Genomic DNA, 57,671 nt, shown 5'->3' on the forward strand with positions numbered 1-57,671 from the left:
CCTAAAAACTTTAGAGGTTGTCCTTTCAAATTGGTCGCAACTGCTCCAACTTCTTCAGCGATGACAACACCTCCAGCAACATCCCAAGGTGATAAACGCATGGACATATAAGCATCAATCCGCCCAGTGGATACATAAGCAAGCTCAAGAGCTGCAGAACCATATGAACGGATTCCACGTACATCTTTGACTAATCGAATAAGTCCTTCATTTTCAATATGACGATTTGGAACCACCCAGCTCGCATTCATTCCAATAATTGCTTTGGAAATCGTCGTCGATTCCAACACTGGAATTGGCTCATCATTCAAATAAGCACCATGACCTTTTTGTGCACTATATAGCTCATCATTCATAACGTCATATATGTAACCGAAAACGCCAATACCATCTTTAAATATGCCTAATGAAATGGCGAAATTTCGTTGTTGATGAATAAAATTCATCGTACCGTCTATCGGATCCAACATCCACACATAACCATTCAATGACAGGAGATCGTCACCGAATCCTTCTTCACCTAAAATGGCGTGTCCTACATAATCTTTACGGATATGCTCAATAAAAAATTGCTCAATTTCTTTATCCATATTCGTCACCAAATCATTGGCATCTGCTTTTGATTCGATAACCAATTCATAAGTTAACGAGTGGCGAATCTTTCTGCCTGCTTCTTTAATTAATGCTTTTGCATAGCGATCGAGTTGTTGTAGTTCCAATGAAATTGCCGCCTTTCCAAATCTTTCTCTTCTTTTATTATAAACAAAAAAACACCTGATGTCAGAAATAGACGATCAGGTGCGTTTAAGTATAAGGGCTGGATTTCGTTCTAGTGTAAAGCATGGAGAGCCTTCAATTGCTTATGAATTTCGCCAAGCCTTACTTTGCTCTTGTCGATTTCTGCTTGATTTTTCTCTTGCATCGCATCGTACAAAGAGGCAAGTTCATAGTCAAGCTCTAATTTCAATCCGAAAACCATCTTTTTCTCTACGTCTTCTTTACGAATGATATGGACAACTTGTTTCATGTCTTACACCCCTTTTCTTTTATCTAAATATTCAGAATGTTTTATATACAATATGGCGTTAAGTTGTTTTTGTCAACTCCATAAAGCTTACTTACAAGATTTTTTCCCATTTTTTGATTAAAATAAACATAAGAAGTATGAAAGGTGGAAAAAAAGTTGAAATATAAATGGGAAAAGGATGACTTTGAGGTTTTTCAAATAGAAGGTTTAGAACATCGTATGCAAGCTTTGATAGAAAAAGTCCGACCAAAGTTCGAAGCTTTCGGTCATACATATGCAGCTTATTTTTCAAGTAAAACAGGCGGTGAATTCTATCCGCATGTCGCCAAGCATGCCAGGCGTTCTGTAAATCCACCAAAAGATTCGTGGGTGGCGTTTGCTCCATACAAACGAGGATACAAAGCACTTCCCCATTTTCAAATCGGTTTATGGGGTACGCATGTGTTTATTATTTTGGCTGTCATTTATGAGGCACCAGATAAAGTACAAATTGCAGAACGATTATTGAAAAAGAAATCTTTATTTAAGAAGCTTCCACAAGACTTTATCATTTCAGGCGATCACATGTCTCCTGAAGCAATGCCTCTTAAAACTGCACATAAAGAACAATTGCCTTCTTTATTGACACGTTTAAAAGAAGTGAAGAAAGCCGAGTTTTTAGTTGGACGCCATCTGCCAAGTGACCAGGCAGTTGAAATGTCAGAGGAAGAGTTCGCCTTGTTTGCTGAAGAAACATTTGAAGCGTTATTACCTGTATATTATGTGATGGTTAATAAATAACCGGACAAGAATGACTTAAAGAAAACGCTCAGAGAAATTTACACTCTGAGCGTTTGTTTTATTTTGTCGTATAATTACACTCGGCTTAAATGAGTGTCTTTAAAAGCCGTTGGGTATTTCAAACCATATCCAATCATTCGGTCCATTCCAATATGAGCAGACCAAATTAAACCAATCGCTAAGACAACATGGTTGTTAAATAGCAGACCACAAATAATAACAAGGATCGCGATGAAGTATGTATGAAATAAATTATATATAATTGCTCCAATCTTATTATTATAAAGGTAGCCAAGTATTGATAAATCTGGCGAAAATAATAATACAAAGAATAGAATCCAACTAAATTGGTTGAACCCATAAAAATATAGACTTATAGATAAAACGGCAAACCCTTCTAAATGTAAAAAAATCTTATTCAACTATTAACCCCCCTTTCACATTTTATTTGTCTAACCCTTTAAACATTCTTCGTGTTTTTTTAATCTCCTGCTATTTTTACTGACTCCTAATTTGATATTTTCTGGATTAAAAAAGACCAAATCGGAAGTGATTTGGTCTTAAAATTCTTTATTACAATCTAGCCGGCTTGGTTTATTTCCCTGACCCTTTAATGATTGCACCTTTCGTCGTTTCTTTCATTTTTTTGATGATTGGATAACAAATATAGCCGCTTTCTTTTTCGAATTCCCTGAAGTAGGTTTTCTCTTCCGCCATGGACGGAACGACCTCTTTAAATCGTCGATACTTTTCCATCAAAACTTCTCGGTTTACGCCTTGTTCGTAAGCGTATTCTATGACTTCAAAAAATTGCACGACAGCGATTATTTCCTCCGTCGACCAGTCTTTTGAAAATGGATATGCAAAACTCATGTTTATTCACCCTTTCCTTACTTCCATTTTAAGCGGAAGTCTTCTGCTTGTGAAATCATTCGAGTAATTAATTGTTCTACTGACGGGATATCATCGATTAGACCCGCTACTTGACCAGCCCAGCCAAAGCCCTTTTCAGCATTACCTTCGTAAATATATTGTTTGTTTGCTTCACCACTAATATACTCTTTTAAAGCCTCGTATGTTGGCATCTCAACTTCAATTTCGCGGATTTTTTCTGTCCAAGGATTGATCAAGGCTCGCGCAGGAGCACCTATCGATCGCTTGATTACTGTTGTTCCGGTTTCGGAACTATCGATTAAAGCTTGTTTATAGACATGTGAAGCATGTAAGCATTCTTTAGTTGCAATAAAACGTGTACCCATTTCAATCCCTTCCGCACCAAGCGCAAGCGCAGCCATGAAACCTCGGCCATCCCCTATTCCACCAGAGGCAATTACAGGAATGGATACAGCATCCACTACACGCGGGACAAGCACCATCGTTCCAACGTCATCACGACCCAAATGCCCTCCACCTTCCTGCCCAACGACCATGACTGCGTCAGCACCTAGTTCTTCCGCTTTTTGCGCTTGTCTTGTAGCAGCTACCAACACCAGTTTTTTTATATCCGTTCCTTTTAATTGATCAAAAATAGGGGTGGGATTTCCTCCTGTCATCGAGACAACAGGCACCTTTTCTTCAATCGCGACTTCTAGCATATTTGAAAACGGTCGACCATGATCCCCTATTGCAAAGTTGACTCCGAACGGCTGATTAGTCATTGTACGTACTTTATGTATTTCGTTTCTGAGTGCCTCAGGTGACTCTAGACTCATTGCCGTGATCTGACCAAGTCCGCCAGCATTCGAAACTGCAGCTGCTAAATCAGCATACGCAAGATAGGCAAGCCCACCTTGAATGATTGGATATTTGATATGTAGTAACTCTGTAATTCGTGTTTGCCAGTTCATATTCAGTTCCCCCCTATTAATTAATTGTACTATATTCAATTTTATTGTCGAAATCCCTCTAATATTTATGGTCATTCGCTATACTAAATGCTATAATTCACTTGTTTTTCATTTTCATTTTTAAATCGGTATTCCAAAATAGTTGAATGCCATCAAAAAGAAAGTTGAGGTGGTACGTCCATTGTCTCAGTTAGAAACCCCTTTATTTGATGTCTTGCTAAAACATCGCAATCGACATCCTATTCAGTTTCATATTCCCGGTCATAAAAAAGGAAATGGTGTCGACCCTGCGTTTCGTGAATTCGTAGGCGATAATATTCTTTCTATAGATTTAATCAATATTGCCCCACTTGATGATTTACACTCACCAAAAGGTGCGATTAAAAAAGCGCAAGAATTAGCAGCAGAAGCTTTTGGTGCCGACTATACATTTTTCTCAGTTCAAGGTACAAGCGGTGCCATTATGACGATGATTTTAAGTGTTGTCGGACCTGGAGATAAAATCCTGGTTCCGCGCAATGTTCATAAATCGATTATGTCTGCCATTGTATTTGCGGGTGCAAGTCCAGTCTTCATTCACCCAGAAGTGGATCCGGAACTTGGAATCTCACACGGTATCTCTGCAGAATCTGTGGAGAAAGCATTAGATGCTCATCCAGATGCAAAAGCTGTACTTGTTATTAACCCTACTTACTTCGGTTTTGCAGCAGACTTAACACGTATTGTTGAAATAGCACACGAACGTAATATTCCAGTTTTGGTGGATGAAGCGCATGGTGTTCATATTCATTTCCATGAATCTTTACCCGTATCAGCAATGGCCGCAGGTGCAGATATGGCTGCCACTTCGGTTCACAAACTGGGCGGTTCGATGACACAAAGCTCCGTATTAAATGTTCGCGAAGGATTAGTATCACCTAAGCGTGTTCAATCCATTTTATCGATGTTAACAACAACTTCGACATCTTATCCAATCTTGGCGTCATTAGATACAGCACGACGCCAGTTAGCCATTCATGGCCATGATTTATTGACTACTGCCATTCGATTGGCAAAAGATACACGCAAGCGAATCAATCAGATTCCGAACCTCCACTGTGTAGGAGAAGAAATATTGCGTACTTCTGCAACTTACGATATGGATCCTACTAAGTTATTGATCAGTGTCAAAAATTTAGGGATTACAGGTCATCAAGCTGAAGAATGGTTACGCGAAAAAGCAAACATCGAAGTCGAATTATCCGATTTATACAATATTCTGTGTATCGTGACAATTGCGGATTCCAAAAAAGAATTGAACTTGCTTGTTAATGCACTTCAGCGTATGGCCCAATCATTTGAAGCGGAAGCTGAAATCGTAGAAGCATTTGTAACAATGCCTGATATACCACGTTTAGCCATGACGCCTCGTGATGCGTTTTACGCGACAACTGAAGTCGTACCGTTTGCAGATTCTGTAGGTCGTATTTCAGCTGAATTTATTATGGTATATCCTCCGGGTATCCCAATTTTCATACCAGGTGAAATCATTACGGAAGATAATATTGCTTATATTCATATGAATATCGAAGCGGGTTTACCTGTACAAGGTCCAGAAGATGATGAATTGAAATTGATTCGAGTCATCAAAGAACATAAAGCGTTTTATTAAAGTAATTGAAGTGAAAAGGCTGAGTCTCCTTTACCGGGAGGCTCAGCCTTTATTGTTAGTCATTATTCGCCTGTTACACCTTGTATTGTCGAAGGGTCAATCATGCCGTACCCTTTTGCTCGTAAACCTTCTACTATGCCACCAAGGGCTTCAGCAGTCCATTTTCGGTCATGCATTAATAAGTTAGCGCCATCTGTTAAATACTCTGTATTTACCATGATATCTTTTAAAGCATTGGCATCTTGGTAATTTGATTCCCAGTCGTATCCGTAAGTCCAATTCATTAACAGCATACCTTGTTCCTTAACAAGAGCTTTACTAAAATCAGTATTCGCTCCGAATGGGGCTCTGAAAAATTTTGGTTTTTCCCCAATAATAGCTTCAATCGTTTCACTTACCTGCATGATTTCAGCACGCTGTTCATCTTCAGTCAGTTGTTTCAAGTTTGCATGCGTTTGCGTATGGTTACCAATAGCAAAGCCCATGTTATGTATTTCTTTCAAGACTGCTTTCTCTTCGTCACTATCCAAAAAATGTCCATTTACAAAGAAAATAGCAGGTGCATTTAAAGATTTTAACGTTTTTGCCATTTCTAGTGATCGTTTGTCAGGTGCGTCATCAATGGTTAATAAAACAACTTTGGAAGGCGCATCAGCAATTGGCTTGAACGACCAATTGGCTTCATTCAACGTATATAGAGGCTCCAATGGTGCAGTTACCTCTTCTGTCTCTTCTTGTGTTTCTTCTTCATCTTTTTCAACTTCTTTATCTTCAACTACCTCGTCCTCAACTTCTTGTTGAGTTGGAGCGGATGTAGTTGTCTTTGTTTCTTCATCTCCACAAGCAGCCAACATTAATGCTAATAAACTCATACTCATTAGTTTTGTGTATTTCATGATGTATCACCGTGACCCTTTCGAATGTCATTTTAGCATGATTTCCCACTGTCTTTCCAGCAGCTATTAAAAAAAGTCGTACAGGTTTAACCTGTACGACTCTATTATTAACTTATTTTGTAATGATATGAATCGGGTGACCCATTACTACTTCAGCAGCTTCCATTGAGATTTCGCCCAATGTTGGATGTGCATGAATTGTCATAGCAATATCTTCTACTGTCATTCCCGCTTCAATCGCTAAACCAAGTTCAGCAATCATATCAGAAGCGCCTTGACCGACGATTTGAGCACCTAACAACAAACCATCCGATTTACGTGAAACAAGTTTCACAAAACCGTCTGTTGCGTTTAATGCTAAAGCACGACCGTTAGCACCGAATGGGAATTTCCCAGCCGTTACTTCAAAGCCTTCTTTTTTAGCTTGCTCTTCATTTAAGCCAACTGTTGCAAGTTCAGGATCTGTGAAACATACAGCAGGGATTGCTAAGTAATCCACAACAGATGTTTGACCAGCGATAACTTCAGCTGCCACTTTACCTTCGTAAGAAGCTTTGTGTGCAAGTTGAGGACCTGAAACTACATCACCAATTGCAAAAATGTTTTCGATGTTTGTGCGAACTTGCTTGTCAACTTCGATCAAGCCGCGTTCGCCCATTTTGATGCCGATTTCTTCAAGACCCATTTCATCCGTGTTTGGACGACGGCCTACAGTTACTAATACATAATCCGCTTCGACTTTTTTCTCTTCGCCGCCTGCTTCGTACGTAACTGTTACGCCTGATTCTGATTCTTCGACGCCTTTTGCTGATGCTTTCACAACAACATTAACACCTTTTTTCTTCAAGCCTTTTTTAACGATTTGCGTCATTTGTTTCTCGAATCCAGCTAAAATATCGTCGCCGCCTTCGATAATTGTTACTTCAGAACCTAGGTTTGCAAATGCAGTTCCTAATTCAGTTCCGATATAACCGCCACCAATGACAACTAATTTTCCTGGGATTTCTCCAAGAGCCAAAGCCCCTGTTGAACTTAACACACGTTTTGTGAATTTGAATGATGGAATCTCAACAGGACGAGAGCCTGTTGCGATAATCGCGTTTTTAAATTTATACGTTTGTGCTGAATTTTCGTCCATTACACGAACAGTGTTAGCATCAACAAAGTATGCTTCGCCACGAACGATTTCAACTTTATTCCCTTTTAGTAAACCTTCAACGCCACCTGTTAATTTCTTAACAACACTGTCTTTGAAAGCTTGGGCTTTTGAAAAATCAATTGTAACTTCAGATGCAGTAATACCCATATCATCTGAATGTTTTGCTTGTTCAAAACGGTGACCGACTGAAATTAACGCTTTAGAAGGAATACAACCAACGTTTAAACAAACGCCGCCTAAATGTTCTTTTTCAACGATTGTCACTTTTTGACCAGTTTGTGCAGCACGGATGGCCGCAACATATCCGCCAGGGCCTGAGCCGATGACGAGCGTATCTGTTTCGATTGGGAAATCTCCTACTACCATGTTTTTACGCCTCCATTAATAAAAGTTCTGGATTGCTAAGCAAACGCTTAATGTTATTTAATGCGTGCTGAGCAGTCGCACCGTCGATCATACGATGATCAAAGCTCAATGATAATGCTAACACAGGAGCGGCTACAATTTCACCATTTTTTATGACAGGTTTCTCTGCAATACGACCAATTCCTAGAATCGCAACTTCAGGATGATTGATTACAGGTGTAAACCATTGTCCACCGGCAGAACCAATATTCGTGATTGAACAAGAAGCACCTTTCATTTCAGAAGGTGATAACTTCCCATCACGAGCTTTTCCTGCAAGTGTATTAATTTCATCTGAAATCGCAAATACAGATTTACGGTCAGCATGTTTGATAACTGGTACTAACAAGCCTTTTTCTGTATCAGCTGCAATCCCGATATTGAAGTAATGCTTTTGAATGATTTCGCCAGCTTCGTCATCTAATGAACGATTGAAGTCTGGGAAATCACGAAGTGTACTTACCAATGCTTTTACAACGTATGGTAAATAAGTTAATTTCACATTCTTCTCAGCTGCTAAATCTTTGAACTTCTTACGATGTGCAACAAGTTCAGTTACATCAACTTCGTCCATTAATGTTACATGGGGAGCTGTATGTTTCGAGTGAACCATCGCTTTTGCGATTGCTTTGCGAATACCTGACATCTTCTCACGAGTTTCAGGGAATTCACCTTCCAAAGCTGGAGCTGCAGGTTTCGCTGCTTTTTCAACTTTTTCTTCGCTTGTTGTTTCTTCATTTGCAGCAACTGCATCTTGTTCAGGTGCTTCAGTTGTTTGCCCACCATTCATATATGCTTCGATATCTTCTTTCATCACGCGGCCATTTTTACCTGATCCGTTGACTTGAGAAATTTCGACATCATTATCTCGTGCAAATTTACGCACTGAAGGCATTGCAATAACACGACCATTTGGGTCTTTTTCAGTCTTCGATGCTACTTCTGCTTTAGGAGCCGCTTTCGTTGGTTCAGCTGCTTCTTTTTCAGGAGCTTGATCTTTTGCTACCGGTGTTGCTTCTTTTTCTACTTCTTGTCCAGCTTCTGCAGTTGCTTGAACTTGAGCTTCTGTTTTCTCTTCTGCTTTAGGATCGTCTTCGTGACCACCTTTAAATTGAAGATCTTCATAGCCTGGTGCGTCAATGCGAATCAAGATTTGGCCAACAGTTGCAACTGTCCCTTCTCCAATAAGCACTTCTTCCACTTTTCCTGCTACAGGAGAAGGAATTTCAACGACTGCTTTGTCATTCTGAACTTCACATAAAATATCATCTTCGCCAATGGTGTCGCCTGCTTTAACAAACCATTTTACGATTTCGCCTTCGTGTATACCTTCACCGATATCCGGTAATCGAAATTCAAATGCCACAAAATTCACCCTTTCAGTTGTGAGTGTGTAATATCTTTAAATCCAAAAGACCAACAAGAAATCTTGCCTGGACTTTTGGAACTTACTATTAGAATGTCAGTACTTTTTTAGCTGTCGCTACAATGTCCTTCGAGTTTGGTAACCAAACCGATTCAGCTTGCGCGAATGGGAAGATTGTATCTGGTGCAAATACACGTAATACTGGTGCTTCCAGGCTTAGAATTGCACGTTCGTTAATTTCAGCCACTACATTAGCAGCAATACCTGCTTGTTTTTGTGCTTCTTGAACAACAACCGCACGTCCTGTTTTTTCAACAGAAGCAATGATTGTTTCAATATCCAATGGCTGAACAGTACGTAAATCGATTACTTCTACTGAGTAGTTTTCTTTTTCAAGTTCTTCTGCAGCTTTTAAGCTATCGTGTACCATTGCACCGTAAGCAATAATCGTAAGGTCTGTACCTTCACGTTTCACTTCCGCTTTACCTAGAGGAATTGTGTATTCTTCTTCAGGAACCTCTTCACGGAATGAACGGTATAACTTCATGTGTTCTAGGAAAATAACTGGGGCATTATCACGGATAGCAGAAATTAATAATCCTTTAGCATCGTAAGGTGAAGAAGGAATAACTACTTTCAAACCAGGTTGAGAAGCTACCAAACCTTCTAAGCTGTCCGCGTGCATTTCAGGAGTATGAACCCCTCCACCGAATGGAGAACGGATTGTAACTGGTGCACTGTATTTGCCACCACTGCGGAAACGCATACGCGCTAATTGACCGCTGATTGAATCCATTACTTCATAAACGAAACCGAAGAACTGGATTTCTGGAACTGGACGGAAGCCTTCAAGTGAAAGACCCACCGCTAAACCACCAATACCTGATTCAGCTAATGGTGTATCGAATACACGATCTTCGCCAAATTCTTTTTGTAAGCCTTCAGTCGCACGGAATACACCGCCGTTATTTCCAACGTCTTCACCGAAGACGAGGACGTTTTCATCATTCTTAAGCTCATTACGGAGTGCATCCGTAATTGCTTGAATCATCGTCATTTGTGCCATCGGTTACTTCGACTCCTTCTCTTTGTAAAGTTCATATTGTTCTTTTAAGTGATATGGCATTTCTTCGTTTGGATCATACATGATTTCCATTAAATCCGTCACTTTTTGTTTCGGCGCAGCATCAGCTGTTTTAATGGCATCCTTGATTTCTTCTTTAGCTTGTTCGATTACTTCATTTTCTTTTTCTTCATTCCAAAGATCTTTTGCTTCTAAATAAGCACGGAAACGAACCAATGGATCTTTCTTTTCCCACTCTGAATCTGTATCAGATGTACGGTAACGTGTCGGGTCATCCCCTGCCATCGTATGTGGTCCATAACGGTAACATAATGTTTCAATCAATGTTGGTCCTTCACCATTCACTGCACGTTCGCGAGCATCGCGTGTTGCAACGTAAACGGCCAATGGATCCATTCCATCAACTAGGATACTTGGAATACCTGCCGCAATCCCTTTTTGAGCGATTGTTTTAGCAGCTGTTTGCAATTCACGTGGAGTTGAGATTGCATATTGGTTATTTTGGACAATAAAAATAGCTGGAGAGCGGAATGCACCTGCAAAGTTAATACCTTCATAGAAGTCACCTTGCGAAGAACCACCGTCACCTGTGTAAGTCACAGCAACTGATTTTTTACCACGCTTTTGCATTCCAAGTGCCACACCAGCCGCTTGGATGAATTGAGCACCGATAATGATTTGAGGTGGGAATACTTTTACGTTCTCAGGAATCTGGTTCCCCATGAAATGTCCACGAGAGAATAGGAATGCCTGTGAAAGTGGCAACCCGTGCCAGATCATTTGAGGTACATCGCGGTACCCTGGTAAGATGAAATCTTCTTTTTCAAGAGCATAATGAGAAGCTAATTGAGAAGCTTCTTGTCCTGCTGTCGGTGCATAGAAACCTAAACGTCCTTGTCTATTTAAAGAAATAGAGCGTTGGTCAAGAATACGCGTATACACCATGCGGCGCATTAACTCGACTAATTCTTCATCCGATAAATTCGGGTCTGCGTCTTTGTTAACAATCTCGCCTTCTTCGTTCAAAATCTGAAACATTTCAAATTTTTCTTCGATGGCTTGAAGTGTTTCTACTGGTCCTAATTGCTTGGCATTTTTTGCAGCCATGTTAACACCTCTCCTTAAGTAACTGTATTAAAAAAACTGTAAAAATCGAGTGATACAATGTTCATTCTTCCCTAGTATACTCAACTTTATTTTGGTGGTCAATCATTGGAAACTCTAGTGAAATATGAGCTTACAATTGATAGATTATTCACTTTTCTCGAAACTGTACTAGTACAAATAAACTTCTGTATTATAAAACCTATTTATCTATCACCCTCTCTATCACACAAAAAAACGACCTCAGAGTGAGGTCGTTTTACTTTTCTTCTTGTAAAGAGTCATACACAGACTCTTTCTTTTCATTCAATTCTTTAGTGGCATTATTGAAAGCATTAATAGCTGATTGAACAACTTCGTTTTGTTCATTAACTTTGACAACTTGTTCTTGGAGTTCGGCTTGTTGTGTTTCTTCATTTGTCAGCATTTCATATAATGTACTTTGTAGATCCGTTAACTTTTGATATTCTGCGCTGACTTGGTCATGTGCTTCATATCGCGCATCCATCGCTTCTTGCAAATCGGAAACGGACGATTTGATGTGATCGTCTTTGGCTTCTTCTACTATTTTATCTAAAGAGGATAGTGATTCCTGTGCCTTTTCAATGGAATCATTCTCTTCTTTTAATAGAGTCAATCTTTCAGACAATGACGATTTTAATTCTTCAACTTTTACACTCACTTCTTCTTTTTGTTGTTGAGTAAGCTCCATCGTTTGATTAAAAGTAAGCTGTTCTTTCTTTTCTAATTCAGCCAATTTTGCTTGCGCATCACGATATCCTTGTTCTTCCTCGTAAACTTTTGTTAATGAATCTGATAATTGCTGCTCAGCAGAAGTTCCAATTGAACATGCAGATAATAAAAGTGAAGTAGACAAGACGGTACCAATTACAATTTTTTTCATTTTAATAACCTCCCAAATCTTTTTCTACTATAGACCTTCAAGTGAAAAATTTCAACTTGACTAAAGTAGTCATTTTCATTTGCACGATGGCTTACGTTCGATATACTAATTAAAGAATGAAAGTTGGAAAGGAAGACCACGATGTTTGTTATGAAAGATATTATTCGCGAAGGACATCCGACTTTGCGTAAAAAAGCACAAGAAGTATCATTTCCTCTATCTTCTGAAGATGCAAAACTTGCAGAGGACTTGTTGGATTATGTGAAAAATAGTCAAAATCCAGAAATGGTGGGACGTTATGATTTACGTCCTGGAATCGGAATTGCTGCTCCTCAAGTGAATGTATCAAAGCGTATGTTTGCACTGCACTTACCGGATGATGAATCCAAATTAAGTATAGTTGCCATAAATCCTAAAATAATCAGTCATTCAGTGGAAAAAACGTATATAACGGTTGGTGAAGGTTGTTTATCCGTTGATCGTTCGATAGAAGGATATGTGCCAAGGTATGCACGAATCACCGTCAAAGGCTTCTATCCAGATGGAAGTGAATTTAAGCTCCGATTAAAAGGTTTGCCAGCAATTGCTTTTCAACACGAGTTGGATCATTTAAACGGGATTATGTTCTTTGATCACATCAACCAACAAAATCCTTTTGCTGATATTCCTGATGCTGTTCCATATGAACGAAAATAAAGAAAAGGTTTCCGAAATGTTCGGAAACCTTTTTACTTTTTATTAAATGAGCTTTAAATATCTCATTGCATTTTCTAAACCATCTTCGTCAACATGGTTGGTCACATATTTAGCCCGTTTAAGTGCTTCTTCATGTCCGTTGCCCATACATACGCTATAACCTGCTGCTTCCAACATTTCAATATCATTCAGCCCGTCACCGAATGCAATCGTGTCTTCAATTGCAATATTAAGCTTTTCACACAAGAAGTGTATGGCATTGGCTTTAGATGCGCCTTTTGGCAAAATATCGACAGATACTCGATGCCATCTGACAAACTTCAGAAGCGGAAAATTTTCTTTATAAATCTGTTCTTCTTCTATAGAACAAAACACAAGTGCCTGATAAATACTTTGATTCCGGAAAAAATCATCCTCAATGGCAGGATGCGGGTACTTCAAGCTCCCCATACTCTCTTCCACATGTGGGTGAAATGCCATAGATGAAACCATTTTTTCGGCATTCATATATACAATGGGATGATTGTTGCTATCCGCATAGGCAGATACCGATTTAAGGAGTTCCAGATCGATTTGAGAATGCGATACCACTTCCCCTTTATGGACAATATATTGACCGTTAAAACAAATGTATGAATCAATCTCCAATTCTTTCAGGATACCTTGAATCATGAAAGGTGCTCGTCCAGTAGCGATAAAAACTTCATGGCCATTTTTTCGAGCTTGAAAGACAGCTTCTTTCGCCTTTACCGGTAACTTTTTTTCGGAATCATATAGCGTACCGTCAATATCGAAAAATAATACTTTTTTCAAAATCCTCACCCTTTCTCGTGTCCTTCAGTGTACTAAAGACACGGTTCCTTTACAAAAGTTGCAATTTTCTGTATAATGATGTATGAGGAGTGATTTGCCATGTTAAAGCGTCTAAAAAAGAAATTGTTGAGACGATTGGGCGGCATACTCGGGAAAAAATCGATTGCATAATTTTTTGCCCTGCTATTTATAGTAGGGCTTTTCTTTATTTTAAAAGGCGCTCGTGATAATATAAAGAGAATGAAATTATTTTGAACGTGAAAAAGGAGAGCAAAACATGATTTACAAAGTTTATTACCAAGAAAACGTGCTTGAAGTGCCAGTTCGCGAAAACACAAAAAGCCTTTACATCGAAGCATCCTCTGAACGCGAAGTTCGTTACGCGTTAAAGGACCGCAAGTATAACATCGAATTCGTGCAGCTACTCGAAGGTAACCATTTATCCTACGAACAAGCTAGCGAAAACTACAAAGTGGAGAAAATTTAAACCACATGAAATTTGTTAAGAATGATCAAACAGCGGTTTTCGCACTCGGCGGACTGGGCGAAATCGGCAAAAACACTTATGGAGTTCAATTCCAAGACGAAATAATTTTAATTGATGCAGGTATTAAATTCCCTGAAGATGATTTACTCGGGATTGATTACGTTATTCCTGATTACACGTACCTTGTGAAAAATGTAGACAAGATTAAAGGTCTATTTATTACTCACGGTCACGAAGATCACATCGGCGGTATTCCCTACTTGCTCAAACAATTGAATATCCCAGTATATGGAGGAAAACTTGCACTTGGGTTGTTGAGAAATAAACTCGAAGAACATGGTTTATTGCGTACGACAAAGATGCACGTAATCGCTGAAGAAGACGTGATTAAATTCAGAAAAACTTCGGTGAGTTTCTTCCGTACAACGCACAGTATTCCTGATGCTTACGGAATTGTCGTTAAAACTCCACCAGGTAATGTTGTACATACAGGAGATTTTAAATTTGATTTCACACCAGTTGGTGAACCTGCTAACTTAACGAAAATGGCTGAAATTGGCCGTGATGGCGTGTTGTGTTTACTATCTGATAGTACAAATGCAGAAGTACCCAATTTCACAATGTCGGAACGAAAAGTCGGCGAAAGCTTGTCGGAAATTTTCCGTAAAGTGGATGGTCGTATTATTTTCGCTACTTTTGCATCAAATATTCATCGCTTACAACAAGTTACTGAAGCGGCTGTCCATCACGGACGGAAAATTGCTGTTTTTGGACGAAGCATGGATAATGCGATTACAATTGGGCGCGAGCTAGGATACATTACTGCACCAAAAGAAACATTCGTAGATGCTCAATCATTAAATCGTCTACCTGCGAATGAAGTAATGATTTTATGTACCGGTAGCCAAGGTGAACCTATGGCAGCGTTATCTCGAATTGCAAATGGCACACATCGCCAAATTCAAATTCAACCAGCCGATACAGTTATTTTTTCATCTTCACCAATTCCAGGTAATCGTACAAGCGTTAACCGTACAATCAACTTGCTGTTCCGGGCAGGAGCCGATGTTATCCATGGTTCATTGAATAACATCCATACTTCCGGTCATGGTTCTCAAGAAGAACAAAAATTGATGTTACGTCTGATGAAACCTAAGTTCTTTATGCCGATCCATGGTGAATATCGCATGTTAAAAATGCATACTGAACTAGCAGTAGATTGTGATGTTGAGCCAGAAAACACATTTATTATGGAAAATGGTGATGTTTTGGCACTTAGCCAAAACCAAGCAGCTGTTGCTGGTCGCATTCCTTCAGGTGATGTGTATATTGATGGTAGCGGCATCGGAGATATCGGAAATATCGTTTTACGTGATCGCCGAATTCTTTCCGAAGAAGGTTTAGTCATTGTTGTTGTAAGTACAGACCAAGAACGTCAGAAGATTGTTTCAGGTCCTGACATCATTTCTCGTGGTTTCGTTTACATGCGTGAATCAGGTGCGATGATTAATGAAGCGCAACATATGTTAAATCGTCACTTACAAAAAACAATTCAATCCAAGGCAACTCCTTGGTCAGAATTAAAAAACGAAATTACAGACGTCTTGGGACCGTATTTATACGAAAAAACAAAACGTCGTCCAATGATTCTACCAATTATCATGGAAGTTTAATGCCATACAAAAAGCTGTGCGACCGACACGTAATGTGTCGGTTGCACAGCTTTTATTTTTGCATTTATGAATGATCCGCTTTATGGCCTGCTTCACTTTTCTTTATGTCTAGCTCCGCAGGCCAAACCGCACCTAAGCTTGGGCTCACAGGATGTGAGTCATGAAGGCGTTGTGATACGATGTCACGCTTTTAGCCTTCCTTCCTTAACTCATGCGGAAACAAGTTTCCGAATCGTTTCCTCCAGCGCCGGCGTCGGTCTAGCGTGGCCTGCTCCGCTTTTCTTTATGTCTAGCTCCGCAGACCAGACCGCACCTAAGCTTCAGAAACTCATGCGGAAACAAGTTTCCGAATCGTTTCTTCCAGCGCCGGCGTCGGTCTAGTGTGGCCTGCTCCGCTTTTCTTTAATGCATAGCTTTTTTTTCGAAGCGGATAATATCTGCGTCTGCACCGATGACAATCAGGACGTCATTGATTTGGATTTCTTCATCTGCTTGTGGAGAAACAAGAATGTCTGCTCCCCGCTTAATTGCAACGATGTTTATTCCATACTTCGCACGGATATCTAAATCGATTAATGTAGAGCCAGCCAATATTTCATTCGCTTTTATCTCCATAATTGAATGTTCATCCGATAACTCTAAATAATCCAGTACATTATTTGTCATGATGTTGTTGGCAATACGGATACCCATATCGCGTTCTGGATGGACAACTTGATCGGCACCAATTTTACGTAACACTTTTTCATGATAGTCATTTTGCGCTTTAACGGTAATTTTATTGACACCAATTTCTTTCAACATCAAAGTTGTTAGAATGCTAGATTGAATGTCCTCACCAATCGCTACGATTACATGTTCAAAATTACGAATCCCTAGTGATTTCAAAACAGACTCATCTGTCGTATCAGCAACGATTGCTTGAGTTGCAATTGATGCAAATTCATCGACACGATCAGCAAACTTATCGATTGCCATAACGTCTGCACCTTGTTCAATCAGTTCTCTTACAATACTTCCTCCAAATCGACCTAACCCTATAACTACGAATTCTTTCTTCATCTTTCAACCTCCGTTGCGGAACGAATGGACATAGTGTATCACAACTTTAATTGACGCTCAAATTCAATTTAGGGCTTCTCCAAATTGGGACATGACCAACTGGTGATAATGACCACGGTCTTTCATTAAAGAATCATGATCGCCAGATTCAAGAACACGTCCTTGTTCCAACACAATAATCTGATTCGCTTCACGGATAGTCGAGAGTCGGTGAGCAATCATTATGGCCGTCCGATTCTTAAGAAGTGTACGCAACGCCTGTTGAATTTGCAGTTCAGTTTCCGTATCAATCGAAGCTGTCGCTTCATCCAAAATGATAATTCTAGGATTTGCAAGCAATGCTCGTGCAAAAGATAATAGTTGACGTTCACCAACAGATAAAATGTTTCCGCGCTCTTCCACTTCTGTATCGTAGCCATTCGATAAACGTTCGATAAAACGATTGGCCCCCACAGCTTCTGCGGCTTTCATAACTTCTTCATCTGTTGCATGAGGATTACCGAAGCGAATATTATCCATGATCGTACCAGAGAAAATAAACGTTTCCTGAAGGACGATGCTGATTTGTTCACGTAATGCACTTAATGACAAATCGCGGATATCCATTCCATCCATTTTCACTACTCCGTCTGTCGGATCGTAAAAACGCGATACAAGGTTAGCAATTGTTGTTTTACCAGAACCTGTGTGACCAACCAGGGCAACCGTTTCCCCTGCCTTCATATCAAGTGAAATCCCTTTTAATGCTAAGCGATCTTTTTCATAACCAAATTGAACATTTTCAAATTCAATATGTCCTTGCAATTGATTGATTTTGGTTGGGTTAGCTTTTTCATGCACTAACGGCTGCTCATCCAAGAATTCAAATATGCGTTCAGAAGATGCCATTCCCATTAGTAATTGGTTATAAATCTGTCCTAAACGTGAAATTGGCTCCCAGAACATGCCTAGGTAAAAGGCAAATGCGACGAATGCGCCAAGATCAAGCTGGTTATTTTGAATTAAATACGCACCGTACAAAATTAAAACAACTGAACCAACCGCATTCGTCATTTCTACGAATGGTCGGAACATGGAGTTCTTTTTAGTGGCAACACGCCATGATTCAAAGCTTTCTTCGTTTATTCCATTAAAGAAAGCCATATTTTCATTTTCCTGAGTAAATGATTGAGTGATTCGCATACCTTGAATACTTTCATTCAAATGGGCATTGATTTTTGCTTGTTTCATCCTGACATCTTGCCATGAACGACGAATGTTTTTACGTAAAGTCGTTGAGATGAAGAACATTAACGGCAAAATAACAAGTACCGCTAAAGCGAGTGGTGGACTGAGTGTGAACAGGATGATTAGAACCCCTGCTAGAAGCAGTAAATCCATCAGCAAATTTATAACCCCGTTCGTAAACAACTCTTGCAAAGAGTTAATATCATTCATAATTCTGACGAGAATGGAACCGGCAGACCGTTGATCAAAAAATCGATGTGAAAGCCATTGAACATGTGTAAATAAATGCTTACGCAAATCGTATATCACATTTTGACCGAGCTCATTCATCCATCGTATTCGGTACCGGTTGGCAATCGTGTTGACAATATATAAACCGGCAATAGAGGTGACAACCACCCAAAGCATCTGTGCATCTTTGTTTTCCAATGCTTGATTAATGGCATACTCACCTATCAGAATAGGGATGATTAATCTGATGAGTGTTGTGATTGTGACGGCGATAAAAGCTTTTGGTAATAGCGTTTTTGAATAAGGTTTTACGTACGTAAATAGCCGAGCAAGTTGGGACCAGTTAAACGGTGCATCAATTACATCATCCGAAGAGTAGCGGAATCGTTTTAATACACTGGGATTGATTTGTTTAGTCATTATGATTCCGCCTTTCTATGCGTAAATATTTTCTAGTTGGTCTTTGTATTGAATTTCATAAATTCGTTTATACAATCCTTGTTGATTAATCAATTGATTATGTGTACCACGCTGAACAATCTTCCCATGCTCAAACACAATTAGTTCGTCTGCATGTTTTACCGAAGAAATTCGGTGAGCAATGATGAACGTCGTACGGCCTTTCATCACTTCTTCCAATGCTTGCTGAATGTGCAGCTCCGTTTTCATATCAACAGCACTAGTCGCATCGTCCAATACTAAAATGGCAGGATTTTGGCATAAGGCACGAGCAATTGCAATTCGTTGTTTTTGTCCGCCCGATAAACCAAGTCCCCGCTCCCCTAACATCGTGTCATACGTATCAGGTAGTTCCATGATAAATTCATGTGCATTGGCACGTTTCGCCGCATCGATGATTTCTTCCATCGTTGCATCGGGACGGCCATATGAAATATTGGCTTTAATCGATGAAGAAAATAAAAATGATTCCTGAAGAACAAAGCCAATGTTAGATCGTAGTGAAGTGAGAGAGTACTCATCGACAGCAATGCCATCTACTTTCACTGTCCCTATTGTCGGTTCATAAAAACGCGTTAACAGTTGAGTTAAACTTGTTTTACCTGAACCAGTAGCTCCTATTAGACCTACACGTTTACCAGCTTCTACCGTCAAATTCACGTCATCAAGAGCCAATTGATCTTCTTTACGATATTGAAGCGTCACATTTTCAAAGACTACATGTCCTTTCATATTAGAGCCATCCACTGCATCGACTTTTGATTGAATCGGTTCAGGTGCTTCTAGTACTTCAAGTAACCGTTCACCTGATGCTTTAGACTGGGAAAATAAATTGACCGTAAAGCCTAAGTTCATGATTGGAAAAATGATATAGCCAAGCAAGCTGTAAAATGCCACGAGACGTCCAACGCTTAATTGACCATCCATTACGAGGAATCCACCATAGCCGAATAAAAAGACTACGCTGATATTGCCGAGGAATTCCATCACCGGGAAGTACTTTGCCCAGATTTCAGTAGTAAATAAATAACGATCTTTATAATCACCATTTGAATTGTTGAATTTATTAATTTGGAACGATTCACGGGAAAGTGACTTAACTGTATGAATCCCGCTTATGTTTTCTTGAACATTGGTATTTAATTTACCGAAGGATTTACGGATGTCCCGGAATGCCGGATGCACCAGTTTATCGAATCGCAGTACTGCAATGACCAATAAAGGCATGGCAGCCATCGACACAAATGTTAATGATACGGAATAGTAAAACATGACACAAAGAGAAACGGATACTAGAAATACCAGACGGAACAACTCAACGAATCCGAACGATAAGAAGAATCTGAACCCTTCGACGTCTGCAGTCAGTCGTGACATTAAATCCCCTGTTTTTGCATTGTCATAATAAGAAAATGGCAGTCGTTGCAATTTTGAATATAACGCATTTCGTAATTCATAGACCGAGCGAATACCGAACATATCACCCGTGTATTGCCCAATATACGTCGCAATTCCTTTGATAATCATAAGACCCATAAAAATCCCAGCAAGTTTCCAAGCTAAATCGTATTGCTCTCCCTTAATAACACGGTCAATCGTCTGTTGCAAAATGATTGGATAAGCAACTGTAATTAACAACGTGATTAAGAGCATGAACAAGGACCAAAAGAATAAATGTTTATTTGGCCAGTAGTATTCTTTCAGTTTTTTAAAAATTCCCAAGCTATTTCCCCCTAATTCGAAAGACATAGTATTTAATATATCGGATTCCGAAATAAATGACTACCCCCTTTTGACTGATATTTTACATAAATTGAAATTTTCATTTTTATCTTCTGTTATTTCACTTCAATCAAATTTTCATAGACAACAAAAAAAGTGCCCCAACATGAAAGAATGACAGAGAACTTTATTTCTCTGAATTCCATCATGTAAAGCACTTTTTCTTCTCATAATTTAAAATGTCTTAAGAGTTACGAATTTCATCTAACACACGGTTAACACGTTTTTCAAGCATCTTCATTCCACTGCCACCCGCCTGGAAGTGACGAAGTTGACCTTCTTTATCAAAAACGTAATATGCAGGAACATACTGATTATCGAAAGCATCAGTCAATTTCATATCGTTGTCCACATAAATCGGCTGTGTAATATCATGTTCTGCGGCGCTTTTCTTAATTTCTGACAGATCCATGTCTTTCTCTGAACGTGGCATATGGACAGCTACTACATTTAGTTCATTCTTATATTGATCACGGAATGCATTTATTTCCGGCATTGCTTCTTTACAAAGACCACAACTAACAGACCAAAAATGAATGAGTGTTGGTTTTTTGCCAATCAATTCTCTTTTTGCAACTTCTCCATTTAGCCATGCAGTTGCGCCTGACAAATCAGGCATAGGTGAACGTAATTTCATTGTTTTTCCTCCTCAATGATACATGTAAAAAATCCCCACTGCGTATCGTATGCGTGGGGAATTTTGGTGTCTAATTAATAAAACACATGAAACAAGGTCTAATTGTAAACCTCTTTCAATTAATTAAAGAGTTTTTTGACCTGGACGCCAGTTTGCTGGGCAAAGACCACCAGTTTGAAGAGCTTGTAATACGCGAAGAGTTTCATCAACATCACGGCCAATATTATTGTGGAACACTGTTTGGTATTGCATTTCGCCTTCAGGGTTGACGATGAATAAACCACGAAGAGCAATTCCCTCTTCTTCAATTAATACACCATATTCACGTGATACTACATGGTTTGTATCTGCAGCCAATGGGTATTTCAATTCACCTAAACCATTGTCTTGACGAGCTGTGTTAATCCAAGCCAAGTGAGTGTGGATTGTATCTGTAGAAACACCGATAATTTCAGCGTCTAAATCTTCAAATTCATCATAGCGATCTGACATTGCAGTGATTTCAGTTGGACATACAAAAGTGAAATCCATTGGATAAAAGAACAACACTGTCCATTTATCGTTTTTCATGTTTTCTTCCAAGCTTACTTTACCGAAAGACTTATCTGCCAGCACTGCGTCCATTGAGAAACGGGGTGCTTGTTTACCTACCATACGTTCAGTCATGTGAAAACCTCCAAGAAGTTATTTATCTGCTAACGAATTGTATTCGTTATTAGCACAATTTAAAGAATAACAAAGTCCGTACTGCAAATCAATTCATCAGCTTTCAACTAGCAGAAGGAAAAATTTTTACGTCTAATTCGTGTCGAATGTTTAGTATGCTCATCTAGAGGTAAACTATTCAAGCGAGAAAAGTAGAAACAATATCATGATGTTTTTTTATAAACCAAAATAAAAAAAGACCTTCAACAACCTTATGTTAAAGGGCGTTTAGGTCTCAATTCACAATACTCACATGTTGGATCTGTGCAAGCTTCTTCTCGCCAAGCATTGCATGGCTCACAGTAACAAGCGTCGTATTCCTCATGATAGGATAAAACTTCAAAACAATCATTACAATAATCACTAATTTCGTCATCGGCAATGACACGGTTTTTCACCAAAAGAAAAGTGCCTTCAATTTGTTTTTGTGATTTTTTATGTTGTCGTACTTTAGGATCCAAAAATAACATCATGGTTCTTCCCATAACCGTCACTCCTTCCGAGTTTCATGGTAACATATATATATGAAAGAAAAAATAGTGGAGGTCTTGAAAATGGATTCAACTGCAAAAATACATCCTCTAACTTTGGATCAGGCTTACATGTCTTTTCTTTTTCCATTTTCATTCCATGAAAAAGAACGTGAAAACCTAGCTGATCATTTACGAAAAAATCACTTTACGTTTTTTTCATTAGATCAAAAAGATTTACAGCGTGGATTTTATGGTGAAGATATAGAAGTTAAGCATGAAGAATTGGATCAATACTTTTTACCATTCCTGGAACGAAAATTATTTCCCCAACGTACCGATCAACAAGGGTTTCTCCGCTTTTCCAAACGCGTCAATGAATCCTTTACTCTGGAAGTTCATGAAACCTCTTTTTCTTTTTTGGTTAACAGTATTGATGTCATGATTTGCCCATTTGGCATTGGCATAATAACAATCCGGACTGAAATGGACGAAGAACAAGAAAAATTATCTGAAGTGCTCGATTTTATGAATCATTTTCGGGTGCTAGAACCAAAACTCGATGAAGAAAAAGGAGCCACTATACGAAAAGATGATCGGGAATTCAATACAACGAATGAATTTGTATTTGGCTATCTCTGTCCTTCTCTCAAAGCTTACATCGTTCATGATGATAAACGGGCAGGCTATTTCGGCAGCCTTCCTTTCTTCGAAGACGAACGTATGCTATCTTCAGGTTTTTTCATTGCTGACGGTGAACATCCGATTAGTGGAGACCAGTTATACCGAATGGGTCAATTGGATGGAAAGAATCCGGAAGGACGCCCCTTCATGTCTAGTACGAATGCTGAGTACATCGAGCGCTATGTGCAAAATCATGTGCATGACCGTTGGGCACCCGATTCATATACAGTTACTTCCGACCATACCCAAATTACCGTTTCCATAAAATCACGTGAACAATTGGCGAGACCCCTTTCGCAATTCATGGGAACGCATCATTATAATTTATTGCTTCATTACTTCTACAAAATCATGTTATTGCGTATGTCATTCGAGTATAGCGAGATCCAATGGGAACAGGATGAAGATTATGTGGAAGAACTAATCGAATTAATTTCTAAGTTCTCCTCCAGATATTATTTTGGGGAAGTTTCTTCTCGTACTGAAGGAAAAGAGTTAACTAAAACATATCGAGATACGTTTCATTTGAATTCACTCTATGAAGAAGTTAAACAGACATTGCATGAGCTTTACCGCGCTCAAGAGAATCAGTCAAATAAACGGCATAATATGTTGCTATTTATGCTAACCGTCTTTACAGTAGTATCCGGTATTTATGGAATGAATCTGGTCATTGAAGATTGGAAAGGCAAAACTGATTGGTCCAAAGTGCCTAGCTATTCATTTTTTGAATGGATTTCACTAATTACCGCACTAACCGGCATTTCTCTTTCAGTAATTTTATTACTAACAACTGGCGGCAAAGGACTATGGAAGAAATTCCGAAAATGGAAACGTGATCAATATAGATAAATTTAAGAGTATATAAAATCGTATTCGTATTTAATGCACTCGGTCAAAAAAGAAGGTGGTCGGCTATTTCTTTCGCTTTCCGCGGACGAAACGCAAGCCTCGGGCCAACAGGATGTTGGTCACGGTGCGTTGCCACACGATGTGGCGCTCTAGCCTCCGTTCCTTTGTCTTAGCTCCTGCGGTTACTCGTCGCAAACGAATTGCGCACAATTCGTTGCCTGCGGGGTCTTGCATGTTCCGTTTTTTCCGCAGGAGTCTTCAGAAATAGCCGACCACTTTCCTACTTATATATTTTTAGAAAAACGTGATAATAGTGCCTTTCTATTGATTGGAGTAGAGACGGCGAAAACAAGACTGCTCCTGCGGTTACTCGTCGCAAAGAAATTGGCAAACCAATTTCTTTTCAGCGGGAATAGCACGAGCTGAAGGCCCCGCAAGAACGTAGTGATGAGGAGACTGAGGCCGTGCCCGCGAAACGCGTCCGCCGCAACGGAAATCAGCATTTCTTTCATTGGTTATTCTATTGTGTGTCTATAATCTGAAATCTCATCTTTTTAAGATGGGATTTTTTTAGTTGTTAAGTATTTCTTCTTAACTAAAATAAAACTCTTGCAAAATTTGGTGGAATTTGTATAATAAAAGACGTTTATAGTAAACTTAAAGTATTGTGATAGTAAACTTCAGAAAAAAATTTGTTTTTAATCACACCTGGGAGGAGCACCTCTTTATGCAAATAGGAAACAAAATCAAAAGCTTACGCATTAAGAAAGGGTTAACTCAGGAAGAATTAGGCGAACGTACTGATTTGACGAAAGGCTACATTTCGCAATTGGAACGAAATTTGAATTCCCCATCCATTGAAACTCTTTTTTCTTTACTTGAAGTGCTTGGAACAAAACCGAAAGATTTTTTTGACGATGAAAAAAATCAAAGAGTCGTTTATTTGGAAGATGACCAGACCGTTTTTAGTGACGATGAAAAGAAGTACCAAATCCGCTGGCTAGTTCCCGAATCAAACGACAAAGAAATGGAACCAGTTCTAGTGAAATTTTTAAATTCGGGAGAATTTAAGCAATTCGAGCCTTCATTATCCGAAACATTTATGTATGTCTTAACCGGCAAAGTAAGACTCATTCTTGGAACTCATGAGTATTTCGCTAAGGAAGGCCAATCCCTTTACTTTGAAGCTTCAGACCATCACCAATTGACGAATCATCATAACGGTGAAACCGAAGTTTTGATTGTTGCTACACATTCTTATTTATAATTCAGGAGGTCAATCATGACAGACAATACCATTATCCGCTTTGAAAACGTCACAAAATCTTATGATAGCGCGACACCTGTGTTAAACAATGTGAGTTTTGAAATTGAACGTGGGAAATTTTACACATTACTTGGTCCATCCGGTTGTGGTAAAACCACAATTCTTCGTTTGATTGCCGGTTTCATGGAACCTACAAGTGGTGACATTTATTTTAATGGCAACAAAATTAATCATGTACCAGCAAATGAACGTCAAGTTAATACGGTTTTCCAGGACTATGCCCTCTTCCCTCATTTGAATGTTTTTGAGAACATTGCCTTTGGTTTGCGAATCAAAAAGTTAAAAAAAGAAGAGATTACTCGCAGAGTTTTGGAAGCACTTAAGTTTGTCAATTTAGAAGGATACGAGAACCGTGAAATTGTCGAAATGTCCGGCGGTCAAAAACAACGTGTGGCTATTGCGCGCGCGATTGTAAACGACCCAGAAGTAATCTTGCTTGATGAACCATTATCGGCACTTGACCTTAAATTAAGAACCGAAATGCAATATGAACTCCGTGAATTACAACAACGACTTGGCAAAACCTTTATCTTCGTAACACACGATCAAGAAGAAGCATTGGCAATGTCCGATGAAATTTTTGTTATGAATGCCGGAGTCATTCAGCAAAGTGGCACACCAATGGATATTTATGATGAACCAATCAATAGATTCGTTGCAGATTTCATTGGAGAATCCAATATTGTTCCTGGAGTGATGATTGCCGATTATCGAGTACAATTTGGCGGAAAAGATTTTGAATGTGCGGATAAGGGATTATCTCCGAACGAAAAAGTAGATATTGTCATCCGTCCGGAAGACTTGGAAATTACGACTGTCGACCGAGGCAAAATGACGGTCAAAGTAGACACGCAACTATTCCGCGGTGTTCATTATGAATTATCGACTTTTGATAAAGATGGAAATGAATGGCTAGTCCATTCAACGAAAAAGGCTGCAGTCGGGGAAGAAATCGGTTTGGATTTTGACCCAGAAGCGATTCATGTCATGCGCTTGAATGAAACCGAAGAAGAGTTTGACAAGCGTCTGGAATCGTATGGAGAAGAGAACCATGCAAAATAACACAAACCGATCTTATTATTTAGTCCCTTATTTCGGATGGATGATGCTCTTTGTTATTGCACCACTCGTTCTTGTTATTTATTTTTCTCTGTTTGACCTACATGGTAATTTTTCATTCATCAACTATCAGAATTTCTTTACTTCCGTTTATTTAAAATTGACCTTGAGTTCATTTTGGTATGCTTTCCTTATTACTGCTTTCACTTTAGCCATTGCATACCCTACAGCTTACTGGTTGACGAAAACAAAACATAAGCAATTATGGTTATTGCTTATTATCATTCCATCATGGATTAACTTATTGCTAAAAACATATGCGTTTATTGGTATTTTTGGTGTAAAAGGTCCTTTAAACAAACTGTTTGAGTCGATGGGAATCGGCACTCAACAAATTCTCTACACCGATTTCAGTTTCATTTTCGTTTCCGTCTATATTTTTATTCCATTTATGATATTACCGATTTTTAATTCTCTCGATAAAATGAATCCAACACTGATTGATGCTGCACGTGATTTAGGCTCATCTACATGGACCACATTTACGAAAGTAATTTTTCCTTTGACAATTAATGGAGTAAAATCTGGCATACAGGCCGTATTTATTCCTTCCCTATCACTATTCATGATTACAAGACTAATTGCAGGTAACAAAGTTATTACGTTAGGGACCGCAATTGAACAACAATTCTTAGTGACTCGGAACTGGGGTATGGGTTCGACCATTGCTGTATTCTTGATAATGTTTATGGTTATTATCATGATTCTGACTGGCCAAAAAGATAAGGGGGCACTCTCAAATGAACAGATCAAGTAAATTATCAAAAGTTTATTTAGCCCTTGTTTTTATCATTTTGTACACACCTATTTTTTATTTGATTTTTTACTCATTCAACAGTGGTGGTACAATGTCCAGTTTCAAGTCATTTTCTTTAGAACACTATAAAGCCGTTTTTGCGGATACAAGACTTATCATGATTCTGATTAATACAATCATCATCGCATTATTGTCAGCCCTCATATCCACGGCAATTGGCGTGATTGGGGCAATCGGTATCGTTTATTTAAAAAACCGAAAATCGCGCAATGCACTATTATCATTAAACAATGTTTTGATTGTAAGCCCAGACGTAATCATCGGTGCATCTTTCTTAATACTATTTACAATGGTTGGCGTGAAATTGGGCTTTGCTTCTGTATTGATTTCACATATCGCTTTTAGCGTACCAATCGTCGTTATTATGGTTTTACCGAAATTACAGGAAATGAGCAGTACTTTAATTGATGCAGCTCTAGATTTAGGCGCTTCCAAACGCGAAGTCCTTAGCCGTGTAATCATTCCGTATATTAAACCAGGGATATTCGCAGGTTTCTTTTTAGCCTTAACCTATTCTTTGGATGATTTTGCGGTCACCTTTTTTGTAACAGGAAATGGGTTTACTACCTTATCTGTTGAAATTTATTCAATGGCACGTGCAGGCATCACACTTACCATTAATGCATTATCGGGTCTTTTGTTCATCGTCACTCTATTATTAGTTCTTGGTTATTACTTCGTGACGAATCGCACGAAAAACCCGCTTAGAACGGGGGTACCGAAATGAAAGAGATCATTCGTGCGGCAGTAGCAATACTGATTATTTGTGGAGTTTTATTCTATGTAAATAATCAGTTGGACAAATCTTCTGGAAGATCAGGCAGCGACACAATCAGTGTTTACAATTGGGGAGAATACATTGACCCCGAGCTTGTCGAGCGGTTTGAAGAAGAAACAGGAATCACCGTTGTTTATGAAACTTTTGATTCAAATGAAGCAATGATGACAAAAATTGAGCAAGGCGGAACCTCATATGATGTGGCAATGCCCTCTGAATATGCGATTGAAAAAATGAAAGAGAACGATTTATTAATTCCGATTGATCATAGCAAAGTCCCTAACTTATCTAACATAGACCCCTACTTCCTGGACTTGCCTTTTGATCCAGGCAATGAATATTCCATTCCTTATTTTTGGGGTACGGTTGGAATCGCCTTTAATCCTAAACTGTTGGATGGACAAACATTTGAAAGCTGGGAAGATTTGTGGGACCCTTCTTTAAAGCAGGAAGTCATTTTAGTTGATGGTGCACGAGAAGTCATGGGTATGGGATTAAATACTCTCGGATATTCGCTCAATACAAAAGATGAACAACAACTGCAGGAAGCTACTGATAAATTAAAAACACTCTCACCTAATATTAAAGCCATTATTGGGGATGAAATAGTGGAAACGATGCGACGCAGTGAAGCTGCTGTTGCCCTCGTCTGGTCAGGACAGGCTGCAGATATTATGTATGTTAACGAAGACATAGATTATGCAGTGCCAAAAGAAGGCTCAAACTTATGGTTTGATAATATGATTATTCCTAAAACGGCAGCGAACGTTGAAGGGGCTCATAAATTCATCAACTTTATGCTCGATCCCGAAGTAGCTGCACAAAATGCAGATTATGTTGGGTACTCGACACCGAATGAACAGGCGATTGAATTAATGGATCCTGAAGTAACTGGCGATGAGCGTTTTTACCCGACGGAAGAAATGCGGGAACGTCTTGAAGTCTATAAGAATCTCGGCTTGGAAACCCTCGGAAAATACAATGAGTTATTCCTGGAATTCAAAATGGATGCCCAGTAATGAACTGTTACTTTCCTTTTCAAAGAATTATCAAAAAACCTGTCCGCACGTTGGGCAGGTTTTTCTAATGGCTTTTTTTTAGTTATGTGATAAACTTTTAGATACTCGAAACAGTTTGAGCAAGAAAGAAGGATGTATATGGCGAGTAAATCAAATCGCTTTGCACTTTATGTGCTGATGTTTAATATGTTCATTGCTATGTCAGGCATCGGATTAATTATTCCAATTATGCCGGATTACTTGGAAACATTCGGAGTGGCTGGTCAAGCCCTCGGATTCCTAATTGCCATGTTCGCTTTTTCCCAATTTTTATTTTCTCCATTAGCTGGTGACTTATCAGATAAATTTGGCCGTAAATATTTGATTATTGTTGGACTAGTTATTTTCGGATTGTCTCAGTTAATGTTCGGAATGGCTTCAGATTTATGGATTTTGTATTTAGCACGATTCTTTAGCGGCGTCGGGTCGGCATTTATCGTTCCGCCAATGATGGCATTTGTCGCAGACATTACAACTGAAGAAGAACGTGGCAAAGGGATGGGGTTACTTGGGGCTTCGATGTCTCTAGGATTTATGATTGGACCAGCCATCGGAGGATTTTTGGCAGAGGTCAGTCTAAGATTCCCTTTTTATGTAGCTACAACTGCCTCCCTCGTGGCAGCAGCTATTTCACTGTTTGTATTGCCTCAGACAGCACCTCCAGTCGTTCAAACTGGCAAGCTCGCCAAACGTGAGAATTTGTTCAAACAAATGAAACGTTCAACCACAACCCCCTATTTTGTAATGCTAATTGTTATGTTCGTTTTTTCATTTGGTTTGGCCAATTTCCAGGCAACTATCGCACTTTATGTAGATAAAAAGTATGCTTTTACTCCTGGAGAAATTGCCGTGTTAATAACTGCAGGTGGATTTGTAGGTGTGATTGTCCAGACGTTTGTCATTAATAAGCTATTCAAGAAATTTGGCGAATTGAAAGTAATACTGGTAAATTTACTTGTTTCTGCTTTTGCCATGATTTCTGTTTTGTTTGTAGATGGATTCTGGCCGATTCTGATCGTTTCGAGCGTATTTTTCACCGCTGCATCTTTATTGAGACCAGCAGTTAATACATTGATTTCAAAACAGGCGGGAACTGAGCAAGGATTTGCTGCCGGAATGAACAATGCCTATATGAGTTTAGGTAATATGGTCGGTCCAGCTTTGGCGGGAATTTTATTTGATATTAATATGAGTTTCCCGTATATGGCTGGAACATTTATATTAATCGTATGTTTCTTCATTGCTTCATTAACCCAGAGAAAGCAATCATCTATCGTCCCACAATAAGAAAAAGGTTGTCCCTGGAAGTTTATACTTCTGGGACAACCTTTTTTCTTTTCATCCTTATAAAATTTGATATTCAAAATATGGTTCTTCTTGATTTGTGTCTTCGAACCACTTCATCCCCATAAATTGAAAACCGGCTTTTTCGAGTATTTTAGTGGAACTGTTGTTTTTGGGATCGGCAGAAGCAAAAATCGTGTGAACTCCTTTTGTTTGCTTTGCCAGTTCGATGCAGGATACAGCCGCTTCGGTTGCATACCCCTTCCCCCAGCTGGATTTGGAAAAGTGATAAATTAATTCAATCTTTTCTAACCCATTCGCTATATTAAACCCGGCAGCTCCAATTACATGTCCAGATTCTTTCTCTACCACTCCATAAACAGACAATCCCATTCTTTCATGGCACGCTTGATAGGACATGAGCACTTTCCCTAACATTTCATAGGGTGCAGCGCCGCCACATTGAACCATCACTTCGGTATCACCCCAAAATGATTTCGATGCTTCTTCATCTTCAAGTGAAAAAACCTTTAATTTCAACCTTTCACTTTCATGAACGATCATGGTTTATCCCCCAATATCTTTAGCGTTTCTTTTTACCTTTCAGCAATTGAGCAACATTCGTATCATTGACAGGTGAAACGTAATCATCTGTCGATTTCTTCATTTTAGACGCCAATCCTGAAAGCATACGCCAACCAAATCTTCTTAGTGTAATATCAATGAAAAATAACATCATCGCAATTAAGACGAGCCATTTTTGAATACTCTTACTTTCCGAGCTTTCAAATTCTATATTGCGCATCGCTTGTTCAGGACTAGTAAGCAATTTACCCCCTGTACGATTAGCGATTTCCTCCATCAGACCCTTATTAGGCGGCTGAATTTTGTATTCCTCACTGTAAGGAATTGAAAGTCCTGCTTGATACATACTGTTTTGTTCATTGGAAATCCTGAGGAAAATCAGACCTGGATCTGCATCGAATGAAACACGGCTTTTACCAGGAGAAATCGGTTCAGACAGACTTTCGATTTCTTCTCCCGCTTCGTTGACTGCTACTATATCCAAAAATGATGATTGACCTGATGGATCAGAAACGGCATAGGAGCCATCCTGAGATTTCCGAATGTCAAATGGGACTTCACTATAAGAAGGAAGTAATCGGGAAACTGCCGTATTCCAGAAATTCCCCCACTCACTGTAACGGGCAAAGTCACCACTCCACGCACCCGATGAATCCGAAGTATACGCAATCGTTCGTCCTAAACCATACATCCATTCCGCAATAACGGGATCCTCTTTTGTACTTTCCGCAACGACTGTCGCAGTTTGTTTAGCAGTTGTTGCAATATAGGCATTTAATTGAGGAACCCCTTCCGCAAATAAACTAGTCCAGGCTGCATCTCCTCGTATGATTGGATAAAAAGGATTATCTTCAATATATGTTCTTGAAATCATCACGGTTTCCCTTGATAAAATTGCAGGTATCGTGCTTTCATCACTGACATCATAGAAACGTCCTGTGCCGAATTGTGCTAATTCTTCAAGCAATACGCGGTCTGCATCTTGACCAATAGCAACGGTGGATAATGTAATTTTATGATCACCTAGACCTTCTGTAATCAGCTCTTCGTAATCGTTTTGAGTAGCAGACTGACCATCCGTCAATAAAATAACATGTTTTCGCTGTAATTTAAGATCGGAAAGACGTTCGTATGCTAGCTCCAAACCTGGATAGATTTCCGTTCCTCCACCTACAGATACGGAGAGGATCTTTTCGAGGGCTTCTTCCTTATCTGTCAATGTTTGCGCTTCAATAATCTCCCACGGACGATCGTCAAAGGCAATAAAGCCTAGGGTATCATCGTCACGCAATAATTCGACCGATCGCGCAGCTGCTTCTTTTGCAAGCTCAAATTTATTCCCATACATACTACCAGAGCGGTCCATAACAATAATGAGTCCAAGTGACGGCAATTGTTGCTTACCCTTTACTTCCATTTCAACCGGCAACAATTTTTCAATCGGTGTTCTGAAATAGCCACCTAATCCATAACTATTGTCTCCCCCAACCATCATAAATCCGACACCAAAATTTTTGACTGCTTGTTCAATAACAGTCATTTTGGCTTCTCCCACTTGATAGCCAGGGACGTTATCAAAAATAATGGCATCATAGGCCAGGTAATTTGATAAATCATATGGTAAATCTGAAGCTTGGATGGCCTCAACCTGAACCACTTGATTATCGATATAGGATGGAATTGGCGAAGTCAATTTGTCACTGCTAACAACCAACAAATGTGGTGCGCTTTCAACCATTGTTACACTCGTCAATTGATTGTTTTCAAGCAATGCATCCCCATGGACATTTAGTTGAACTTGATATTTCAATAAACCTTCTCCAACTGAAGCGTGTCTGAGCGTAAAGGTATTTGATCCCGGCTCAATTTGGACAGATTGTTTTGAAAGAAATTGGTCATTCTGAGACAGGAGGAGTTCACCTTGTACTGCTTTTGTTGATTCTACTTGAACTATCAGTTGTTGCTGTTCTCCTTCGAAAGCAACTGGAGGTGTTTCAAAACTAGTAATGGCAACATCGTCTGATTCAGGACGATTTAAAATATACGTATCAACTTCTACATTACTGCCCGTCATCCTAGAAAGCTGATCAGATATAGAACCGACATTTTCAAGTCCATCAGATAATAAAACGATGCGCGTCGCTTTTTGTTGATCTGCTAGATTAGTTGCTAATTGAATACTTTCAGAAATATTCGTTCTGCTTTCATTTTCAGAACCGATAAATTCCGGTACATCCTCGGTTAACAATGATAAGGGTACTTGTGTCTGGAATTTTTCATCAAACGAATAGATCCCTACTGATTGGTGATCTTTCTTTTCAGCAAGTGCCTTGATAAGAAAATCAGTGTACTGCTCTTCCGTTCCTGCAGTTGAAGCTGAGCTATCTACTACAAACAATAGTTGTTCTTCTTTTATTGGCAATAATAGTGTAGGCATAGCCAATGCGAAAATCAGGATGCTCACTGCTACGACACGGGTGAAGAAGATGAACTTGTGTTCGCGTGTAAATCGGTTTTTACTTTTCCACCATGCAAATGTAAAATAAACAGCTGGCAAGATTGCTAACAAAAGCCATGCTGGTGAATCAATTCGTAATCCCACGACGTCGCTGCACCTCCCATTCAATCATCAGCAATAATACAATGAGAAGTAATAACCACGGAACCATTGAAGTCTTGACGGTCTCCTGAACATCTTCTTGCGAAGCAGAACCGATTGCAAAAGACGTACCTTTTTCAATGTGTTTCTCTTGTTGTTCGAGCGCCACTGCAAATTGCTTTTCTGTCTTTCCTGATGTTAAAACATATAGTCCTGGTCGACTTGGTGCTGAAAATTGTCCGCCGTTTTGAATCGTTTTGATATATTCATTAGAGCTTGAAAAAACTTCCCACTCACCTTTTTCTTCATCCGCAACCAACGAAAGTGATCTGCGTTCATTTGGTGAAAATGTTCCGATATCTTCAGAATTCGTTGCCATTTGTTCCCTGGCACTCCACAAAAACAATGGAAATGATGGATGGAGCGGCCAATCTGTCATCTGAATATCGGAGAGTATGATTAAATCTCCCTTGTCCGACCGTTGGATGAAAGGCTGATCTGCAACTCGGGCAAGTGTCTCATATTCAGGAAATGGAGGGTACAAGCTACTGACGTAAATATCCGACATATCCGCGTATGCAAATACATCATCTCGCTCTGTGGTAATCGTGCCATTTACTTCTTTTGCATTTTCATCATTTCGACCGATCAATAGTACAGGTGATTCAGAAGCTTTGAGTTGAGATGTTTGGTTGGTTACAACTACTGCCTCATTAGGTAAGTCCCCTATCTGCTCAGTCGGAACAGAACTTACGGGAATATCCATGGCTTGGAATGCTGCTGAGACGAGCTCATGAAGATTCCCATCCACATAGGTTTGAGCAGATTGCTTTTGCATTAATACGAAAGACTCGTTATCAATCTTATAATCATCGGCAATTTGTAATGTTGCTTTCAAACCTTCCGCACTGGGTAATTCTTTGAAAGATAGCGACAGCGTATCATTTGCTGGAATTACGACGGACTCTTTCAGTAGTACTTCTTCATTTTCGATGGAGCGGATTTCCAGCGTACCTTTTTTTTCAGTTGCAGTTTCATTTTCAAGCTGAGCAAGTGCCGCTACTCCTTTTTCTGAAGCCGTGGCACCAAAACGTAAGATGGAGACGTTTTCCAGATTCTTTGGTGCTCCATTTACAAACCACGTGATATGTTCGTTTTCTAACGGGAGTTCGCTTCGTTCCACGTGATCCGTAAATAAATAAATGGCTGTTTCTTTTGCTTTCAAAAGAGACTTCGTGAAATCTAACATTTTAGGCAAGTTCTCTTGTTCATATTGAATTTCCAAACGTTCAATTGTGGATCGAATAACACTTAAGTTCGTTTCGTCACGCAATAAAATGGTCGGCTCTTCACCTGTTGTAATTAATGTTAAAGGCTTTCCAGCAAGTTGTTCAGATAGCGTCATCATTTCTTTCTTATGGGTGTCAAAAAGCGATTCCCCATTGTCTTCCGCAAGCATTGTGGCTGAAGTATCAACGACCCATATAATGTGCTCCCCTGCTATTGCCTGTGATTTCAGATATGGTTGCAATAAGGCTAACATTAGCAATATCAATGCGATCATTTGCAAATAAAATAAGGCATTTCGTTGCAAATACTGAAGATACGGAGACACTTTTGTTTCTTTCATGACGGTTTCCCAGAACATCGTTGAAGAAATCTTTTTTTCTATATATTTTTTCCTGAAAAAATAATAGAGTAGGACCGTGATTGGGATAATCGCCGTCCATAAAAATACTAGTTGTCCAAAGCCCATAGACGGCTCACCTCAATTTATCCAGTTTGACCGAATCATTTGATGGAAAAGGATATGACTGATATCATCTCTCGTTTCCACTTTTAAAGTGTGAATACCAAAACGACGACACAAAATATCGAGTTCCTGAAAATGCTGATGTCTTTTCTTTTCATAATCTTCCACAATTCTTGAAGAAACGGTCACATTCAACCGGTCATTTGTCTCGCAATCGACCAATTGCAAATCCCCAGAGAATTGTGGGGCAACTTCATCACTCGATTGGATAATAATCAACCGGATGTCCTGCGAAAATCTTGGCATAGAGCGCAAGCATCTTTCCCAGTCCGCAATTGGCTCCAAACCATCCGTAATGATAAATAATACCGTACAATCTTTAGCACTGTATTGTGCAGCGTGATTAGTGAAAGACGTGTTCATGTTTGGTTCGGAAAGGTTGGTTATGTATGATGAAAAAGCCTTTCTGTATACCGCCCCTTTTCTTCTGAATGGGGCAAGTTTCTCCTCAGTAGGCGTCGCAAACGATAGCCGATCGTCTCTCCCTAATACAAGATGACCGAGAGAAATGGTCAATTGTTTTGCCAGAAGCCATTTTTTTTCTTCTTGCATCGATTTTGTACTATCCAACAAAATATGCACTCGCATTTCTTGCTCATCCAAAAAACGTTTAATAAAATATTTATTTGTCCTTGCAAAAACATTCCAATCAATTTGCCTTACATCGTCACCAGGGTGATACTCCCTAAAGTCTGAAAAGTCGAGTGAAGACCCAAAGCGCATGGAGCGATGGGACCCTTTATGCTGACCACGCAATTTTGACTTCGTCGATATTTGTAATCGTCCAATTTTGGAGGACCAATCCTCCGGTAAAATGGAATCTTTTTTCATGTAGTTTGTCCTTGTTTGATGGTTTGAAGTAAATCTCTGAGAATGGAATCGGCAGTTTTCCCTTCCGCTTCTCCTTCGTAATTTAAGAGCATGCGATGACGAAGGGCAGGTATAGCCACTGATTTAATATCAGCAATCGAAACATGATAGCGTCCCGCAACGAGTGCACGTGCTTTAGCCAATCGAATCAAACTTTGTAGGCCGCGCGGTCCACTGCCATATTGTACATATTGTTTTACATCATCTGTTGCCTCATCATTTGGGTGTGTGGCAGAAGTTAAATCAATGGCATACGCAAGCATATCATCCGCGATTAACACTTCTCTGACCATTTTTTGTGCAATGATCAATTCTTCTGCATTCATCACTTTTTGAAGTTGAATATTCTTCGCACCAGTCGTTCTGATAACGATTTCTTTTAATTCCTCTTTTGATGGGTACGGAATTACTATTTTGCATAAAAATCGGTCCATTTGCGCTTCAGGCAGTGGATACGTTCCTTCCATTTCAATTGGATTTTGTGTGGCAAGGACAAAAAAAGGTTTAGCCATCTGTTTTGTATCACCAAGAACTGTCACTGTTTTTTCACCCATCGCTTCAAGCAATGCACTCTGCGTTTTTGGTGTGGCGCGGTTTATTTCATCCGCTAAAACGAGTTGGCTGAAAATCGGACCTTGTTTAAATGAAAATGACTGTTTGCCATCTTCCGATCGTTCGATTATGCTCGTTCCTGTAATATCTGAAGGCATCAAATCAGGTGTGAACTGAATTCTTGAAAATGATAAATCCAAGACTTCAGATATGGTTCGAATTAACATTGTCTTACCTAAGCCAGGAAGACCTTCAAGTAAAGCATGCCCATCTGCCAAAACAGAGTAAAGTGTAAAATCGACAGCCTCTTGCTGACCAACGATATATTGACCAATTTCATGTTTTACTTGGTTTAAACGTTGACTCATTTCTTCATAATTTATAGGTGTAAATGACATGAGAAACCTCCATTATTCGCTTGATTCCAGTGAAGAGAAGTAATCCTGAACGATTCGCTGTAAATCTGGTGGTAATTGAAGTCGTTCAGAACTTTTCAAATACGAATCTTTGTATGACCCAATTACAGACTCATATGGTTTGACTGTTCCTTTTGTTACAGGTACCGCGCTTTCCTGCTCTTCGGCGGAGGAACCTTCTCCAATTTTCCCGCTATCTACTGTAGACTGACTTGAACCTCCGATTCTAGACGGAACTGATAATAAATCGCGACTTCCGGAACCGGACCCACCTTTCAGTCCACCTTGACCACCTTGTCCTTGCCCTGCACCCTGTCCTTGACCTTGTCCCTGTCCTTGTCCCTGACCTTGTCCCTGACCTTGTCCTTGGCCTTGACCTTGACCTTGGCCTTGTCCTTGACCTTGACCTTGACCCTGTCCTTGACCTTGTCCTTGACCTTGACCCTGTCCTTGACCTTGGCCTTGGCCCTGTCCTTGTCCTTGAGCCTGACCTTGGCCTGAAGGGCTTTGTGTGCCTGACTGACCTTGTGCTGATCCTTGAGACCCCGCTTGACCATTGCTTGAATTGGAACTGGATGGATTGCTCTGACCTTGTGCTGTTTGTACAGGATTTCCATTTTGTTTTCCTAATTTACTTAAAGCTGTTTGTGTCTTGCCTGCCTGTTCAGCCAGATCTTTTGTGGCTTTTTTCAGAGCAGCCAATTCTTCTTTTTCCTCTGCTGTCAGTCCATCTTTCGGGTCCCCACTTAATTTGGCAGCCTCTTGTTTGTCAGTCAGTTTTTGCTCACGTAACTGAAGTTCTTTTTGTTTTTTGATTAATTCACGCAATGCCTCTTCTGTGGTTTCAGTTTCCTTTAAATCATTTTCTAATTTCTGAAGTTCCTTCTTCAGTAATTCCGGTGTGTTTTTCTTTATTGTCTTGGCTACTTCTTTCTTTATTTGTTTCACTAAATCTTTTTCAAGCTCGACGTCTTTAGCTTGAAGTTGAGTTTCAGATGGGAAGGCAATGAGGATCAGCAATACCATGGAAGCTATCCCAATGCCACTTAATGACTTCAATCGCCATAAATCCTTTTTTCTCAGCTTGAATAAATCAAAAGCCGCTTTCGTCATATTAGCTGTATTATCACGCAGAGATTGCAGTAAACCTGATTCATTATCGCTGGAATGTAATGAGGTAATCAGCAAATTCTCAGGAAAATATTGATCAAAGTTAAGCATGGAGGACGAATACGTCGGCTTGCTATAAACGCCCCAAACAAACACAAGTGCAAAGCAGATACCTCCCGCTCCTATTGCCCACTGAACATAATAAGGAAATACAAATAACCGAGAAGCTAGAAACACAATCGCAGTAATAAAAAGACTAAAACTTAATGCGGTTTGCGTAACTCGAAATAAATGTTCGCTTATCAATCTTCTATGAACTTTTTTTACAAAGGCTAGTAATTGATCTCGGCTATTCATGGTGTGCATCTCCTCATTTTTGTTTCTTCATATTGACACGTAATTTCTTAATTGAAATGGTAATCGCAGATGCAGCTAATAAAACGTAAAAAATGGTGTATCCTGCCCATACCGGAAAATCGATTTTTGTTGCTTCATTGACAAAGTCTTCCGTCATTGGATTTAACAATGAGAAAATTAAAATTCCGGGATTGATGCTTGCCCAGAAATGAGCAAGAGGTGAAGGACTTTGAGTTACGCCTGACCCCAACATGTTTACTTGTATCGTAATCATGAAGAAAAAGGCTGTAACACCAGCCAGGAAAATCATCGTCCCATATGTTGCAATCATGGATACAATCGTCTTTCTGGTAATGGTCGAAAACATTACGCCAATGCTACCTACAGTTAGCATGGTCAAAAAGAAGAATAGGAAAATCAAACCTAATTGACCTGGTGATATTCCACCGAATAAGAACACCAAACTATAAATTGGCAATCCTGCAATTAGCATCAATACTAAAAATGCAATTGATGAAGACAATTTGCCAAGTATAATCTGCATCGAACTTTGTGAAGTCGTCAGTAAAATATTCAGTGTTTGCTTTTCACGTTCCGTACTAATTGTCCCTGCTGTCAAACCAGGAGTAATAAACAAGATTAACCCTAACTGGATGAACGTCAGTAATCCAAACAGGAAGAAACTCTCTTCTGGTCTAAAGAATCCTGTTCCTGTAAAAGCCGTTGTGAGAAAAATAAATCCAAACACGAAAATGCTCATAGCAATTAAGTAGAACAAAATACCAGTAAAACTTTTTAGAGACCGGAAGCGGAGCTTCACTTCTTTAACGAGAACAGGATTATTCATATTCATTCTCATACCGTCTCCACTCCTTTCGTTATTTCCATAAAGACATCTTCCAAGTCAGTTTCCTGCTCAGCAAATGACAAGATGGCCAAATTCTGTTCAATTGCATGCTTCAATAATCGCATTTGATCATCTTCTGATCCTCGATATTTAAAGGTAATCGTGTGTTCCTCAGGCTGTTGTTCAATTCCCGTAACAAATGGATCTTCTTCAAAGAACCTTGCTGCACGATCTGGTAAACCTTTAAGTTTTACCGTAATCAGACGTTCTCCTTTTAATTGAGCTTGAATTTCTGAAACTGACCCATGAGCAATTAGTTTGCCCCCGTCGATTACACCGATTTCATCACACATTTCTGCAAGCTCGGGTAAGATATGTGATGAGATAAGAATGGTCTTCCCCATGCCTTTCAGTTGTCTTAAAATATCACGCATTTCTACACGAGCCCGCGGATCCAAACCTGAAGCCGGTTCATCCAGAATTAATACTTTAGGGTCATGAATTAATGCCCTTGCTAGACATAAACGTTGTTTCATACCACGTGATAGTAAATCAACATATTCATAGCGTTTATGGGACAAATTCACAAGTTCCAATAACTGCGGTATAAGTTGAGCTCTCTCAGCTTCAGGTATGCCGTAACTTGCACCATAAAAATCAAGATACTCATCTGCTTTTAATTGATCATATACTCCGAAGAAGTCCGGCATATAGCCGATTTGTTTACGGACTTCGTGTGGCTCAGTTTTAACACTTTTTCCATTTATAAAAGCATCTCCAGCAGTTGGTTGCAGAAGAGTGGCTAATATAGAAAAGGTTGTGGACTTCCCTGCACCGTTGGCTCCTACAAAACCAAATACTGTCCCCTCATTTAGAGTTAAATTTAAGTCATTCAATGCGTAGAATGAGCCGTATTTCTTGGTTAGCCCTTTAATCTCAATCATTTTTGGACCTCCCCTTTTAAACGCAATTCAGGCAAACGCGTATAGTCGGCACCATTTGTGGCTTGTTTATTCACTTTAAACTGGACTTTCCCATCTGCTGAAATATACTGATTAACATTTTCTTTAATTGAAAAACGTCCGCTTGTTACTTCCTCAAAAGTCTTCGATGTAACATTATAAATTTCCACTGAAATAGACGAAGTATCCGTATTTGCCAATTGAAGTTCTGTCCACTTGACTTGTTGGATCGGAATGTTTTTTGGAATCGTCCAATCATACGTATAAGTACCATTCGCCATAAACCATTCAAATTTACTTTCATTCATTTGATTATAATAGCCTGAGGTTTCTTCCGTGTTCACTGCAATATCAAAAGCGGAAGATGGTAAAGTAAACTCACCTGAAAAGATGGTTTCCGGTGTGAAAGTCTGATAAATCATATTGATTGCTGACATTTCTGCACGTGTATCCATCAACGAAATAGGGACGATTGCATCTTCAGTATGCGCAACAATGGCCGGTTGTGTCTTTTGAACACCTGTCATTTGCGACATACGAATTAAACTATTTTTACGTTCTTTTGGTAGGTCAGTTGCTTTCATTGCTGTACCGTACCCCATATATTGTGATCCGCTGTTCATTGCAATTGGCACCAAAAGCGCCGACCCTACCGGTTCATTTACTTCGACCGACTCATTCGAGTCTAGATTGCCAAGTTTTATCATTTTTGTTCCTGACCAGATTGCAACATCTTTAAGAGCAAACGGGAATTCGTTTTTCACGGTTCCTCTAACAATGCCAGCCTCAACTTTCAAATCGATGGCAAATTGACCAACTTCTTTTATATTGGATTCTCCAATGACAGAAGACACAGACCAGTAACCTACATCACGGACTGTCAGTTGATCGTTGTCTGCCTGTTCATTTAAAATCGATGATGCTTGAACATTCCCTGAGTTGTTTGAGAATGCATTCATTCGTTTAGAAGCAACCATGTTCGTTCCATTTTCAGATTCAAATGTGAAATTCCCACTGCGATTTGTAAGCAGAGACTCTACATAATAACCAGAAAGACTTCCATCTGGCTGTACTTCATAAAAACTGGATTGCTGAATTTGCGGACGCACAAGGCGGTCTTTTGCGCCATAAGCGAAAATAGCTAATGAAGCTAAAATGGATATGGCTGGGATAATCCACCAAGCATGCTCCCGCTTATCTTTTCTTTTGAGTAAGAAATACAGTAATGGACCCACCAAAATAATGTAAATAATGACAATGGTAATCATTAATGGTGTTGAAACTTGGAATGATGGAAACAGCTCATTCATTTGTGCTACTTCATACGTCATTTGTTCTTTTACGTTTTGACCACCATAATTATTGACCTGTTGATTGACATTCGCTTTTTTGATTAGGTCTGTTAAAAGAAATGAATAATTGGCTTGTTTGGAAAGTGGTTCATCTCCTAATGAAAAAGCCGTTTGAATAATCGCACCTTTGCCAATTGGATTGCTCGCCGCCAGTGGTTCATTGTCTGATTGCATAAGCACACGAGAACCTTCTTTGACGTTTGCTCCAAAGAAGGCGAGATCTTCGGTGAATTCCTTGTTGCTGGAAAGAATCGTTAATTTTTCAGCTTGAAGTGTTTTTCTTTCATCAGACAAATTTAGCGGTAATTTTTCTGCTAATAAACCGAGTTCAGCATTCGTATTGTCTGAAGCACCAATCAGAACCACACCACCAGTTTGAACCCAGTCAAGAATCGCTTGCTGTTGTTCCTCATTCAAATCACCTAGAACATATTCATCAATTACTAAATAATTCGCTAGATCATAAGCTGCAGGATCTTCAGGAAACTGGAAATCTTTAATTTGACCCAAGTGGATGATTTGTGAACCACCCATTCCCCCCATTTTCACTGTTGATAGTGCACGTAGTCGATCGGCACTCTCAGTTAAAGTAAGAAAAAATGTTGTATCTTGCCCAAAAGAATTAGGTCGGATGGTTTTATTACCTTTATACGAAATTTCTTTTCCATCTTCCCAATTACCTTCGTAAAAATAAAACATTTGATAGTCTGAGTTATAGGACATTTCTTCTGATAATCCCGGTAAAGCAAGGTTTATCGTTTTCGTTTCTCCTTTACCAATCGTAAACGGAATGGCCTTAGCCGATCCGATTGCATAACTCTCAGAGTAGTCGATAACCAAGTCTCCCGAAAATTCATCACCAGAATTTACGACTGTCACTGACAGCGGTAACCCTTCTCCATATTTAATTTTATTTTGAAAGCCTGCTGTAGCTTTCACTTCCAAATTTGGTGCTGCAGATGCTTCAGACATCGTCACAAAGCTATGCAAAAATAATATGCTTAATGCAAAACACCACCGAATAAATTGCTTCATTCTCTTTCCCCCTTATCTCTATATTAATTAGTACGAATTGTCTATCTATAAGTTCCTTAAAAAACAATAAAATCCAATAAGAATGAAAGAATTTACCCCTAATAGAATCCTCTTCCACTGTTGTAGTTGTAAATCATTGACAAACATGATTAGACATAAAAAAAGTTTTAGCATTAAATAGTTATAAATTAAATAGAAAGGAAGAGATCCCATGCCCAAAAAACGTCCCAAACGACATTATAAACACCCTCTGCCTCCACTGACTTCGAATCCCCCAGTACCACAAGAACTTCTTGCAACTGATTCAAGTTCCAAAGCAAAAGCTGTTTTTGACGAAGAAATATGTATTGAAGCAAAAGTGACCATAAACCCCCATGTTTCAGTTGGACAAATTGATATTGAATGCTTGGATTCGTCAGTTGAGCCATCTTCAGAAAATATAAATTCTTCGGAAGAAGAGTGTACAGTCATTGTGAGTCAATTAATTCGAATTAGAATTCCAGTTCATTTTAGTGCCGAAGTTGATGCAGAGAAGAACGAAGTTGGTTGCAAAAAACGTAACAAGCAATGTGATTGCTGTTGAAAATAGAAAATAGAGGAAAAAACATCAATTTCAATTAAATTGATGTTTTTTTCTTGCAAGTTAATTTATCACATATGGTGAAACGATATTTAAGTAGATTTATTTCTTTCAAGAAATCTATTAATTCTCCAAAATAGGTGAACACACAAGCGTTTGACGATAGATTCGAATTAAATAAAGAGTAGTTTAATTTAAACGTGAAAGGAGGTGATTATATGACAATAGAAAAAAAACCTTGTGGTTGTGGAGGTGATAATGGAACGAGCGCTGGCGAGATTAACCCTGTTGTAAATGCACAACAAGTTCTTTTACCTGGATGTACTCCTACAGTCAGTGCAGAAGTTTGTGTGGAGGCTGAAGTAACGGTGACTCCAACCGTGGTTGCTCTTCGTCCAACAGTGAACTGTGTAGGAACTCCTTCTCTAACACGTTGTAGGGCCCTTGGGTATACTCCAAGTCCAACAGGTACATGTACCTTTACCTTCTCACAAGTGCTTTGCGTAAATATTCCAATTACGTTTGATGCAACTGTTGAAGCAACAAGAGGGGTAGTTGCGTGTGGTAATGCCTTCCCTGTGGCAGGATGTCCTGATGACTCAACACCCGCTTGATCCTACTAAAGTAGTGTAACTCAGGTAGGGAAAATTTTAGATAAAGGAGGTGAAAATTTAATTATGACGGAAGAAAATAAAAATATTGTAAATGCACAAGAAGTTCTGTTACCTGGATGTACACCTACAGTCAGTGCAGAAGTTTGTGTGGAAGCTGATGTAACGGTGACACCAACCGTAGTTCCTGGTCGTCCGAGAGTGAACTGTGTAGGAACTCCTTCATTAACACGTTGTAGAGCTCTAGGCTATACCCCAAGTCCATCCGGTTCATGTACCTTCATCTACTCACAAGTACTTTGTGTAAACATTCCAGTAACGTTTGACGCGAATGTTAGCGCTCAACGAGGAGTTGTGGCTTGTGGATTAGCATCCCCTGCTCCAAACTGTCAAGAAGAACCAAGCACAGGTTGTACTTTAACACGCGGCATGTTTCAAACAAATACTGACTTGACATTAGAATTGCTTGCATTGGCTGGCGGTACAATCGTGTTAGGAAGTGGGAACTTAGGTTTCAGCTTTACAGTCGACTCACTAGCTGATATAACAGCTGTGTTTACTAATGCTGTCCCAGGAAGTCCATCCCCGCAATACAACCAATTATATGCGCAGTTATTGACGGCAAACCTTAACATTTTGAACGGAGCATCTTGTCCGGAGGCGCTTGCTTTAATCGCTCAAGCAAACTTGTTCCTTACAAACCCAGTTGAAGACAGTCCTGAAGCTTCAGATATTCAAGATCAACTTGCTATATTTAATGAAGGAAATTTAACTGGCTGTCCTGGTCACTGTTAATAATTTCGAGTTCAATGAAAAAAGACGTCCTGAATTCAGAACGTCTTTTTCTTATATATAATTTCAAAGAGATCGAATATAGGATTCCACAAAAGGAACAAGGTAATCAATCACTTTTTCATGCGGATTCAGTTTCGCATTATGCAATCCATAGGATGAATCCACTCCTGCCCAGAATAAAAAGCCTGGTATTTCTTGCAGGAAATAGCCAAAGTCTTCACCTGTCATAGCCGCATCGCAAACTATGGCATTCGTCGTTTCATCCCGATCGGCAAATGAAAGAAAGTTCTGGGTAATTTCTTCTGAATTATAAACTTGATAATAGGAAGAACCGTAATCGATTTTCACCTGACATTCAAAAGCAATTTCTGTAGATTTACATAGTGCTTCAATTCGTTTTTTTACAGTCTGCATTGTTGCTGCATCCATCGTACGGATTGTTCCTTCCAAGCGAGCATGTCCTGAAATGATATTCTGCACCGTTCCGGATGTCATTTTCCCTACTGTCACCACAGCTGATTCGAGCGGGTTGATTGCACGGCTAACGATGGTCTGTAGCTGCATCAATAAACTGGCTGCAGCTATCGTCATATCTTTCGTACGGTGGGGATAGGCTGCATGTCCTTCCAAACCAACTAAATCTATGAACAACTCTGAAGTATTCGCAAAAAGCAATCCTGGACGGGTAGCAATCGTACCAACGGGATATTCTGGCGCAATGTGAAATGCCAAAATTACATCTGGAAGCAGTTCCGGATGTTGATTTTTTAGCCATTCCCGCATTGGCAGTGCTCCACCTGGACCTTCTTCTGCAGGTTGAAACAAAAATACCATGTGGTCATTAATAGGCGTTTGATTCACCAATCTTAAAAGACCCAATGCAACCGTCATATGAATATCATGACCACAAGCATGCATAAAACCCGGATGAATGGATTCAAAAGAGAAACCCGTTTGTTCATTAATAGGTAGACCATCAATATCAGATCTCCATCCGATAGTCTTTTTTGGAGCGAGCCCTTTTACATGAACAACAATTCCAGTTTTCCATTTAACGACTTTTAACCTTTCTTGATCCATCGAATAAATTTCATTCAATAAATAGGCTTGTGTCTTGAATTCATGAAAACCGATTTCGGGAATTTGATGTAAGTCACGTCGTATTTGTTGAAGAGTTTTCATTGTTACTCCCTACAATTGGCGAAGTTCGTGCATGATTTCAGTTTTTGATTTTGTTTTATCATCAATCTCTTTAATTACTTTTGCTGGCGTGCCTGCCACTACTGTGTATGGAGGAACATCTTTAGTGACAATTGCTCCGGCCGCAACAACGGCACCTTTTCCGATTTTAACGCCTTCTAGAACGACCGCATTTGCTCCGACAAGTACATCGTCTTCCACAATTACAGGCATGGCTGAAGGTGGCTCAATTACACCTGCTAAAACTGCACCCGCACCAATATGACAATTCTTTCCGACAGTTGCACGTCCACCAAGGATTGCGCCCATATCAATCATCGTTCCATCGCCAATTACTGCTCCAATATTGATGACAGCACCCATCATAATGATACAGTTATTGCCGATTTCCACTTGATCGCGAATAAAGGCACCTGGCTCAATGCGGGAATTGATTCCCTTTAGATCCACTAAAGGGATTGCAGAATTTCGGCGGTCATTTTCTACGACCACATCTGTAATTTGTTCTTTATGTAATGTTAAAGCAGCTTCAATTTCAGACCACTCACCGAAAAGCACAAGAGAATTACCTTCACCGAAAATTTTAGTATTTTCACCGAAAGAAAGCTTTTGTAAGTTCTCACCATTTACATAAACCTTTACCGGTGTTGATTTTTTAGCGTGTTGAATATAAGAAATGATTTCGTATGCATCCATTTGTTTCATTGTCATTGAACTCCTTTCAAACTTGCAAAATATGGACTAATTGTACAGGAAATCTTAAAAGATTACATCATTTTAGTTTGAATAATCATGCAATCTTTTTGCATGTTCTTCCACAACATTCACAAAAGCTTCTACTTGTCTTAATTCAAAAGCCGACTCATATCCAATTAACCAAGTATCACGGGTCAATTCAAATTCTTCCGCTTGATTGGTTAATGGAATTTTATTTATTTTCTCCAGCCCACTCAATGTTATAGATGGAAGGATGGCATAGCCAATACCGTTTAGTGCCATTTGTTTACATGTTTCTATTTGATCTACCGTAATCTGGCGCCTTGGACTAGAGGAGAAGTGACGTTGCCACCATGCCTGAATTTCTTGATAGTAATTGGAATCACTTTTGAACTGTATAAACGGTCGATCGGTAGACAATACATCCTCTACTTCTTTCAGTTCCTGGTCAACCAAATATAAAGTGTCTCGGAAAAGATGAACTTTCGTTCCTTTCCATTCCGTATGTCCTCTGACAATACCGATGTGCGCCTCTCCATCATAAAGGGATTTAACTATTTCAGAGCTCCAGCCCGTAATCAGTGAAATTTTTGCTTCGGGATATTTCGTGACGAAATCCTTTAGTACCATAGGAAGCCAATTCTGTCCGACGATCGAGGCACATGCAATTTTCAATGTACCGTGTACTTTCGATGTCATCGATTGTATGATTTCAAAAATTTCTTCTTGTTTGGCGATGGTATCTATCGCGAATTGAATCACAATTTCGCCTGCTGGGGTTGCCGTAAGTCCTTTTTGCGAACGAAGAAACAGTTGAGCCCCCCATTCCTTTTCAATGGATTGAAGGCGTTGAGATAATGCTGGTTGAGACAGAAAAAGGCGTTCAGCAGCTTTTCTCATATTGCGTTCTTCCGATAAAATTTTTATAATTTGCGATTCATTGGTCGTCACGCACTTCACTCCTTTATTTAAAACTAATTGCAACAGAATATTATATCTAATAATTCATGAAGTTAAGACGAAAAAAGAAGACCTCCCATGGAGATCTTCTCTTATTTTTGCACATTACTGATTATTTTGATAGATATGTTTTTTTAATTGCTTCAAGACAACTCGTCGCGTTAAAATCCCGATAAATGTTTCTTCATCATCTACTACACATAGGAACGGATGATTGATCAAAAGGTCTAGGCCTTTTTTGAATTTTTCATTAATATGAATGGTTGGAACAGGTGACTGCATAACATCATCCACTTTTATATCCGGTAGACGTTCGTATTCAATATGGTCAAGACCCAAAATGGCATCCGTGATCATTTGCGTACTTACTAATCCTTTTAAACGATACTTGAAATCTAAAACCGGAACGGATGAATACCCAGTCTTTGTCAATACTAATAAGGCATGTTCTGCACTATTTCCAACTTGCACATGTGCTACTTTTTCTGATGAGATGATGAATTCTTCGATTTGCATATCCAAAAAATCTCTGCTTGTAACCGAAAGCATACACTTCTACTCCTTTATCTGTTCTAATTGCGAACAGCATACTGCTCTTTTATCATATCATATTCTGAAGATGAACATGGATGTAAACGTTTTCGGTCAAAATAAAACTTCTTCCTCTGATAATAGGAAGAAGTCAAATTGGAGACAAATAATAAAATGAATATAACTGCATACTTGTAAAGGTACCAATACAAGAAAATGTTGATTTCCTTTGCGGCGGACGCGTTTCGCGGACACGGCTTCAGTCTCCTCGTCACTGCGTCACTGCGTTACTGCGGGGCCTTCAGCTCGTGCTGTTCCCGCTGAAAAGAAATTGGTTTGCCAATTTCTTTGCGACGAGTAACCGCAGGAGCAGTTGTTTTCCGCCGCCTCCACTCCAATCAACAGAAAGCGCTTGTGTCAACGTTTTCATTCAAAATATTTAAGTAGGAAAGTGGTTGGTTATTTCTGAAGACTCCTGCGGAATAAACGGAACAAGCTAGACCCCACAGGCTCAGTTGTCAGAGACAACTGAGCCGAGGAGGCTTGCGTTTCGTCCGCGGAAAGCGAAAGAAATAGCCGACCACCTTCTTTTTTGATTAAGTGTAAAAAATTCGTTTACAGCAGGCTAAATTCCTTCTCTAATAAGAGGAAGAAGTGATGACGTAGTACATGATAATACTGAACATTAATATACCGGCAACGACATAAACCAAGATAATTGGATTGATAGAAGTAGGATGATCTTTTACAGTTTGAGCGATGGGGGTGTCATTTACTTGCTGTCGTCTACTCTCAAGTTTCATGACTTTCCAAGTTCCATACAATCCAATCAATGCGATCATAACAATAGCGATAATTAAAGGCAAAGTCCATATATCCATACTTATCCTACCCTTTCGATAATGAAGTAGCATTAGTATGGTTTAAATTAAGAATTCTAAGCTTAAAATGGGAATTTATTTAACCACTGCCCACCATCTAGCGTGATGATTTCACCATTCATATAGGCTGCTTTATCAGATAGCATAAATGATGCAAGATCTGCGATTTCTTCAGGACGTCCAAGTCGACCAAGTGGAACAGATTTAAGCGTCCGTGCGGCAGCTTCTTCTGATTCCCATAGTTTTTCAGCTCCACCTGTACGTTCAATCGGTCCCGGTGCAATGCCGTTAACTCGTATTCCATATTTATGGCCCCATTCAACAGCAAGGGTACGGGTTAATGACATAACACCTGCTTTCGCAGCTGCATTGTGTACTACACCAGCTCCAGCATTCCATGCATACGTAGCCAACATATTAAGAATCGAACCTTTTTGCTCTTTTTCAATCCAATAGTTGGCAACGGCTTGTGAACAATAAAATGTCCCATTTAAAACGATATCGATGACCGACTTCCATCCGTTTGGTGATAGCTTTTCAGCATGCACAATAAAATTACCAGCTGCATTGTTAACCAGGCCATCAATTCGCCCAAACGTTTCGTCTGCATACTGAACCATAGCCTGCACATGTTCTGGTTCGCGAACGTCCATCTGAAAAATTCCAACGCGGCTTAAATCATGAGAAATTGCCTTTTGAGCTGTTTCAAGACGTTCCATATTACGACCCGTAATCACAACATTGGCACCTTCTTCAACAAACCGTTTTGCCATATAGAATCCCATTCCACTGGAACCACCTGTAATAATAATCGTTTGATCTTTCAACAACATAACCGACACCCCTTTTAATTCTGAATATTCTTTCTTCCATTTCATTATGCCATTACTATTGTAAAAAAGTATAGTAGATAATATAAAAAACCTTATTCTCCATCATTTGATACGCGGTAAGCCAATTTTAATAGTTCTTCCTGACTGTTCCATACAGGCTCATTATTTTTTGGCAAACAATGATGGTACTCACCAGATTGATCCTGTTCTCTTGCCTTTGCTGTATCTTCCATTTGAAATAAGATCAAGTTCATGATTCGTTTTTTTATAGACTTTTCAAAAATCGGAAAAAGTATTTCCACTCGTTTGATCATGTTTCTTGTCATCATATCCGCCGATGATAGATAAACACGATTTTCGCCATTGTGGTGGAACCAGTAAATTCTCGAATGTTCCAAAAACCTTCCCACTATACTGATTACTCGAATGTTCTCGCTGATTCCCTTAATCTGTGGCCGTAAACAACAGATGCCACGAACAATCAAATCAATTTTCACACCTGCTATTGAAGCCTCGTACATCTTCATAATCAATTCTTTATCTGTCAATGAATTCATTTTTGCTCGGATATAGCCAGTACCAGTCTTTTTTTGGAACTCAATTTCTTGTTCAATCAGCTTAATAAACTCATTCCGAATATCATACGGAGCGACAACCAAATGATGGAATTTTGGTTTTTCAGTATAACCACTTAAGAAATTAAAGAAATTAGTTGCATCAATCCCGAATTTCTTTTCTGTCGTAATAATGCCCATATCTGTATAAATTTTTGCCGTTTGATCATTGTAGTTGCCAGTTCCAAGATGAACAAATCGTTCGATTCTTCCGTTCCTGCTTCGTACAATTAATGTGATTTTGGAATGCGTCTTTAAATTATGCATGCCATAAATGACGAGACAACCTGCCTGCTCCAGCTCTTTTGCCCAATGTACGTTGTTTTCTTCATCAAATCTGGCTTTTAATTCAACTAGAACCGTCACTTGTTTTCCATTCTCTGCTGCTTTTTTCAGTGCATGGATCATAGGTGAATTACCACTAACTCGATAAAGTGTCTGTTTTATGGCAAGAACATTGGGATCTTCGGCAGCCTCAGAAACAAAGTCTACGATTGGCGCAAAAGATTCGTAAGGATGATGGAAAAACAGATCCTGCTGTAACGCTTTTTCAAATAAATCCTCATCAGATTCCAAATCGTACGGTGGTTGTGGAATGAAATTCTCAAACTCCAGATGCTCACGCCCTACTCTTATATCTTTAATGAATGAAAATAAAAACGTCAAATCGATTGGACAATCAATTTCATAGACGTCGTCTTTATGTATTTCAAGCTCATTCAATAAATAAGATAAAACATTTGGGTTAATTTCTTTTGCCCGAACCTCAAGACGGCTTGCGGCTCCCCATTTCCGTTTCTTTAATTCTTTTTCAATTTCGACTAAAAGATCCCTGGCACCTTCTTCATGAATGGTTAAATCGGCGTTTCGTGTCATGCGAAATGTGTTAACAGCTTTCACTTTATAACCATAAAACAAGGTATTGATCTGATTGATAATTAAATCTTCCAAGTAAATATAAGCATCAATATTGTCTTTTGATGGAACCTTAATCATCCGTGCCAGAACAGATGGCACCTGAACGATTGCCACTTTTTGCTGGAGTTCTTCCTCGTTTTCCTGTTCCAACATAACAATGATATTCATGGTTTTACTTAGCAATGTTGGAAAGGGACGATAGGCGTCTACTGCCACTGGAGTTAGGACAGGGAAAACATGCTCTTCAAAAAAATGTTGTGCGAAAACACTTTGGGTCTTAGATAACTCGGCCATCGATAATACAACCACATTTTCTTTCTTAATGTGGTTATTCATTAGTTGCATGTACAATTCAGATTGTCTTTTTACGAGGGCATGTGTTTTCTTGGCTATTTTTTTCAATTGTTCTTTAGGAGTCAGACCCGCTTTGTTTTCAGGTTTTTGAAAACCTACCCGAACCTGGTCTTGAAGGCCTGCGATACGCACCATAAAAAATTCATCTAAATTTGAACTGAAAATAGCTAAAAACTTCAGACGTTCTGCTAAAGGATTCCGGTCATCCTCCGCTTCTTCCAAAACCCGTTCATTGAAAGCGAGCCAGCTAAGTTCGCGATTGTTGTAGTAATCCGGTTGATTAATATCTATTGTCGGGTGTTGTTCAGCCATTAGCTTGTCCATCCTTTTCAATAAATTCTAGAGTTACTTCACATTTACATAAACGTTCAAGATGTTTCTTTTGTTTTCCTGCTTGATATTCTTCCGCCATTGCATTTCCTTTAACAAAGATGTTCATTTTCAACCCTTCACCATATGACTCCATCTCTACTTTATTTACAATCGATCGTTTGGAACCATTCAAGCCATATGCAAATTTTAAAATAGCACCAAGTTCCCTTAAATGTTTCAAATCATCTTTTGAAAGCCATTTTTCAAAAGGTGCTGCATAACGTTTTAACGTATCTTTATTTTTGTAGGAGGCTACGAGAGCCAATTTAATTCGTTCCATATGTTCTAAGCCATCAATCGAACGATTGGATAGAATATAAAATGTATGCTGGCTTGCTGAGTCTGCGTCAATGTATTCCCCTAAATAAAATAAAGTCGCTGCTCTTCTAAGCAATATTAAACTGTCCTCTGATAATTGAATTTTGTGGTGACTTACACAAGCCTCATAAACTTGCTCCGCTAAAAATTGTAAGTGCTCTGCCTCATGCTCGTTCATTTCAAATTCTGCAGCTAGTGCCTTGCTACTTTGTGTAAAGACATCATGCTTATTGAGAGCATTTGGATGTATTTGGAGGACACGGTTCAACATGATTCCTTCCCGCAACCCTTTACGACTGAAAATGAATTCCTGAGATTGCACAACTTTCATTAATGCCCGGAACACTTCCAGTGCAGGTAAAATAATATCTGCCCTGTCACTCGATAAGCCATCAATTTTTGTTAATTCATTAATAGATAAGTCACCCAAAGTGTCACTTAGCGTGTATAAATCAATTACGTTCATATTATATTGATGTACATTGGAAATCGGATATTCCTTCCGTTGTTGGTCGATTTGCGCAATATTTCGTGCACTCCCTCCGATTCCGATTACGGGTAAGCTCACGCCATTAAGCCAAGGAAGTGATCGGAATTGTGCTTCGGCAAACAAAGATAACTGGTCTCTCTCGACGCTGGACATTTTCTCGCCTTTCATGAATTGTTGCTGCAACGAAACCACACCGAAAGGAAAACTATGTGTTTTTTGTAGTTTTTTATTAACAAAATACGTTATCTCCGTGCTCCCACCACCGATATCGATTGTTACAGCTGACTCAGTCGATACAGAATGAGCAACAGCTAAAAAACCAAAATAAGCTTCTTCTTCTTCACTTAAAATATCTAGTTCAAACCCGGTTTCTTTCTTCATACGTTCTACAATTTGTTGTTGATTGGTTGCCTGTCGAATTGCCGCAGTAGCTGTAGCAAGAACGTCATCGACATCATAGTCTTTAAGCATTTGTTGAAAGGATTGCAATATTTCCTGAAGAAGTTCAATGCCCTCTTCAGACATGGATCCGTCATTTTGAATAAATGTGCGTAATCGAGCTACTGTTTTTATATTTTCAAATTCCCGTAGTCCTCTAATATGATCATAGGAATATATGACTAATCGAATGGTATTTGACCCAATATCCAAAATCGCGGTTTTCTTTGTTTTCATATTTTTATCACCTTTTCCATATTTTTTTGTTTTCAACTATACAGATTGGTAAGGAATTGGTATGATAGTAGTTAATTGAATGCTCTGAATTTTTCTTGATTCTGGCTATTATTCTCAATTTTTCAAGATGCGAAGGGTGGGGTTTCATGAAACAAGATAGGACAGATGAACAACTGGCTTCTGCTATTTATTCAGTTAATCGTCATGCGAAAACAGCTACTGATAATAAATACCTGTATGAATTAAAAAGATTGACCATTGAAAAGATGATTGAAACCGGTCGTGCTAAAAAATTGGGATTGCATTTTGTGAAAAACCCTCGTTTTAGTCAACAACAATCTTCTGTCTTAGTTCAGTGTGCTGATTACTACTTTCATTTATTACCCAAAAAAGAAGATTTTCAAAGCCTTCCACATTTGGGACATTTAGATGAAAATTACCGTAATCCACAAAGACGAATGAGTTTGAATCTAGCCAAACAACTTTTAAGTGAGTACACAGGCTTGCATCAAACGATTATAAGTAAAAAACCCACACATGCATCCACCCCACAGTCTAGAAAACAACCAGTAAAGAAACGCACTTATACTTTTGGGAGCTCATATTTAGATTAAATTTATTTAAGAAAAGCTAGAGCGTGTCGATGACGTAATACTTGCTTATTTTGTCAAAAAGCCGGAACCACTCACATGGTTACCGGCTTTTTTGATTTTCTAGAGTGTTTAATTTACTTGGATGGATGAATCATGCTTTACTTTCAAATGAATAATCAATCCAATAACGGTCATGACAATTAAAGTAGACAAGGCAATTCGACTTGCTAGAGTTCCGTAATCCTGTAACTGATACGTAATCGTCCCGTACAGTGCAGGACCAATAATGGAAGACACTTTTCCGGAGAATGCGAACAATCCAAAGAATTGCCCTCTCTTGTCTTCAGGTGTCAATTCAATAATTAAGGTACGTGAAGTCACCCACATAGAACCGAGTGAAACCCCAAACATACTGCCAGCAATCCAAAACATCCATTGTTCAACAGCAAATACGGCTACAATCAGTGAAACAATCATAAGAACGGCTACAATCGTTACCGCATGTTTTGCACCGATTCTTTTGGTTATATACCCAAAGACAAAAGATCCGATGACAGTTGAAATTGTGGACACAAGATAAAGAATGATGAATTGTCCAGAAGAAAAACCGACGATGACAGTTGCATAAATGGCCATCATGGCAATTGTTGTTGCAATGGCATCATTAATGAAGAAATATGCAATCATAAATGTGAAAACTGATTTATGGGATTTCATATCTCTAAACGTATTGATAATTTCCTTGTATCCATCAAAGAAAGAACCTTTGATTCTCTGATTCTTAGGAATTGGTACATCTTTATTGATAAAAAATAATGGCAGACTAAATAGTAAATATAAAATAGCAGTAGGAATGAATGCTCTGTGAAACTCGCCGTCACTTACGAGCAGATAAACGAGTAAACCGACAATTGTACCAATGTAGCCGACAGCAACCCCAAATCCAGAAATCAATGGCATTTCTTGTTTTGTTCCCAAATCACTCATCATCGAATCATAAAACACAAGACTGGAATTAAAAAAGAATTTGGCAATAACAAAACTTATGACTACCAAGGCATAGGACATGGGGACTCCCCATATTAAAGAATTCGATTCCAATCCACCAAATACACCCATCATGAATGTTGCGAGAATGGAAATGGACGCGAACCACACAATAAAACGTTTCTTATATCCTGTCCGGTCAATCCATACGCCAAATAATGGCGCAAACATTACTAAGAAAAAACTGGCGACTGCATTTGCGTACGAAACGAACGTACTGGCCACTTGCTGCCTGGCTACACTTGTGCCAATTACTTCATCTGTGTAAAACGGGAAAAATACCGTATTAATATTTGATGAGAAAATGGTATTGGCAAAATCGTAAAAAGCCCAGGATAAGATCGGTAATGATAAATAAAGAGCTATCGGACTCCTTGGAGTCGTCGTCTGTTGTTGATTCACTCACAGCACCCCGCTATATTCTATTCTATTTTTGATAAGCCTTGATTAAACTCTGGGTTCCCTCATTTTCAAATCCTTGATTGGCCAATGATTGATACATTTCATACGCCATTTCAAGACCAGGCAATGTCAGATTCATTTTTTTGGATTCATCCAATGCAATTCCCATATCTTTAATAAAGTGTTTCATGTAAAACCCTGCTTCAAAATCGTCTTTTAACATTCGTGGTGCAAGGTTAGTCAAGGACCATGAACCTGCTGCCCCCTTTGTGATAGATTTCAAAACCAATTCCGGATCCAGCTTTGCTTCCTTCGCATAAGTAATTGCTTCACAAGCTGCTATCATCGTAGAGGCAATGGCAATCTGGTTGGCCATTTTAGTATGCTGACCTGCACCTGCATCCCCTTGATAGATGATATGCTCGCCAAACAGTTCAAATATCGGATATAGCTTATCGAAAACTTCTTTGTCGCCGCCGACCATAATTGATAATTTCCCTGATTTTGCACCTACGTCACCACCAGATACCGGAGCATCCAGTGAACTCATATTTAGTGTCTGGGATTTTTTATAAAGATCAATGGCTAGGGTCGGTGTTGAAGTCGTCAGATCCACCACAATTAATCCTTCTTTTCCATTTTCAAATATGCCGTTTGCGCCATTATAAACTTCCGCTACGTCGGACGGATATCCGACCATTGTGAAAATAATATCTACTTGAGATGCTACTTCCCCAGGTGTCTCGGCCCATTTTGCACCAAGTTCAAGTAAGTCTTCCGCTTTTTCTTTTGTGCGTGTATAAATGGAAACTTCGTGTCCACCTGTCAATAAATGTTTGACGATGCTTTTCCCCATTACTCCTGTTCCTACAAAACCGATATGTGCTTTTTCACTCATTATGTAACCTCCAAGTTGGAAAATTTCTGTAATTGATTATTAGTTTAACAAAGTTCCTGCATTTAAGCATCGAAACATTCGGAAAATAGTGAACTATTTTTTGATTTTGCTTTGTTACCCCTTATAACCTCAATGGGAGTTTGATATTCCGTAAACAGTTATGCTTTCCGCTGACTTGCGCACAAATAACTGCTTAAAAATTCTTTAAGGAGGACGATATGTGTGGACAAAAAAAGTAGGACACATTCCTTTCGGAAATGTGTCCTATAAAAAGGGGGAAATGAGAATGTTGCTGTGTTCAAATATACTTTCCCCCATATTCAAATAAATTAAACCTCATTAATCAAATATTTTTTTGAAAGTTTTTTCAGCTCATCAATAAACCACTTACCATCTTGTTCATTCATTAACCCTTCGCTATATCGGACAACATCGTAAACGTCATAAAAGTGTTCTGAGACGTTCCATCCTTCTCGTAAAAACCATTCTCGTATCGTTTCGTTTTGATGCCTTGTAAAACCTTTAGAGCTTGCATCCTTTTCAAAATCTCGGTACGCTTCTCTCACTATGTTGGTCTCCATCGAATAGTTCCATGCCAAATCTTTCTGTTCGTTCACATGATTTGACTTGCTTACATTTTTTTCGTATTCCACCTGATTATCGTCAAATTCTACAATTTGAGCTTTATTTTTGGCAAATCTCCATACAAATAAAATTACTATAATTATTAAAATACTGCTTAGAATCGCCACCCAAGGAATATCCAAACCGAATTCAGTTCCCTTAAAATTGTCTACTTCATTTTGTTGCAATTGTCCTTTTGGCTTGTCCGCTGATTCTCTTGCGACCGGTGGACTTATAAATTTACTGAAGATTGCACGTAACCCATCCATTATGATCCCAACTGGATATAAGATTAATACAAACAAATCATCTAATAATAAAACGATGGATTCTCGTGCTTTCCCCGCAAGACCAGCAATCACCGCAAAAGCAAATG

At 39.1% G+C, this 57,671-nt stretch carries 54 protein-coding genes (2 of these 54 cut by a window edge); 16 read left to right on the top strand and 38 right to left on the bottom strand.

Annotation, left to right across the window (positions count from 1 at the left end; all coding sequences use genetic code 11):
* Both M9R32_RS04530 and M9R32_RS04535 read right to left on the bottom strand, forming a co-directional pair.
* Positions 1-719, bottom strand: partial view of an inositol monophosphatase family protein gene (locus M9R32_RS04530; RefSeq protein ID WP_269925546.1) — the 5' portion only. 73 nt of this gene lie to the left of the window's left edge; only the first 719 of its 792 coding nucleotides appear in the window; the start codon lies at positions 717-719; the stop codon falls past the left edge of the window.
* Between the two features lie 110 nt (positions 720-829).
* Positions 830-1,027: a hypothetical protein gene (locus M9R32_RS04535; RefSeq protein WP_269925547.1), complete on the bottom strand. Its 198-nt coding sequence runs from the start codon at positions 1,025-1,027 to the stop codon at positions 830-832.
* 156 nt (positions 1,028-1,183) lie between these two features.
* Here M9R32_RS04535 and M9R32_RS04540 point away from each other — a divergent pair, with 156 nt between their 5' ends.
* Positions 1,184-1,807 (top strand): YktB family protein, encoded by a 624-nt coding sequence (locus M9R32_RS04540; RefSeq protein WP_269925548.1) that lies wholly within the window; start codon positions 1,184-1,186, stop codon positions 1,805-1,807.
* A 74-nt stretch (positions 1,808-1,881) separates the two neighbouring features.
* Here the strand turns inward: M9R32_RS04540 and M9R32_RS04545 are convergent, their stop codons facing one another.
* From M9R32_RS04545 to M9R32_RS04555, 3 genes are all read right to left on the bottom strand, one after another.
* Positions 1,882-2,229, bottom strand: coding sequence for a DUF4260 domain-containing protein (locus M9R32_RS04545; protein ID WP_269925549.1), 348 nt, complete (start codon positions 2,227-2,229; stop codon positions 1,882-1,884).
* Between the two features lie 172 nt (positions 2,230-2,401).
* Positions 2,402-2,680: a UPF0223 family protein gene (locus M9R32_RS04550; RefSeq protein WP_269925550.1), complete on the bottom strand. Its 279-nt coding sequence runs from the start codon at positions 2,678-2,680 to the stop codon at positions 2,402-2,404.
* A gap of 17 nt (positions 2,681-2,697) precedes the next feature.
* Entirely contained in the window at positions 2,698-3,654 is a 957-nt protein-coding gene (locus M9R32_RS04555) for an NAD(P)H-dependent flavin oxidoreductase (RefSeq protein WP_269925551.1), read from the bottom strand.
* Between the two features lie 181 nt (positions 3,655-3,835).
* Between M9R32_RS04555 and M9R32_RS04560 the strand changes: the two genes are divergently transcribed.
* Complete coding sequence (locus M9R32_RS04560; RefSeq protein ID WP_269925552.1) at positions 3,836-5,305, top strand: aminotransferase class I/II-fold pyridoxal phosphate-dependent enzyme; 1,470 nt, start codon at positions 3,836-3,838, stop codon at positions 5,303-5,305.
* Between the two features lie 62 nt (positions 5,306-5,367).
* Here the strand turns inward: M9R32_RS04560 and M9R32_RS04565 are convergent, their stop codons facing one another.
* The 6 genes from M9R32_RS04565 to M9R32_RS04590 form a co-directional block, all read right to left on the bottom strand.
* Positions 5,368-6,201, bottom strand: a complete 834-nt coding sequence (locus M9R32_RS04565; protein ID WP_269925553.1) for a polysaccharide deacetylase family protein — start codon at positions 6,199-6,201, stop codon at positions 5,368-5,370.
* A 112-nt stretch (positions 6,202-6,313) separates the two neighbouring features.
* Entirely contained in the window at positions 6,314-7,726 is a 1,413-nt protein-coding gene (lpdA, locus tag M9R32_RS04570) for a dihydrolipoyl dehydrogenase (RefSeq protein ID WP_269925554.1), read from the bottom strand.
* 4 nt (positions 7,727-7,730) lie between these two features.
* The gene (locus M9R32_RS04575) at positions 7,731-9,131 is read right to left on the bottom strand and encodes a dihydrolipoamide acetyltransferase family protein (RefSeq protein WP_269925555.1); all 1,401 of its coding nucleotides are present in this window, start codon (positions 9,129-9,131) and stop codon (positions 7,731-7,733) included.
* A gap of 88 nt (positions 9,132-9,219) precedes the next feature.
* Positions 9,220-10,197 carry an alpha-ketoacid dehydrogenase subunit beta gene (locus M9R32_RS04580; protein ID WP_269925556.1) on the bottom strand — a complete coding sequence of 326 codons (978 nt, stop codon included), beginning with the start codon at positions 10,195-10,197 and terminating at the stop codon, positions 9,220-9,222.
* Positions 10,198-10,200: 3 nt separating this feature from the next.
* Entirely contained in the window at positions 10,201-11,322 is a 1,122-nt protein-coding gene (pdhA, locus tag M9R32_RS04585) for a pyruvate dehydrogenase (acetyl-transferring) E1 component subunit alpha (RefSeq protein WP_269925557.1), read from the bottom strand.
* A gap of 256 nt (positions 11,323-11,578) precedes the next feature.
* Positions 11,579-12,223 carry a YkyA family protein gene (locus M9R32_RS04590; protein ID WP_269925558.1) on the bottom strand — a complete coding sequence of 215 codons (645 nt, stop codon included), beginning with the start codon at positions 12,221-12,223 and terminating at the stop codon, positions 11,579-11,581.
* A 141-nt stretch (positions 12,224-12,364) separates the two neighbouring features.
* On the opposite strand from M9R32_RS04590, the gene def reads away from it, so the two are divergent.
* Positions 12,365-12,919, top strand: coding sequence for a peptide deformylase (def, locus tag M9R32_RS04595; protein ID WP_269925559.1), 555 nt, complete (start codon positions 12,365-12,367; stop codon positions 12,917-12,919).
* Between the two features lie 42 nt (positions 12,920-12,961).
* Here the strand turns inward: def and M9R32_RS04600 are convergent, their stop codons facing one another.
* Entirely contained in the window at positions 12,962-13,732 is a 771-nt protein-coding gene (locus M9R32_RS04600; protein WP_269925560.1) for a Cof-type HAD-IIB family hydrolase, read from the bottom strand.
* 277 nt (positions 13,733-14,009) lie between these two features.
* On the opposite strand from M9R32_RS04600, the gene M9R32_RS04605 reads away from it, so the two are divergent.
* Positions 14,010-14,219 (top strand): DNA-dependent RNA polymerase subunit epsilon, encoded by a 210-nt coding sequence (locus M9R32_RS04605; protein WP_269925561.1) that lies wholly within the window; start codon positions 14,010-14,012, stop codon positions 14,217-14,219.
* Between the two features lie 5 nt (positions 14,220-14,224).
* The gene (gene rnjA, locus M9R32_RS04610) at positions 14,225-15,892 is read left to right on the top strand and encodes a ribonuclease J1 (protein WP_016427836.1); all 1,668 of its coding nucleotides are present in this window, start codon (positions 14,225-14,227) and stop codon (positions 15,890-15,892) included.
* 402 nt (positions 15,893-16,294) lie between these two features.
* Here rnjA and M9R32_RS04615 read toward each other — a convergent pair whose 3' ends face one another.
* The 6 genes from M9R32_RS04615 to M9R32_RS04640 all read right to left on the bottom strand — a co-directional run bounded on the left by M9R32_RS04615 (position 16,295) and on the right by M9R32_RS04640 (position 22,480).
* Complete coding sequence (locus M9R32_RS04615; protein WP_269925562.1) at positions 16,295-16,954, bottom strand: potassium channel family protein; 660 nt, start codon at positions 16,952-16,954, stop codon at positions 16,295-16,297.
* Between the two features lie 63 nt (positions 16,955-17,017).
* Entirely contained in the window at positions 17,018-18,832 is a 1,815-nt protein-coding gene (locus M9R32_RS04620; RefSeq protein ID WP_269925563.1) for an ABC transporter ATP-binding protein, read from the bottom strand.
* Between the two features lie 15 nt (positions 18,833-18,847).
* Positions 18,848-20,593, bottom strand: a complete 1,746-nt coding sequence (locus tag M9R32_RS04625) for an ABC transporter ATP-binding protein (RefSeq protein WP_269925564.1) — start codon at positions 20,591-20,593, stop codon at positions 18,848-18,850.
* A 244-nt stretch (positions 20,594-20,837) separates the two neighbouring features.
* Entirely contained in the window at positions 20,838-21,290 is a 453-nt protein-coding gene (locus tag M9R32_RS04630; RefSeq protein ID WP_269925565.1) for a TlpA family protein disulfide reductase, read from the bottom strand.
* Positions 21,291-21,413: 123 nt separating this feature from the next.
* A complete protein-coding gene (locus M9R32_RS04635; RefSeq protein ID WP_269925566.1) occupies positions 21,414-21,956 on the bottom strand; it encodes a peroxiredoxin in 543 nt (180 codons plus the stop codon).
* 251 nt (positions 21,957-22,207) lie between these two features.
* Positions 22,208-22,480: a hypothetical protein gene (locus M9R32_RS04640; RefSeq protein WP_269925567.1), complete on the bottom strand. Its 273-nt coding sequence runs from the start codon at positions 22,478-22,480 to the stop codon at positions 22,208-22,210.
* A gap of 69 nt (positions 22,481-22,549) precedes the next feature.
* Here M9R32_RS04640 and M9R32_RS04645 point away from each other — a divergent pair, with 69 nt between their 5' ends.
* From M9R32_RS04645 to M9R32_RS04675, 7 genes are all read left to right on the top strand, one after another.
* A complete protein-coding gene (locus tag M9R32_RS04645) occupies positions 22,550-24,001 on the top strand; it encodes a magnesium transporter CorA family protein (RefSeq protein WP_269925568.1) in 1,452 nt (483 codons plus the stop codon).
* A 727-nt stretch (positions 24,002-24,728) separates the two neighbouring features.
* On the top strand, positions 24,729-25,268 hold the full coding sequence (locus M9R32_RS04650) for a helix-turn-helix domain-containing protein (RefSeq protein WP_269925569.1): 540 nt from the start codon (positions 24,729-24,731) through the stop codon (positions 25,266-25,268).
* Between the two features lie 15 nt (positions 25,269-25,283).
* Positions 25,284-26,390 (top strand): ABC transporter ATP-binding protein, encoded by a 1,107-nt coding sequence (locus M9R32_RS04655; RefSeq protein ID WP_269925570.1) that lies wholly within the window; start codon positions 25,284-25,286, stop codon positions 26,388-26,390.
* On the top strand, positions 26,380-27,204 hold the full coding sequence (locus tag M9R32_RS04660; RefSeq protein ID WP_269925571.1) for an ABC transporter permease: 825 nt from the start codon (positions 26,380-26,382) through the stop codon (positions 27,202-27,204). Before M9R32_RS04655 ends, M9R32_RS04660 begins: the two co-directional genes overlap by 11 nt.
* Positions 27,188-27,991: an ABC transporter permease gene (locus M9R32_RS04665; protein WP_269925572.1), complete on the top strand. Its 804-nt coding sequence runs from the start codon at positions 27,188-27,190 to the stop codon at positions 27,989-27,991. The genes M9R32_RS04660 and M9R32_RS04665 overlap by 17 nt, the downstream gene beginning before the upstream one ends.
* Entirely contained in the window at positions 27,988-29,061 is a 1,074-nt protein-coding gene (locus M9R32_RS04670; protein WP_269925573.1) for an ABC transporter substrate-binding protein, read from the top strand. The genes M9R32_RS04665 and M9R32_RS04670 overlap by 4 nt, the downstream gene beginning before the upstream one ends.
* A gap of 138 nt (positions 29,062-29,199) precedes the next feature.
* A complete protein-coding gene (locus tag M9R32_RS04675; RefSeq protein ID WP_269925574.1) occupies positions 29,200-30,387 on the top strand; it encodes an MFS transporter in 1,188 nt (395 codons plus the stop codon).
* Between the two features lie 57 nt (positions 30,388-30,444).
* Here M9R32_RS04675 and M9R32_RS04680 read toward each other — a convergent pair whose 3' ends face one another.
* Genes M9R32_RS04680 through M9R32_RS04720 form a run of 9 tightly spaced genes read right to left on the bottom strand, consistent with a single transcriptional unit; the run spans position 30,445 to position 42,882 of the window.
* The gene (locus tag M9R32_RS04680) at positions 30,445-30,948 is read right to left on the bottom strand and encodes a GNAT family N-acetyltransferase (RefSeq protein ID WP_269925575.1); all 504 of its coding nucleotides are present in this window, start codon (positions 30,946-30,948) and stop codon (positions 30,445-30,447) included.
* Positions 30,949-30,967: 19 nt separating this feature from the next.
* Positions 30,968-33,571: a VWA domain-containing protein gene (locus tag M9R32_RS04685; protein WP_269925576.1), complete on the bottom strand. Its 2,604-nt coding sequence runs from the start codon at positions 33,569-33,571 to the stop codon at positions 30,968-30,970.
* Positions 33,555-35,324, bottom strand: coding sequence for a vWA domain-containing protein (locus M9R32_RS04690; RefSeq protein WP_269925577.1), 1,770 nt, complete (start codon positions 35,322-35,324; stop codon positions 33,555-33,557). The genes M9R32_RS04685 and M9R32_RS04690 overlap by 17 nt, the downstream gene beginning before the upstream one ends.
* A 12-nt stretch (positions 35,325-35,336) precedes the next feature.
* Complete coding sequence (locus tag M9R32_RS04695) at positions 35,337-36,212, bottom strand: DUF58 domain-containing protein (RefSeq protein ID WP_269925578.1); 876 nt, start codon at positions 36,210-36,212, stop codon at positions 35,337-35,339.
* On the bottom strand, positions 36,209-37,201 hold the full coding sequence (locus M9R32_RS04700) for an AAA family ATPase (protein ID WP_269925579.1): 993 nt from the start codon (positions 37,199-37,201) through the stop codon (positions 36,209-36,211). Before M9R32_RS04700 ends, M9R32_RS04695 begins: the two co-directional genes overlap by 4 nt.
* A 12-nt stretch (positions 37,202-37,213) precedes the next feature.
* Positions 37,214-38,686, bottom strand: coding sequence for a coiled-coil domain-containing protein (locus tag M9R32_RS04705; protein ID WP_269925580.1), 1,473 nt, complete (start codon positions 38,684-38,686; stop codon positions 37,214-37,216).
* 13 nt (positions 38,687-38,699) lie between these two features.
* Positions 38,700-39,545 carry an ABC transporter permease gene (locus tag M9R32_RS04710; protein WP_269925581.1) on the bottom strand — a complete coding sequence of 282 codons (846 nt, stop codon included), beginning with the start codon at positions 39,543-39,545 and terminating at the stop codon, positions 38,700-38,702.
* Positions 39,542-40,477, bottom strand: coding sequence for an ABC transporter ATP-binding protein (locus M9R32_RS04715; RefSeq protein WP_269925582.1), 936 nt, complete (start codon positions 40,475-40,477; stop codon positions 39,542-39,544). Before M9R32_RS04715 ends, M9R32_RS04710 begins: the two co-directional genes overlap by 4 nt.
* On the bottom strand, positions 40,474-42,882 hold the full coding sequence (locus M9R32_RS04720; protein WP_269925583.1) for a hypothetical protein: 2,409 nt from the start codon (positions 42,880-42,882) through the stop codon (positions 40,474-40,476). Before M9R32_RS04720 ends, M9R32_RS04715 begins: the two co-directional genes overlap by 4 nt.
* Positions 42,883-43,093: 211 nt before the next feature.
* Here M9R32_RS04720 and M9R32_RS04725 point away from each other — a divergent pair, with 211 nt between their 5' ends.
* The 3 genes from M9R32_RS04725 (at position 43,094) to M9R32_RS04735 (ending at position 44,868) form a co-directional block, all read left to right on the top strand.
* Positions 43,094-43,465, top strand: a complete 372-nt coding sequence (locus tag M9R32_RS04725) for a hypothetical protein (protein WP_269925584.1) — start codon at positions 43,094-43,096, stop codon at positions 43,463-43,465.
* 215 nt (positions 43,466-43,680) lie between these two features.
* Positions 43,681-44,076: a hypothetical protein gene (locus tag M9R32_RS04730; protein ID WP_269925585.1), complete on the top strand. Its 396-nt coding sequence runs from the start codon at positions 43,681-43,683 to the stop codon at positions 44,074-44,076.
* A 63-nt stretch (positions 44,077-44,139) separates the two neighbouring features.
* Entirely contained in the window at positions 44,140-44,868 is a 729-nt protein-coding gene (locus M9R32_RS04735; RefSeq protein ID WP_269925586.1) for a hypothetical protein, read from the top strand.
* 63 nt (positions 44,869-44,931) lie between these two features.
* Here M9R32_RS04735 and M9R32_RS04740 read toward each other — a convergent pair whose 3' ends face one another.
* The 8 genes from M9R32_RS04740 to M9R32_RS04775 all read right to left on the bottom strand — a co-directional run bounded on the left by M9R32_RS04740 (position 44,932) and on the right by M9R32_RS04775 (position 53,731).
* Positions 44,932-46,050: an N-acetyldiaminopimelate deacetylase gene (locus M9R32_RS04740; protein ID WP_269925587.1), complete on the bottom strand. Its 1,119-nt coding sequence runs from the start codon at positions 46,048-46,050 to the stop codon at positions 44,932-44,934.
* 9 nt (positions 46,051-46,059) lie between these two features.
* Entirely contained in the window at positions 46,060-46,773 is a 714-nt protein-coding gene (dapD, locus tag M9R32_RS04745; RefSeq protein WP_269925588.1) for a 2,3,4,5-tetrahydropyridine-2,6-dicarboxylate N-acetyltransferase, read from the bottom strand.
* A gap of 72 nt (positions 46,774-46,845) precedes the next feature.
* A complete protein-coding gene (locus tag M9R32_RS04750; protein ID WP_269925589.1) occupies positions 46,846-47,736 on the bottom strand; it encodes a LysR family transcriptional regulator in 891 nt (296 codons plus the stop codon).
* A gap of 114 nt (positions 47,737-47,850) precedes the next feature.
* Positions 47,851-48,294: a cyclic-di-AMP-binding protein CbpB gene (cbpB, locus tag M9R32_RS04755; RefSeq protein ID WP_269925590.1), complete on the bottom strand. Its 444-nt coding sequence runs from the start codon at positions 48,292-48,294 to the stop codon at positions 47,851-47,853.
* A 620-nt stretch (positions 48,295-48,914) separates the two neighbouring features.
* Positions 48,915-49,157, bottom strand: coding sequence for a hypothetical protein (locus tag M9R32_RS04760; protein WP_269925591.1), 243 nt, complete (start codon positions 49,155-49,157; stop codon positions 48,915-48,917).
* Positions 49,158-49,219: 62 nt separating this feature from the next.
* Positions 49,220-49,990 carry a 2,4-dienoyl-CoA reductase gene (gene fadH / locus M9R32_RS04765; protein ID WP_269925592.1) on the bottom strand — a complete coding sequence of 257 codons (771 nt, stop codon included), beginning with the start codon at positions 49,988-49,990 and terminating at the stop codon, positions 49,220-49,222.
* 92 nt (positions 49,991-50,082) lie between these two features.
* The gene (locus M9R32_RS04770) at positions 50,083-52,188 is read right to left on the bottom strand and encodes an RNA degradosome polyphosphate kinase (protein WP_269925593.1); all 2,106 of its coding nucleotides are present in this window, start codon (positions 52,186-52,188) and stop codon (positions 50,083-50,085) included.
* Positions 52,181-53,731, bottom strand: coding sequence for a Ppx/GppA family phosphatase (locus M9R32_RS04775; protein ID WP_269925594.1), 1,551 nt, complete (start codon positions 53,729-53,731; stop codon positions 52,181-52,183). The genes M9R32_RS04770 and M9R32_RS04775 overlap by 8 nt, the downstream gene beginning before the upstream one ends.
* A 146-nt stretch (positions 53,732-53,877) precedes the next feature.
* On the opposite strand from M9R32_RS04775, the gene M9R32_RS04780 reads away from it, so the two are divergent.
* Positions 53,878-54,345, top strand: a complete 468-nt coding sequence (locus M9R32_RS04780; protein ID WP_269925595.1) for a YkyB family protein — start codon at positions 53,878-53,880, stop codon at positions 54,343-54,345.
* A 108-nt stretch (positions 54,346-54,453) separates the two neighbouring features.
* Here M9R32_RS04780 and M9R32_RS04785 read toward each other — a convergent pair whose 3' ends face one another.
* The 3 genes from M9R32_RS04785 to M9R32_RS04795 form a co-directional block, all read right to left on the bottom strand.
* Positions 54,454-55,773, bottom strand: coding sequence for an MFS transporter (locus M9R32_RS04785; RefSeq protein WP_269925596.1), 1,320 nt, complete (start codon positions 55,771-55,773; stop codon positions 54,454-54,456).
* A 25-nt stretch (positions 55,774-55,798) separates the two neighbouring features.
* Positions 55,799-56,671: an NAD(P)-dependent oxidoreductase gene (locus M9R32_RS04790; RefSeq protein WP_269925597.1), complete on the bottom strand. Its 873-nt coding sequence runs from the start codon at positions 56,669-56,671 to the stop codon at positions 55,799-55,801.
* A 329-nt stretch (positions 56,672-57,000) separates the two neighbouring features.
* Positions 57,001-57,671, bottom strand: partial view of a hypothetical protein gene (locus M9R32_RS04795; RefSeq protein WP_269925598.1) — the 3' portion only. 574 nt of this gene lie beyond the right edge of the window; only the last 671 of its 1,245 coding nucleotides appear in the window; its start codon lies off the right edge, out of view — the gene reads right to left on this strand; the stop codon is at positions 57,001-57,003.

Source organism: Paenisporosarcina quisquiliarum (assembly GCF_027563315.1).
Taxonomy (GTDB): domain Bacteria; phylum Bacillota; class Bacilli; order Bacillales_A; family Planococcaceae; genus Paenisporosarcina; species Paenisporosarcina quisquiliarum.

Coding starts and splice junctions, on each gene's coding strand:
- M9R32_RS04775 (WP_269925594.1), bottom strand. CDS start 53,731: ATGAAAACAAAGAAAACCGCGATTTTGGATATTGGGTCAAATACCATT.
- M9R32_RS04740 (WP_269925587.1), bottom strand. CDS start 46,050: ATGAAAACTCTTCAACAAATACGACGTGACTTACATCAAATTCCCGAA.
- M9R32_RS04615 (WP_269925562.1), bottom strand. CDS start 16,954: ATGAAGAAAGAATTCGTAGTTATAGGGTTAGGTCGATTTGGAGGAAGT.
- M9R32_RS04635 (WP_269925566.1), bottom strand. CDS start 21,956: ATGACTGAACGTATGGTAGGTAAACAAGCACCCCGTTTCTCAATGGAC.
- M9R32_RS04605 (WP_269925561.1), top strand. CDS start 14,010: ATGATTTACAAAGTTTATTACCAAGAAAACGTGCTTGAAGTGCCAGTT.
- M9R32_RS04705 (WP_269925580.1), bottom strand. CDS start 38,686: ATGAATAGCCGAGATCAATTACTAGCCTTTGTAAAAAAAGTTCATAGA.
- pdhA (WP_269925557.1), bottom strand. CDS start 11,322: ATGGCTGCAAAAAATGCCAAGCAATTAGGACCAGTAGAAACACTTCAA.
- M9R32_RS04580 (WP_269925556.1), bottom strand. CDS start 10,197: ATGGCACAAATGACGATGATTCAAGCAATTACGGATGCACTCCGTAAT.
- rnjA (WP_016427836.1), top strand. CDS start 14,225: ATGAAATTTGTTAAGAATGATCAAACAGCGGTTTTCGCACTCGGCGGA.
- M9R32_RS04670 (WP_269925573.1), top strand. CDS start 27,988: ATGAAAGAGATCATTCGTGCGGCAGTAGCAATACTGATTATTTGTGGA.
- M9R32_RS04760 (WP_269925591.1), bottom strand. CDS start 49,157: ATGGATATATGGACTTTGCCTTTAATTATCGCTATTGTTATGATCGCA.
- M9R32_RS04720 (WP_269925583.1), bottom strand. CDS start 42,882: ATGAAGCAATTTATTCGGTGGTGTTTTGCATTAAGCATATTATTTTTG.
- M9R32_RS04680 (WP_269925575.1), bottom strand. CDS start 30,948: ATGATCGTTCATGAAAGTGAAAGGTTGAAATTAAAGGTTTTTTCACTT.
- cbpB (WP_269925590.1), bottom strand. CDS start 48,294: ATGCTTTCGGTTACAAGCAGAGATTTTTTGGATATGCAAATCGAAGAA.
- M9R32_RS04655 (WP_269925570.1), top strand. CDS start 25,284: ATGACAGACAATACCATTATCCGCTTTGAAAACGTCACAAAATCTTAT.
- M9R32_RS04535 (WP_269925547.1), bottom strand. CDS start 1,027: ATGAAACAAGTTGTCCATATCATTCGTAAAGAAGACGTAGAGAAAAAG.
- M9R32_RS04715 (WP_269925582.1), bottom strand. CDS start 40,477: ATGATTGAGATTAAAGGGCTAACCAAGAAATACGGCTCATTCTACGCA.
- M9R32_RS04710 (WP_269925581.1), bottom strand. CDS start 39,545: ATGAGAATGAATATGAATAATCCTGTTCTCGTTAAAGAAGTGAAGCTC.
- M9R32_RS04690 (WP_269925577.1), bottom strand. CDS start 35,324: ATGGGCTTTGGACAACTAGTATTTTTATGGACGGCGATTATCCCAATC.
- M9R32_RS04700 (WP_269925579.1), bottom strand. CDS start 37,201: ATGTCATTTACACCTATAAATTATGAAGAAATGAGTCAACGTTTAAAC.
- M9R32_RS04630 (WP_269925565.1), bottom strand. CDS start 21,290: ATGAAATTACGTTCACCTATGCCTGATTTGTCAGGCGCAACTGCATGG.
- fadH (WP_269925592.1), bottom strand. CDS start 49,990: ATGTTGTTGAAAGATCAAACGATTATTATTACAGGTGGTTCCAGTGGA.
- M9R32_RS04780 (WP_269925595.1), top strand. CDS start 53,878: ATGAAACAAGATAGGACAGATGAACAACTGGCTTCTGCTATTTATTCA.
- M9R32_RS04555 (WP_269925551.1), bottom strand. CDS start 3,654: ATGAACTGGCAAACACGAATTACAGAGTTACTACATATCAAATATCCA.
- M9R32_RS04730 (WP_269925585.1), top strand. CDS start 43,681: ATGACAATAGAAAAAAAACCTTGTGGTTGTGGAGGTGATAATGGAACG.
- M9R32_RS04735 (WP_269925586.1), top strand. CDS start 44,140: ATGACGGAAGAAAATAAAAATATTGTAAATGCACAAGAAGTTCTGTTA.
- M9R32_RS04695 (WP_269925578.1), bottom strand. CDS start 36,212: ATGAAAAAAGATTCCATTTTACCGGAGGATTGGTCCTCCAAAATTGGA.
- M9R32_RS04675 (WP_269925574.1), top strand. CDS start 29,200: ATGGCGAGTAAATCAAATCGCTTTGCACTTTATGTGCTGATGTTTAAT.
- M9R32_RS04590 (WP_269925558.1), bottom strand. CDS start 12,223: ATGAAAAAAATTGTAATTGGTACCGTCTTGTCTACTTCACTTTTATTA.
- M9R32_RS04645 (WP_269925568.1), top strand. CDS start 22,550: ATGGATTCAACTGCAAAAATACATCCTCTAACTTTGGATCAGGCTTAC.
- M9R32_RS04640 (WP_269925567.1), bottom strand. CDS start 22,480: ATGGGAAGAACCATGATGTTATTTTTGGATCCTAAAGTACGACAACAT.
- M9R32_RS04650 (WP_269925569.1), top strand. CDS start 24,729: ATGCAAATAGGAAACAAAATCAAAAGCTTACGCATTAAGAAAGGGTTA.
- M9R32_RS04770 (WP_269925593.1), bottom strand. CDS start 52,188: ATGGCTGAACAACACCCGACAATAGATATTAATCAACCGGATTACTAC.
- M9R32_RS04565 (WP_269925553.1), bottom strand. CDS start 6,201: ATGAAATACACAAAACTAATGAGTATGAGTTTATTAGCATTAATGTTG.
- dapD (WP_269925588.1), bottom strand. CDS start 46,773: ATGAAACAAATGGATGCATACGAAATCATTTCTTATATTCAACACGCT.
- def (WP_269925559.1), top strand. CDS start 12,365: ATGTTTGTTATGAAAGATATTATTCGCGAAGGACATCCGACTTTGCGT.
- M9R32_RS04790 (WP_269925597.1), bottom strand. CDS start 56,671: ATGAGTGAAAAAGCACATATCGGTTTTGTAGGAACAGGAGTAATGGGG.
- M9R32_RS04550 (WP_269925550.1), bottom strand. CDS start 2,680: ATGAGTTTTGCATATCCATTTTCAAAAGACTGGTCGACGGAGGAAATA.
- M9R32_RS04660 (WP_269925571.1), top strand. CDS start 26,380: ATGCAAAATAACACAAACCGATCTTATTATTTAGTCCCTTATTTCGGA.
- M9R32_RS04725 (WP_269925584.1), top strand. CDS start 43,094: ATGCCCAAAAAACGTCCCAAACGACATTATAAACACCCTCTGCCTCCA.
- M9R32_RS04665 (WP_269925572.1), top strand. CDS start 27,188: ATGAACAGATCAAGTAAATTATCAAAAGTTTATTTAGCCCTTGTTTTT.
- M9R32_RS04620 (WP_269925563.1), bottom strand. CDS start 18,832: ATGACTAAACAAATCAATCCCAGTGTATTAAAACGATTCCGCTACTCT.
- lpdA (WP_269925554.1), bottom strand. CDS start 7,726: ATGGTAGTAGGAGATTTCCCAATCGAAACAGATACGCTCGTCATCGGC.